Genomic DNA, 57671 nt, shown 5'->3' with positions numbered 1-57671 from the left:
AATGCTGTCTACCTACTTAAAAGCATTGATCTTAATGACTTGGCCAACATCCCTCTGAAGTTAAATAAACAAATGCTTTTTGGCCTGGCCGATTCATTAACAAAGGGAGACATCGTGATAAATGAAATTCTCTTTAATCCCTTGCCCGATGGAGCTGATTTTGTTGAACTCTACAACCAATCTGATAAGATTTTACGCATAAAAGATATCCACTTGACACAGATGAAAGGTAACGAAATTGAAAAACTTATTCCTGCCAACACAAATCAACACTGGCTATTCCCCCATAGTTACCTCGCCATAACAAGTAATAAAACGGCACAGCTTGAACATTATAATTGCTTGCATCCCGATAATATTCTAGACATTGCGAACCTACCCTCTTATCCTGATAACGAAGGATATGTTGTTATAAGCGACAAACGAGGAACTGTACTCGATGAATTGGAGTATTCGGAGAAAATGCATTCACAACTTCTAAAAAGTAAAGAAGGCGTTTCACTGGAGCGTTTGCAATGGCATGTTCCATCGAATGAAGCAAACAACTGGTATTCTGCCACTTCAACAGCAGGCTATGCCACCCCTGGTTATGACAATTCTCAGCAAGTAAAAGCCACTAAAAATCGTGATAACAGACTGGTGTTAATCAACGAGTTATTTACACCTGACGGCGATGGCATTGATGATCGTCTACAAATCAACATTAACGAAGCAGAACAAGGAGGAACAGCTTCCATCCGCATATACAATAGCCATGGGCAAGTGGTACGTTACCTACTTAATAACGAAAATATATCGGCCAGTGATACATTTTTCTGGGATGGATTAAGCGATTCGAATGAGCTACTAACTCCTGGTATTTACATCATTTATATGCAATGCTTTTATCCATCGGGAAAAGTTATTGAAGAAAAGGTAAATTGTGTCATCGGCATAAAAAACCACTCATAAAACACCTATTACTCGCCATCGTTAGAAACTTATTCACGGATAATACTTAATTTGGCCCTCCAGACAAAATGTAATAAAATAGAAATGAACAGACAGGAACGACTAAAATATTGCAAAGTATGTACTCTTCAACGCTTTGATGCCGAGAAAGGAATTATTTGCAGCCTTACCAATCAAGAAGCCGCTTTTGAGGTATCGTGCACCATGTACAAGGAAGATGCTGAACTCAAATTTAAAGCTGAAATGGAGGACATACGCCATCAGATACATACTGAGGAAACATCTAAAGGCAAACGCTTTGCCAACTATATTATTGATGTGATTGCAATGTATATTATGGCCATCTTTTTTATGGTAGCCTACACTCTTTTCGTTGGTATTTCGGATCCTGCAGCCCTTGAGGAATTAGCCAATAACAACTTATTATCATACTTTATTGGAGCTCTTCTAACCCTGTTCTATTATACCTTAATGGAGGCTACCACAGGTCGTACCATTGGCAAACTCATTACCAAAACAAAGGTGGTTGATGCCAATGGCGATAAGCCCGATTTCGGAAGCGCTTTTATTCGTTCTCTTTGTCGTTGTGTACCGTTTGAAGCCTTTTCATTTTTATTTGCAGATAAAGGCTGGCACGACAACTGGAGCAATACGCGTGTGGTAGATGTGAAGTAAATATGTACTTTCATTATATATCAAGAGCAGCTCAGTAGGGCTGCTCTTTTTTATTGTTATCTCTGAAATGCACACAATCTGATAATTCATGGTAAGCGACAATACTTAAGATTTTAAGTATAACGCCTGTACTTTCTACCACTTCTCCCAGTGTAACTTGGATTCATCCCATTTGTTTTTAGGTTTATCTTCACCAGTAGGATAACCTAATACTATTACATTTAATGGAATGATACTTTCTGGCGCTTCAATCACATTACGCACCTCAACAACCCGCTTTTCAATTGGATAAACACCAGTCCAAACAGCACCTAAACCCATACTTTCGGCTGCTAACAATATATTCTGCGTAGCAGCTGAACAGTCCTGAATCCAATAATCACGAGCTACACCGTCTAATGCTTTATCCATATCACCGCAAACAACAATCGCTGCTGTCGCTTGCTCAAGCATTTTAGTATATGGTGACAAAGTCGATAGACTGTCAAGTACATTTCGCTCCTCAATCACAACAAAAGCCCACGGTCGCTTATCCGCTGCTGTTGGAGCTGCCATGCCTGCCTTTACCAATGTCGTTAAGACCTCAGCACTAACTTTTTGATTGGTATAATGACGTACACTTTTACGATTATGAATAGATGCCAGAGTTGGATTGTTATATACAAGCGGATTATATTTAGCTTGCTCACCAGCTTTAAACAACTTTCCTATATCCCAGGGCTGACCAATACGTTGCCCAAAACCGTAATAATAGTCATCAGCAAAAATAACAGGATTCATGCGCATAACATCGACCTTATTATCGGCACTTAAATATTGCTCATCCACCTTTGTGTCAAGTACCTTACCGATAAATTGCATGTGAGAACCTAAGTCAATCACATCGGTCACCTCGCATTCAATGGCCACAGGAAACTCACCGACATAAGGGGCATTAACAAAATCACCTTTTACCGCTGTTAAGCCTAGTTTAGCGAACTTATCCTCGTCATAACCCGATATGTTACCGGCATAATCCATGTGTGCCACAAACTGAGCAGATGGCACATTAACCGTAAATGCCTTTGTCGCCATAATATTTTCATACGATTTACGGGACGGACGAATAGAAACACCTATACTCATTGGATGAGAATTAACTATTCCAGCCCAGGCAGCTGTCATGATATTGGGATCTCCTTGGGCACTATATGAACCAATTACTAAGGCTGGCTTCGGATAAATATGCCCCTTTGCCCCCACCGAACGCATAACAGTTTTGACTTTTTCTGTTTCAACAATATTGGTAGCAACTTCTGGCGTTTCAAGAGGAGCACTGCGCTCATCTGCAGTACTCAACTGATAAACAAGAACTACGATAACGACAGCTAATAAAACATTTAAGAGAAGTGATTTATTTTGCATGATGATATTAATTACGTTTTGATTTAAAGGATGGAATAGAATCGAGCAAACAGCCAGTAGGGCATAATTGGCACCAAGGCCTATTGAAGAACAAGGATAACATTACAATAACTGCTCCTGCTATTAACATTAGCCATGAGGCTACTTTAAAGGAAAAAGCCATAAATGGCTCTAATTGTGCCAGGGGCAATAAAAATCCCAGAATCAAACTTGTCCATATAAAGCTTAGATAAATTGTTCGAAGCGTAAGAACCGATATTTTCAAATTAATGGAACGCTTTTTAAATGGCGACACTTTTGACGCGAGCATTTGAAGAGCACCCATGGGGCACAGATAATTACAATAGTACTTTTTATGCCCTGCTATGGCTAATGTAATGGAAATTACAAGGATTGAGATTAATTCCCAATTACTCTGCCATGGTAAACCTTTTGTCAACCAGTTATGAAACAATTCTAATGACAACATTTTTGTTAACCATACACCCATTATCACCACAACAGCCAATAAATAATAAATATAATACTGTCGAAATCGCTTACCCAACTGCATACTTAGTGAAAGCAACAGCAACACTAACAATAGCACCAGCTGAGTAATACGCTCAAAAGAGGGAGCTCCATGCTTATGATTTGTTTCCAGATAATTACCAACAGAAGAATGGAACGTTCGGATGATAGCCGTGCTACTTTTGGTGGCTCCCGAAATAACGTCCACGTCATGCATTAGCAGCAAGGTGTCCATAACTAATCCATCCCATGTATTTAGCAATTTTGTGTCATTAATATGATCGATAAACTCTGCAGTTTCATTGTGTCTTAACAGGTAAGTTCCTATTACTACCTTTTGCGTATCCAGACCAATTAGCAAGGGCACTTTACCGCCATATCCAGGGAAGCGCGCATCTAATTCTTCTGAAATTAGGGCATAACCTAATAAGTTTTTGCCGTTATCATACACCTCCAAGCTCCTATCAGAACTCATACTATAGGTCGATGCTTTAGAATAAACAACTTTAACATCTTCAAGATTATAAACAAGCTCATCAACTGGCTGGAGCCAATCAAAATCGGCACCTCCTCGTATGGCGGCGGCAATCAGCAAAAGAACAATCAGCAAAAGGGTATAAAAACTCTTTCCAAATTTTGTGTGGGTCATTATGTATTTATTTATAGACGAACAAAAGTAGTGCGACACTACTTTGCAAACAAGTCGCTTATTGTTAATAATATGTGAATATTAAACCCAAAGTACAGTAGCCCCATTTACCTTGATAGGAAATAATTGTACTTTTAAGCTCCTTAAAGTCATTTAATGAGACACAAACGCAACTTAACAGTCTTTTTTATCATAGCTATCACAGTTACCTCAACAGCTTACATATTAGATAATGATGTACTCTACGAAGAATGGACTAATACAGTAATTGAATTCTCAATCATCACCTTTATTCTTTTTGCTTTACTAAGTGCTGTTTATGGCATTATCTTTTCTATCAAATCCTATTTGAATCACAAGTAACATTATGCATATACACATTATTCAACACGAATCTTTTGAAGCACCAGGCGCCTTTATCACATGGATACAACAGAGGCAACATACCTATACCACATCTCACTTATATTTGGGTGATGCTTTGCCTGAAAATAGTGAGGCATTTGACATGCTTTTGATAATGGGTGGCCCACAATCTCCTTATTCCAGTATGGATGAGTTTCCTCATTTTGACACAGTAGCTGAGCAAGCTGTGATAAAACAAGCCATTGATGATGATAAAATTGTATTAGGAGTATGTTTGGGAGCACAAATGATAAGCAACGCCCTGGGGGCTAATACCACAGCTAGTCCCAATAAAGAAATTGGTCTACTTCCTGTTACCTTAAGCAAGGAAGGGCAAAAAGACACCTTGTTTTCAGATTTTCCTACTGTATTTGGTTGCGGGCATTGGCATGGCGATATGCCAGGTTTAACGGATGATGCTGTAATAATAGCACAAAGCGATGGCTGTCCGCGCCAAATAGTGCGATACGGACCCAAGGTATATGGCTTACAATGTCATTTCGAGTTCACAGCAAAGGACATCAACAACATGCTTACAAATTGTCATGAAGAGCTTGAACGTGAGAAAGACAAACCTTATGTGCAATCTCCTGAACAACTAATAGCCAATGACTACAGCTCTGCTAATCACTTATTGTTTATATTTTTAGATCGCTTAACAAGCCCCGCACCTATCCAAGTAAGGAACTTTTAAGATTTAGTCCAGTAAGGTTTAGATTATCGGAATACATTATTTAGTGTGATATGGCACTGCTTTACCGTGATATGATCTCACTTTAGCGTGAGAAGTGCATAGCCTTGATGTGACATCGACATACTTGACTGTGATATGGCCTCACCTGAATGTGATATTGTCAAGCTTGGACGTGATATGAACTCAGTTGAGTGGAAAGCGCAATAGAGAAAAGAAGAAACACTTATCCCTACTACGCCTTTTAGCTTTTTAATTGATTTTACTGCTCCAATTGTTCCAGCTCTTTCCATACCACGGCACTTGCACCTAGCACGGCTATTTTAGCACCATCCAATTCCGATGGCAGTAACTTCACTTTATCACTGTATAAGAAACACATGTTTTCTTCCATATGCTTGTGAGTGGGTTTAAAAATATAATCACCCGCTTGTGCTAAACCTCCAAATAAGAAAACAGCCTCAGGACTTGAGAAAGCCACAAAATCAGCGATAGCACGTCCCAGCATCTCGCCTGTTCTTTCAAATGCTTCCAAGGCTAACTCATCTCCTTTTACGGCAGCATCGTATATCATTTTAGATGTAAATTGCCCAGATGGCACCTTACGCAAGTCACTTGGTATTTTGGTATTGGCATTTAATTCAGATACCGTACGGCAAATCCCAGTTGCAGAAGCATAAGTTTCTAAGCAGCCGTTTCTACCACATCCACATTCGCGTCCATTGCGCTCAGTAATAACATGGCCTAACTCTCCTGCAAAACCATCATGACCAAGCACCAACTCTTTATTAATAACAATGCCACTGCCTACTCCTGTTCCAAGCGTCATCATTATAAAATTACTCATACCCTTGGCACCTCCGTACATCATTTCGCCCATGGCGGCTGAGTTAGCATCGTTTGTTAATGCAATGGTAGGATAATCGTAATACTGGCGGAGCAGCTTCACAAACGGCACCACATCTCCCCATCCCAGGTTGGATGCACCAACAATTTCTCCTGTATAGTAATTACTACTTGGGGCTCCTACCCCAATACCCATTACCTCGACTTCTTCGTCTAGTTCGTATACGGTTTCATTAATTTTGGCACTCAGCACATCCAGGTAATTCTTAATCTCAGTATTGGTTAGTGTGGGCGTTGAAGCTTCGGCTAATAACTTACCGCTTCGATCAACAATACCAATTACAGTGTTGGTACCGCCAATATCGATACCAATCGCTACTTCCTTTTTCATTTTCAATAAATTAGATTTTAAATAAACGTTGTTTTTTGGTTTTAACATTCAGCAAAAGCGCATTAATGCTGAACGATGGCTAAAGATAACATTTAAAAGAATCCAAAGGGAAAATAACGACACCGATGTTAGATTGTAAGAAAACGAAAGTTTTTTTACTAGAACATACCTCCGCCAAACAATCCCTTTTGGCGACCTTGGCGTTTACCAAAATAATAGGTCAGATCAAAGAAAGGAAGAATACCAACACTGTTAGTATCGGTATAATTGGCTATTGATAGCATATAACCCAAGGAAAAGGAAAACTGTGGTAAGATGAGTGTTTGAAGTTCCATATTGTGCTCCAAGGCACCATTCCCCGAAAAGTCTCCTCTAAAGTATTTAAATCCTCCACCCAACATCAAGAGCGGTGTCATCTGCCAATCGGCCCTTAACTTGGCATAAGCCGTATAACCCGAACCTATCAAGGCAGGACTTCTATTGGCCAAAAAATGACCTTTCATCTCTGTTAAATCTGATTCGCCAAAAGGCACCCCAAAATCAACACCAATACCTCCGGTAAAAATAATATACGGCTGATCTCTTCCACACCTCGAATTACTCATTATCAAGCGCGAGATCAGCAATTCATTTTTAATCGATAAAATAAAAGGTATATGCTCAGCACTTTCGACGATGGAACTATAGTTACGATTGTTAGCCCAATTAAGTCCTGGAGTGGCAGAGTACAAACCATGTTTACTCGACACATACCAATTGTCGTTTCGCCATCTCTTTTTTAGATAAATATTGGGCATCCAATAATTAAGCAAAATAACGGATGAAAGCTCCAAGCCTGGCTTAAGACCATACCTCGACGGATTTACCAAACTAATATTGCTTGCTTTATCGTAAACCGTATTGGCCGTTTCATTATGCCACAACAGATCATCTCTATTGTCGTTGCGGCGAGCTCCCATGGGTTGCTTCGGATTAAAAGCATTGCTGTCATCTTTATCAAAAGCCTCCTGTTGGCGCTTACGAATCTCTCGCTTCGAAGTCCTCTTTTTACTCTTGAACTTCTTATTGCTTTGAGCCTCCAAATTGCCAAATGCAAAAACTAATAATAACAGAAGTGTAAAAACTGATTTATCCATTGCTAGTTGAATCATCTACCAAATACGAAGAAAATGGTTTTATTCATTGGGACTTCAGAAAATACACGAGGCATTGGTTTTTATTGACTAACAACATCAAAACAAACAAATAACAATTACATCGAAGAAACTTAGGAAACTTTTAACACATTTTAAGTTTCCCGAGAGTATAAAGTTTATACTTTTGCATGATGGAATCTAAACGCTTGGAAATAACGGAAAGTGCCCTAAAGCTTTTTTGTCAATACGGCATAAAAAGCGTTAGTATGGATGACATTGCCCGTGAACTGGGTATGTCAAAGAAAACGCTTTACCAATCAATTAACGATAAAAATGAATTGGTTGAGGAAGCCTTACAGCTGGCAGCCAATCAGGACTGTAAAGTGATGTCAATTTTTAAAAGAGAGGATATCAACGCCATAGAGCAGTTTTTCGAATACAAAAAAATGATGGAACCCCATATTGGGCAGTACCAACCCACCATTATGTTTGATCTGAAAAAATACTACCCCGGTGTATTACAAGATTTTCAAAACAATCAAAAAGATGTGATTATGGATGCCTACTCTGCCAATATACAACAAGGCAAAAAAGAGGGCTTCTACCACGAAGATGTTAAGGAGGACGTGATCGCACGCCTGATGTTTGCCCATCATGTTTACACATTTGACGATTCAAACGGCTTATTTATGGCCAACGAATTAAGAGATATGGAACTGTTTAACGAAGTATTTAAATACCATTTCAGGGGCATTTGCAATGCCAAAGGAATGGAAGAAGTAGAACGCTTATTCTGCGAAAACAATGAGGAACAAAAATAAACACACAACTATGAGAAACACTTTATTAACCCTGTTGGCAATCGTTTTGATTGGCTTGCTACCCGCCAGGGCGCAAACAACAAGCGACTCACTGGCTTTCTCACTGCTGGAAGCTATGGAGTATGCCACCGAAAATTCATTTCAGAGCAAAGGTGCCACCTACGACATTGAGGCAGCTGAAAAAAAGGTTTGGGAGTACATTGCCATTGGTTTGCCGCAGGTAAATGCCGAATCACAATTAACGAATAACCTTTCTATTCAGGAAAACGTGATTACCATGACACCTGAAGACGGTTCGGACCCGATTCGTTTAAAAACACAATTTGGACAACAGTATAGTTGGAATGCCACTGGTAACGTTAGCCAATTAGTTTTTGACGGTTCTTACTTACTTGGTGTTAAAGCCAGTCGTATTTATGTAGATATTAGTGAGAAAAACAAAACTAAAACACAAATAGATGTTCGTCAGTCGGTTGCAGAATCGTATTATGTAGCCTTGGTAGCTCTCAAAAACCTGGAAACTTTTAAAAAGAACCTGGAAGTTAACGAACAAACGCTTAAAGAAACTGAAGCCTATTTTAATAATGGTTTTAGAGAGATGACTGATGTTGACCAGTTAAAATTAATGGTGAACAACTCGCGTAATCTGGTATTGGATGCCGAGCGTCAGCTTTTAATAGCCGAAGCTGTATTAAAATATTCGATGGGTATTGAACTAGAGCAGCCTATTAAATTGATTGATAACATTGATTTTTTACTAACGCCTGTTGAAGACTTTATACCTCAATCAAACAGTTTTGATGTAACCAATCACATCGATTATTCAATATTGGAAACTCAGGAGGAAGCGCAAAAAACAATTGTTAAAAACGAAAAGGTGCAATACCTGCCAAAGATTAATGCTTTTTATAACATTAGCTACATACAGTTTGGCGACGAATTTAGCAACATGGATAAAACCAACTCACAAATGCTGGGCTTGTCGTTAACCATGCCTATTTTTCAATCGGGTAAACAAAGTGCTAAGGTCGATCAGGAAAAAATCAACTACCTGAAACTACAAAACGACATGCGCATGATGGAAGAAGGATTAAAGCAACAATTGATGGTTGCAGAATCCAACTTTAAAAATGCACAAGCTACCTACATGAATGATAAAGAAGGAGAAGAAATTGCTTTCCGCATTTATGATCGTACCCGCGTGAAATTTGTAAAAGGTTTAGCGTCCAGCACCGAGCTTTCGCAAAACGAAGGTCAATACATTCAGTCGCAAATCAGTTATATCCAATCGACATTAAACCTATTGGATACACATATTAAATACAAAAAAGCCATTAACCAATTATAATTATCGTTCACAGAACATCGTGTAACAACCCAAATAAAATTAAACACATGAAAAAATTATTAATACTTCCTCTTATTGCTTTAATGGTAGCCTGTGCAGGTGAACCAGCCGATGAAACCAAAGCAAAACAAGAACAGCTTAAAACCTACAAAAAGGAGCTTAGCGATCTTAAAAAAGAAATAATCAAGCTGGAAAAGGAACTTTCTCTTAACCGCAAAGAAGGTGTGGTTAATGTGGTAACTGCTAAAGCCAAACAAGAGCTTTACGAGCATTTTGTTGATGTAACAGGTAAAGTTAAAGCCGATAAAAACATTCTCATCAGCCCCGAAACAGCAGGTAAAATCATATCTATCAATGTAAAAGAGGGCGACCGCGTGCGTCGTGGTACTGTTTTAGCTCGCTTAAATACTGAGATGACTCAGAGATCGTTACGTCAGGTAGAGATTAACCTGCAATTGGCCACGACTACTTATGAGCGTCAGGCTGACTTGTGGGAACAAAACATTGGCTCTGAAATGGAATACTTACAAGCTAAGTCGAACATGGAAGCTTTGCAACAGCAAAAAGAAGCCTTGCAGGCACAGCTAGATTTAGCAACAGTTCGTGCGCCTATCGATGGGGTTGTTGATGAAATTATTCAGCGCGAAGGCGAGATGGCTGGCCCACAATTGCCTTTTGCACGTCTGGTAAACATCGACCATGTGTATATAACAGCCGATGTATCGGAGATATACCTACAGCAGATAAACGCTGGTGACAGAGTAGATGTTGAATTTCCAGTGATTGATAAAAACATTAATGCCCGTATTTATCGCTCATCAGCAGTCATTGACCCTGACAGTCGTACTTTCCGCGTTCGCATTGACCTGACAAACAAAAGCAATGACATCAAACCAAATATGTTGGCCATCTTAAAGCTGAGAACATTTGCAGCCGAGGATGCGATTATTGTGCCTTCTATCCTGGTTAAAAAAGATTTTAGTGGTGAATTTCTTTTTGTAGCAGAAGATATTGACGGTAAGGTTCGTGCAAAAAAACGCTACATCCAAACTGGCATCAAAGATAATAACAACACCATGATCACAGAAGGCTTGCAAGCTGGCGACAAAATCATCACCGAAGGTTATGCACAGGTAGTTGACGGCTCTGCAATTTCACTCTAACCCTTGCCCAAAATCTGATTACAAATGCAAGAAGAAAATATAAAACACAAAGAAAAGGTCTCCACCAGAAAGTTTAAACCAACTTTCATGGCACTGGCCAATAAAAATACCATTTACATCCTCACACTCTTTTTGATTGTGGCCGGATGGATGGGTTACTCGTCTATGCAGCGCGAGCAGTTCCCCGAAATTGTTATTCCATACATTTCGGTGAGTACGCCTCACCCGGGTAACAGTCCTCTTGATATCGAAAATCTGATCACGCGTCCACTAGAGAAGGAACTAAAGGATTTGAACGGTGTTAAAAAAATGTCGTCCAACTCTTTCCAGGATATGAGCTTGATAATCGTGGAATTTGAGGCCGATGTATCGGTTGATCAGGCCAAGCTGGATGTAAAAGACAAAGTAGACAAAGCTATTAGCGAGTTACCTGATGACTTAATGGATGACCCGATTGTTGATGACATCGACTTTTCGGAATTTCCGGTATTGAACATCAACCTTTCGGGCGATTACAGTATTTATGAACTAAAGCAGTTTGCCGAGAGTTTACAGGATGAATTCGAAACATTACGTGAAGTACGAGAAGCCGACATCCGTGGTGTTGATGAGCGTGAAATTAAAATACACGTTAACCCACATCGCCTGGCGGCCTACGACCTAACATTTGAAGATATTGAGTTCGCCGTTCAAACAGAGAACTTTACGGTAGGCGCTGGTGAGATAAAGGTAGACGGCACACGTCGTTCAATTCGTATCCAGGCCGATTACACCAACATGGATCAGATACGTAACACCATTGTTAAAGAAATTGATGGTCGTGTTATCTACATCAAAGACGTGGCGGAAGTAATTGATGGTTTTGAAGAGCAAAGTACCATATCGCGCTTAGATCACAAATCGGTTGTGACTCTTTCTGTTGTAAAAAAGAGTGGTCAGAACCTATTGGATGCGACCGATAAAATATTGGGCATCATCAAGGAAAAGCAAGAGAGCGAAACACTACCTGTTGATTTAACGGTAACAGTCACCGATGACCAATCAGTATCGGTACGTGATCAGATCAGCAATCTGGAAAACAGTATCCTATTGGGTATGATTTTCGTGATGATTATTCTGTATTTATTTCTGGGCTTACGTAACGCCATCTTTTCTGGATTAGCTATTCCGGTTTCTATGATCATCTCCATGATGGTACTAAAGCAGATCGGATATACCATCAACACCATGGTGTTATTTAGCTTGGTGCTTGCGCTAGGTATGTTGGTCGACAACGCCATTGTGGTGATTGAGAATGTCTACCGGATGATGGAGCATGGCGTCAAACCCGAGAAGGCGGTTAAGAACGGAACCAGTGAAATTGCGATACCGATTATCTCATCAACAGCCACTACTTTAGCTGCCTTTTTCCCATTGATTTTTTGGCCGGGCATTGTTGGTAAGTTCATGAGCTACCTACCAATAACATTAATAATCGTGTTAGCATCATCTTTATTTGTTGCTCTGGTATTAAACCCGGTGTATGCATCTAAATTTATGAAGCTGGAAGATGTGCGTGAGAAAAAAAGCTTCCGCAAGTATTTTATTGTAACAGGTATATTGGCAGCGTTAGGTGTTGTGTTTTATTTAGGAGGAAGCATCCTTGGGGGCAACTTATTCGTCTTGCCTCTCATCATTACAACGCTCAATAAATTTGCTCTGAAGCCTTCAGCCATTTGGTTTCAGCATACCTTCTTACCTAAGCTGGAAAACATGTATGAGGCCACGTTGCGCAAAACACTAGGTCGACGCACCAGTAAATGGCTTTTGGCAGGCTCCATTGGTTTATTCTTTGGCTCAATCATGTTTTTTTACATAATGAAACCAAACGTATTCTTTTTTCCAGAGGGAGAGCCACGTACCATATACGTTACCATGGAATTACCATTGGGTACCGATATTGAAGTTACTGACCAGGTAACAGTTAACGCAGAGGAGATTCTATATAAAACATTAGACCCATACATGGACATTGTTAAGTCTGTTGGTGTGAGTGTTGGCAATGGTAAAGGTGGCTTATTTGAGTCGGGTCGTTCGCCCAATAAATCATTAACAACCATCACATTCCATGACTATCAATTCCGCGAAGGCCACAGCACACGCGATATCATGTCAGAGTTATCTGAAGCCTTTAATGGATTTATTGGTGCCAAAATATTTATTGAAAAAGAGGACAATGGACCTCCGGTTGGTAAGCCTATTAATATTGAAGTAGGTGGCGATGACTATGAGCGCTTAATCACTTTAACCGAAGATATTAAACAAACCATTAATGCGGATTACATTGCTGGTATTGAAAACCTGGAGATGGATTTAAATACCAACAAACCAGAGATGCAGCTTTTTATCGATAGAGATAAAGTTCGCCGTATGGGATTATCAACTCAACAGGTGGCCATGGCACTACGTACATCATTATACGGTAAGGAAATCAGCAAGTACAAAGACGGTGAAGATGAGTATGACATCATGTTACGTTTGCAAGACAAGTATCGCTACGATGTATCCACCTTGATGAATGAAAAAATGAAGGTGGATAAAAACGGGACTATTCACTTGATACCAATCTCGGCTGTGGCCAAATATGAGTATGCTTCTACTTACGAGAAGATTATCAGAATTGACAATACCCGTGTGATCACTTTAAGTTCAAATGTGATATCGGGCTACAATGCCAATGAGATTAATGCACGTATTAAAGATTTACTTGACGACTATCCGATGCCAGCCAACTACCATTGGAAGATGACCGGTGAGCAAGAGAGTCAGCAGGAGACATCAGATTTCTTAGTGGGTGCACTTTTATTTGCACTGGCTTTAATTGCGATGATTTTGATTACGCAATTTAACTCGGGTGCCAAACCACTCATCATTATCGGAACGGTAGGACTAAGTACAATTGGAGTATTTATGGGCTTAGCCACATTCAAAATGGATTTTGTTATTCTGATGACGGGTGTTGGTATTGTTTCACTGGCTGGTATTGTGGTTAACAATGGTATTGTACTAATTGACTACATCGACCTTGTTCGTCAGCAGTTTAAAGACCAACAAGGACTTGGCGACCACGGTCGTTTATCACGTGCCGATGAAGTAAACAGCATTGTACGAGGTGGAAAAACACGTTTACGACCTGTGCTTTTAACAGCCATCACAACTATTTTAGGTTTGATACCAATGGCCGTTGGCTTAAACTTCGACTTCTTTAGCCTATTTACAGAGTTAGATCCTAAGATATACTTTGGTGGCGATAACGCGGACTTTTGGTCACCTATGGCATGGACTGTTATATTCGGTTTAAGTACTTCAACAGTATTAACCTTAATAATGGCTCCTGTAATGTACAACCTGGCTGTTAGGATACGTAACCGCTTTGTGAAAGAGAAAATAGCCGCCTAAGGCTTATTAAAATAATAGATTTAACGCTCCTCAGAAATGAGGGGCGTTTTTTGTTATACTTTACTAAATACTCCGCCGGGTAGACCTAAAGTCAGACCGAAGTACAGAAACTGCCTGATATCCCTTTAAGAAATTGTTTATTCCACTCAAACCATTGAATATTCCCTTTTTTTCATCTCATATTTAAGGCATTCACAATTTTAATTGCCTCAAGCTTAAAAAAGGGAGAAAAAGCCGTCAACTTAACCTCTCACTTAATTTCTTAAGACCTCGCTACAAGAAAATTACTATGAGATTATTGCTTCATTCGGATTAATTCTATCAAGTTTGATACTGCAAAGTTTTTAAGCTTAGCATCATTTTTTTTATTTGTAATTACCCGACTAGTAATGGAATACGCAATTTCCTACTCTTACAACACTTGTACCAAGTCTGCCCATACTGAGTCCCCAACTCAGTATTAACGCTGATAAAACAACATTAATGTATTTAAGCCGATTACCGTTCTGCAAGTGCGATGAACAAACAATTTCAAAGAATGCATTTTATTTTTGGTCCTGAATAGCAATTACAACTACTACGTAAATTACCTATTATTACATCAAAATTTGCACATAAATATACTTTGCTAGAACAATCTTACCCTTTGCCTGTTCTACCGCCTAATATTTTTAGGGGATTATAACAGCATAGAAGTGATGAACAAACAAACTATTGAAATTAATACAAAGCTTGAGTGGAAATCAGAATTTGATACGGACATTTATCGAATTGACTTAGAGCATCGAATATTTTTAGAACTGATTGACTCTTTTCGAATAGGAATACTTAACAACTATGACGATGAGAGGTTATTAAGGATGATAAATGAAATAGAAAAATACCAAGAGTTTCATTTTACGAGCGAAGAGAATTTTTTGATAGATATAGAATATCCTAATAGGCACAAACATCAGCTTATTCATCTCGATTTAATGGAGAAGTTGAATATTGAGCGCCACAACACGCGTAATTTTAATGAATATTTGAATTTTATATATAATTGGTTTGTGTCACATACTTTAACTGAAGATAAGAAGATATCTGATTATATCAAAGACAACAAAATTGGGACTAATACCTTCAAAAATATCAATATAAATGATGGAAAGTAGTGTGAGGAATGTTTTAATTGTAGATGATATAATCGATAATGTTAAGATAATTGAAAGTTTATTATTAAAAAATGAAAGGGTTAACACATACATAGCAACCTCAGGAGAACAGGCACTTGGTATTAGTAGAAATATATGTTTTGATCTAATGCTTATCGATGTGCGAATGCCAGATATGGATGGTATTGAAACACTTCAAAAACTAAAAAGTCAAACGCCTAATAAAGATGTTCCGGTCTTGTTCTTAGTTGCCAAAATGGATAAGGATGGTATATCAAGAGTTTTTGAAAACGGTGGAGCAGATATTATCTATAAACCATTTCATTACGAGAGTTCACTTGCCCGAATTAAAGTACATCTAGATTCTTTTAATCAAAAAATTAAACTAAAAAAAATGCTGGAGGTGAGAGATCGTTTCTTCACTGTTTTGGCACATGACCTAAGGGCTCCTTTTACTTCCATTTTAGGACTTTCGGAAATATTACATCACAGATTTGATCAACTAGAACATGAAGATAGAAAGACGCAACTGAAAGTGTTATATGAGAGTTCGAACAAAGCATTTGAACTACTTAGTGAGTTGTTAGAATGGGGTGCTAATTTAAAATCAGTAATGACTTTTAATCCAGAACAACAAAATTTGTTAGCAATTGTAGAGGAATGTCAGTCTATTTTAAAGTATTTATTGAATGAAAAAAATATCTCGTTTGAAACTTCTGTAGATAAGGCTTGTGTGGTAATGGCAGATCAGAACATGCTAAAAACCATTCTAAGAAATTTCATTTCAAATGCTATCAAATTCTCGCCCCAGGGAAGCACTATTCGTGTTGAAGCAACTGAAAAAAAAAATGAAGTTGAAATACTTATATCTGATAAAGGTATAGGCATGGATGAGGACACCATGGCAACAATTTTTAAGATGGATAATGTGGTATCCAATGAAGGCACCAATGGAGAAATTGGATATGGCTTTGGCTTATTAATCTGTAAAGATTATATCGAGCAGCATCAAGGTCGAGTATGGTGCAATAGTACCATCAACCAAGGCAGTGATTTTTACTTTACATTACCTCAAAAGTAATATTTAATTGTTTGCATTCCACTGCATTTTGGCCAATATAAAACAAGCGGTGTCTGCAAAACCCATCAACAACTAATCATCAAAAATGTGTATGAAAGAGTTAGATAACTTTGATATTCTTCCATGGAATAAGAATTTTGAAACAGATATCGAAATCATTGATAAGCAGCATATGAAGTTGGTATCGATAGTTAATCGTTTAGCTATACATGTAGTACAGCATTCTTCCATATCGATACTAGACTCAATTTTTGACGAATTAATACAATACACTGACTATCATTTTAAAACAGAAGAAGAATATTGGAATACCAATATGAAGGGATGCCTTTGGAGTGATGAACATTCAAAAACACACAAGAGTTTTGTCAATGAAATTATAAACCTCAAAAATGAAAAAGGTGACCTTTCTGAACCTCAGGTAACTCAAGAGCTTTTGTCATTTTTAACCAATTGGTTAGCTTATCATATATTAGACTCCGACAAGCGTATGGCTATTGCCGTTGGGCATATGAACTCAGGGTATTCATTTGAAGAATCAAAGATATTTGCCAACAATGAAATGTCAGGCTCGATGAAAACCCTTATCGAAACAATATTGAAAATGTATGATAATCTTTCTGCTCGAACCATTGATTTACTACGTGAAAAATCATTGCGTAAAAAAGCTGAACAGGAATTATTATCAAGTGAAAAGCGTTGGCAATTTTTATTAGAAGGAACTGATGAGGCGATATGGGAGTGGGATATTAAAAATAAAATTGGCAATTCAATATACAATAGCCCTTTTTATAGTTTCCTAGTTAAGAATGAACAAGCAAATAAGGAGGAGATCATAAAAATTCATCCAGACGATATTGAACATGTAAAGAGTGAACTAGTTAAGCACTTAGATGGAAAAACAAATTTCTTCTCTACCGAATATAGAGTATTGCGAAAAAATAAATCTTGGTCAAGAATTTGTTCAAAGGGTAAAGTGGTTGAGCGAAATAAAAAAAGTGTTGCAACAAGGATGCTTGGCACCCATGCTGATATTACGGAACGTGAACTTGGTTCATTAGTTTATTACCAAAGTCATCAATCAATTGTAATTGCTGATTCTAATTGTGAGATCACAAATGTGAATCCTGCTTTTTTTGAAACAACAGGTTTTACCAACCAAGATATGGTTGGTCAAGAGTTACTCTCGTGGATTGATAAAACAAAAAATGAACAATTAATAAACCAGCTGCAAGATATACTAAAATATGATGGTCAATGGAGTGGAGAATTAATAGGTAGCAAAAAAACGGGAGAAAAGTTTACTGCATGGGCTAAAATATTTCCTATTGGGGTAATAGATAAAACGGTTGAGAGCTTTGTCATTATTTTCACTGATATATCTGACAGGAAGGAAGTAGAGACTCAATTGATTAATGCAAAAAATAAAGCAGAAGAAAGTGACATTTTGAAAACAGAATTCATTAATAATATGTCTCATGAGATAAGGACTCCGATGAACGGAATTATCGGCTTTACAAATTTATTAAAGTCTGAAAATACATCTGAGAAGGATAGGTCTAGTTATATTGATATTGTTCAAAGCTGTGGCACTCAGCTTCTGGGAATTATAGATAATATTCTAGAGATTTCAAAGCTGGAAACAAAACAGGTTAAACTTGTTGTAACAGAAGTGAATTTGGATGAGCTGATTTTAAATCTCTTTTCCAGTCATAATGCAAGAGCCGTAAAAAACGGCATACACTTATATATTCAAAAGGAAACTACGGTTCAAGAGTGTAATATTCTCGTAGATGAAGATAAGCTATATAAGATACTTAATCACTTGCTTGATAATGCTTTCAAGTTTACAAGTCATGGCTCCATTGAGTTGGGTTTCAGTGTACAAATAAATAGCACTTCACCTAAAGTATTAATTTATATTAAAGATACCGGCATTGGAATACAAGAAGAATATCAGCACTTAATATTTGAACGTTTTTCTCAAGAGAAAAAAAATCTTGCTGATAAAGTTGGTGGATTAGGCCTTGGCTTATCAATAGCCAGAGAAAATGCAAGATTAATGGACGGAGATATTGAAATAATATCAGAGTCAGGAAAAGGCGCAACAGTTATTGTCACCTTACCATTTAATACCCCAAGCTCAGCAATACAAATGTCTGAAACAGAAATAAACAATCAAGGATGTATTGTACTAATTGCTGAAGATGAAGAAATAAATTCATTGCTATTAGAAACCTACTTGAATAAGATGGATTTTGTACGTAAGGTCATTACAGTTAGAAATGGTGAGGAAGCAATTGATGCGTGCAAAACCAGGCAAATTGATATTATTTTAATGGACTTAAAAATGCCCAACATTGATGGCTTTGAAGCAACTAAAAGAATAAAAGAACTGTATCCAGGAGTACCTATAATTGCACAAACAGCATATACTGAGGAAGGTGATAAATTGAGGGCTTTAAATGCTGGGTGTGATGACTTTATTACTAAGCCAATTATTCAAAAGAAACTTGAAGAACTTATTTTGAGAAATCTCAAAACGAGTAACAAATTATCAGATAGGTAAATTCAAAACATTAGAGTTCACCTAAATTAAAAATGCATCATTTCTTAAAATATGTATCAAGTCTGCATGTGTGTTATCCCATTTCGCGATGTTTAAATATTGTAGCAGTATAACACAGATAGTTTTCTATTAGAAAGCTATCTGTGTTAATATTTTGAAGCTAATTGCTATAATCCTGCTCTTCGTCGCATCTCTCTTCTCTAAAAAGAATTTTTATATATCTTAAAGCGAAATTTAAGGACTATGGAAAAGAAAGACGCATTAATCAACTGGTTCAAAACAAATACAAAGGGCTACCTGCTTTTCTCAGGAGGCTTTGATAGCAGCGCCGTTCTAGGTGCCGCCATGCAAGCAAAGGCCAATATCATACCCATATGGGTAAATAACGGTTTTAACCGCGCTAAGGCCGATGATATGGCCCAGCAAGCCAAAAGCCTGGGAGCTCCCGAACTAAAAATTATTAATGTAACACCAGGCCAGGTAGTAGTTGATAATCCTGAAAAACGTTGCTACCATTGCAAAAGCCACATCCTATCACTGGCACCGCAAGATGGTCTACCCTTATTTGATGGCACCACAGCCAGCGACCTGGGCAATTACCGACCAGGCAAACAGGCCCTGGATGAGTACAAAGTACAATCACCACTGGCCGAATTGGGCATTACCTCGTGGGAAACCAAAGACATAGCCATCGCATTGGGTGCCGATCCTGATTTTGCCGATCACGAAAGCTGCCTGGCTACACGCATCAATTACAACAAGCTATTAACACCAGAGCGCATTAAAGCCATTTATAAAATAGAGAATTACCTCATAAAGCAAACCAACGATTACCATGTACGTTGCCGTATTGATGATGAAGATCACATGCGCATTGAGCTTTCTAAACCAGAAAGCTATGCGCTTTTGGCCGATGCCTCCGTGCGGGAGAAGCTCTTTGAGATGGGTGGCGATGTTTGCTTATTTGTTACAATTGATGTCAAGCGCTCACGCCCTAATGAATACGATAAAAGAATAAAATATTAATGGACAATGGTTAAGTATCAATTATTAATGGTTAGTTATTGAATTACAACGCACCATTTATCATTAACCATTACTCATTCATCATTAACCATTTATCATTACTCATTTACCATGACTTTCGACGAACTATTTGAACAGATACAAAAAGGCGAAATATCAAAAGAAGATGCTCAACGTCATTTCTCATTGGATTGGATGGAAACCGCCAGTCGCTACATATTAGATGTGAACAGAGGCATGCGTACGAACATACCTGAAATCATTTATGGCGAATACAAAACCCTGGAGCAAACCATTGAGTTAACAAGTAAACTACTCGAAAAGCATCCACGGGTGGTGGTATCACGTAGTCCGTTCTACAAAGAACTGAATGAGCATTTCAAAGATCAATTTCCCGTGCTGTGGTCGGTTAATGCCACCGTTATTGGCGAGATGCCAACACCTAAAGGCAAAATACTTGTTATCAGTGCCGGAGCAGCCGATCATCCAGTAACATACGAGTGTGAGGTAATTCTTAAGGCTGTTGGTGTCGAACCTATGGTGTTTGAGGACCGTGGCATTGCCCACCCAACCCGTGTTTTGGAAGCTATCAAGCTCGGCATCGAACAAGATGTGTCGGCGGTTATTGTGGTGGCAGGCATGGAAGGAGCCTTGGCACCTTTCGTAGCATCGCTAGTGCCACTGCCAGTAATTGGTGTACCCACATCGGTGGGTTATGGCTTTAGAGCCAAAGAAGCAGCACTAACCAGTATGCTGGCCAGCTGTGCCCCTAACCTAACGGTTGTGAATATTGACGGTGGTTTGCGTGCTGCTGTAGTGGCAGCATTAATTGCTAAGAATAGGTAAATTCAATTAAGATGAAACATTCGTTGCTAATTATCTTCGCCATGGTTGCTTTGTTATCGAATGCCCAACACTATGATTATGGAGATGAAGCCCTGAACATCAATAAATATGAGATAAATACCTACGCTAAAAATAATAAAGAATTACCAGCCCAAGTTGATTATTATACAGGAAAACTCGGTATAGACGGTTTACAATTAAGAGCCATTAAAAATGACCCTAAGGAAATCCCTCAAACACCTGATGAGAATATTATCAAAAAAAAGGTAGGCTCTAACAGTTTTATATTAACGGCTCAATCGGGTAGCATAACCACTGGTTTCACAATTGAGATACACGGGCTGACATTATTATTGGGGAAAAGAAAAATAAAGCTGGGAGATGACCTAAAGTCAATCACCTCTAGTCTAAATCGCGGGTTTCACACAACTTCAAAAAATACAGTGTATATTTTTTATGATGAAGCTCGCTTATCATTCTGCTTTAATGAATCAGATATACTCACAGGTATCTACTTCAGTTCGAACCAATATTAAGAAGGGCCTTAAATTGAACAAGCCCATACGCTCCAGATCATTGGAATATCCATGGCTTTAGAGCTAAAGAAGCAGCTTTAACCTAACGGTAGTGAACATTGATAGTGGTTTGTGTGCTGCTGTAGTGGCGGCTTTAATTGCGAAGAATAGGTAAGCTAGGACGATAATTATTCCATTTAATTTCATAACCATATCTTAAGCAATGCGGCTTAATAATGGTATGCGCTAATGGCGCATTTTAATAATGATTCCTTATTATTTGATTGACCAGAAGTTCAGAAATGTCAACCGAAGGCAAAATTGTCCTAACCGAAGCCCAGGATGTGTTAACCTACATCCCGATAGTATCAACCGAAGTCCCGATAAGCTTAAATAGAGTAACGAAAATATCAACCTACGGCCCGATAAGGTAAAATAGAACCCAGAAAGAATCAACCGAAGCAGTCTAAGAGCCATATAAGTTTACCAAAGAGTCATGCAAAAGAGAGAAAGGGTATTATAAGTAAGTTAAACTCACACGTGGCAATTAAATTTAAAACCGATCTTTGAAATGCTTTGTTATACCATTTATGTTTCGAAATGCACGTATGCAGCAATAAAAAAATTTAACTCCTTCATAGCTTACACAAAACAGTCAAGCATCAAAGTTATTAAACACTAAGACTTGACCGTTCTGCTTTTCACCATTCTTTAGATGACGAAAATTTAATAACCTGAGTTCGACGTAAAATTTATTGCTCAGATCGCTTATAAATATTGAGTTTTAAGGACTATTTGTGAAGGCATAGCTGGCTATGTCGAACGAATATGACGCAGAAAATCGATGTTTATAAGTGGATACATTAATCTTTTCATTAAATAATCGATCTACTGCTCTAAATTTAATCGCCATAGTTTACTATGCCTCAAAAATTTAGATTGTATATCAATCACTTAATGAAATCTGAGCTCTTAAATTTTAATCGAACTCAGGTTAATAGCGATCACTACTCACCACTTACAGGTATCATAGTTGCTTTCAAGTTCGGATCATCCATCTCTTTGTCTAAAGGAAACATTGGTCTGACCACTCTTTTATACCCTAGTCGCTCAAGCTGTTGATCAACGCCCCCTGGCGTTAAAGCCATCATCCAGTCGGCTCGCATATTGTATAACTCAGGCACCAGATAGCCAATTTTCACAACTACAATATCTGTTTCACGCGGATTCAATCCTAGTTCAGAAAAGTCTTTTTCGTAATGATAGGGCTTTCGTTTCTTAGTCACAATCACCGAAATGCTTCCTACTTTTACAACTACCTCTGATTCGGCATGTTTATCGCCGTGTTTAATGGCTTCTACTTTTCCCTTTAAACGTATTGGAGGCGAATAACGCTGATCGACCATAGCTCCAACATTCGCTTCAACATGGCCGCCAATACCTACTTCTACTGCTTTATCAACCAACTCAGGACCGGGGATAGAAGCGTATATGAGCGATGGCCCATCAGCAGCCTTAAATTCATTACGAGCTAGCAACTCCGTTAAAGTCCAAGTAACATCGCCAGCCCCTCCTGCAGTAGGGTTATCTCCCATATCGCTAATAATAAACGGATGTTTGCTACTATTAATTGCTAGCTCTAAACATTCATCAAGGCTGGCTACAGGAGCTACAAATTCGAATTGATTTCGTACATCCCAAAAGTTCTGTGCCAATTCCTCAGCGGTTAATTTCACCTTATCTTTATCATCTCCAGTTACCATCACAACGGCCCTATTACGTGGCTCATCGGCCCAGGCATAACCTACCCAAATAGAGGCATCCAACACACCTTCTTGTGCTGAAGCCGGCACCAATTGAGCGTACAAACTTTTACCAGGTTCAATGCGGGTACTTGTTTTTTCACCAGGTAATAAAATAGGAACAGGCACCCATGCCTTATATTTTGGCTTGCCTTTGCCATTCTTTAATCTTTCGAGTAAGGTTTCAACAGCACGCTGCTTTGATTCCATAGCATCTTCATGCGGTGCCATGCAATAACAGGTAATTAAATCAAGATTCTGAGCTAATCGCTCAGATACATTGCCATGTAGATCCATACACGTTGAAATAATTGTTTTCTCTCCAACAAGTTTACGTATGTGCTCCACATAATCCGCTTCAGGATCATCCAAACCAACCACACTCATTGCGCCATGTAACTCAAGATACATGGCATCGTATGGCAAATTTTCCTCCAGCCTTTCAAGTGTTTGTGCGAGTAAGGACTCATAAGCTTCGCGCGAAACAATACCGCCTGGTATAGCTTTAGCCTTCAATGTTGGAAACCAAATTGCCTGTTGACGAGCTTTTGAACCATCTCGTAAGAATGGATAATATTTTAAAACATCGGCTCCATAAAGGGTATGAAAGGCATCTTCATGTGTTATTGCAGGAGAAAAGGTACTTGATTCTATTGCTAAGCCTGCAACAGCTATGCGCGGTAAAGATGTTTCTGGTTGACAACTCACCAAGGCAAGTAGAATCGAAAATACGGCTATCATTAATTTCATCTGCATCTCGTTTATCTAAGTATATTAATCATTTTTGTTATCTGCTCAACCTCAACACTTATCCTTTGGTACTCATCTACATTACCATCTTTGCCCATGCTAATAGCCGGGTTAAAGTATTGCATAGCACTACTCACAAAGGTTTTGGCCGAGGCATGAAATTCTGAAGCACCAGTTTGTTGCCGTATGGTGGCAATGTTTGATGCATTAATTCCGCTACCAGGCATCACTACAATTTGCTTATTGGCCGCTGTCACTAAATCAGCTAGCAAATCTATTCCCTCATAAGCCGTATTCATACCACCCGAAGTAAGCACGCGATTAACACCACACTGCTTAAGTTTTTCAAGAGCCTGCAAATGGTTACGGCACATATCAAATGCCCGATGAAAGGTAAAATCAAGCGAAGGTGCCAAAGCCATTAGTTCTTTTGTTCGCTCAACATCTATTTCCCCATCTGGTTTAAGCATACCGAAAACCACACCATTAACACCAAGCTTTTGGGCATTAATTACATCCTGTTTCATCACTTCAAATTCATGCTGTGAATATAAAAAGTCCCCTCCACGCGGACGAATAATCACATTAACAGGTATCTGTAGTTGGTCAACAGCATGTTTAATGGTTGCATGGGATGGTGTTGTTCCGCCCTCCAAGTAATTATCACACAATTCAATGCGATGGGCACCAGCTTCTTGAGCCAACTTAGCCGATTCGAAGGAGTAACAACAAATTTCAAGTAAATTTTTCATTATTAATTGGCTTATTTACTGCATTAGAGCTTAAATGCATCATGACACTATTTACTGCTTTTAAAGATGCACATAAGCCTACTAACCTACAAGACTCAACTACATAAAAGCCCATTGGCCAATTGATATGAATCAAAACACGCCTTTTATCAAATCATTGCATCGCTGCACTCATCCCCAATATTAAGTTAATAATCAACTCATTATAGCAATCCATCTAAAACTACAGCAATTACCAACAGAAGGTTATATCTTTAAGGCTCATCCAAAGTCACGTTATGAAAGGAGTCTTAGTAATTTTCATCGCCTTACTATGCCATCAGCTCACAGCCCAAGAGCCAGCGAATTTGGTCAATCCATTTATTGGCACTTCTAATTATGGTGCTACCCATCCGGGAGCAGTAAGGCCTCATGGCATGGTTTCCGTTGTTCCGTTTAATGTTACACCTCATCCAGGCAACGAATACTCCAATACCAATAATTGGTGCAGCAACCCATACGTATATAATAATAAATGGATGACAGGGTTCTCGCACGTTAACTTAAGCGGTGTAGGATGCCCCGATTTGGGAAGCATAGTGGTAATGCCCACTTGCGGAGAGCTTATCGTTGATGTCAATAAATACGGATCAAAACTATCGGAACAAAAAGCTGAACCGGGCTACTATTCTACTCACTTAGAACGTTACAAGATTGATGCTGAAGTAACAGCCACAAACCGCTCGGGACTAAGTCGTTTTACCTTTCCTGCTGGCAAAGCCAATATATTAATCGACCTGGGGCATGGACTGACTAATGAAAGTGGGGCACACATTAAACGTGTGGCCAACAACGAAATTGAGGGCTATAAACTAATGGGAACCTTTTGCTACCGCCCCGATGCTGTAATACCCGTTTATTTTGTTTTACGGATTAAGCGCGATAATATGAAAAGCGCTTACTGGAAGTTTCACCAACAATTACCCGGAGCCCGACACAACTGGAGTTCAAGCAGTAATAGCTATAAACTATATACAAAATACAACAAGGAGCTTTCGGGCGAAAAAATAGGCGCCTGTTTTTCATTTGATGCCGAGGAGGGTGAGCAAGTTGAGGTGCAAGTGGGCGTTAGTTATGTTAGCATTGAAAACGCACGGGAGAACCTGGAGAAGGAACAAACCAACTTATCATTTGAGCAGATAAAAAAGCAAGCTTTTGAAGCCTGGAATAAGGAGCTTATGGTTGTTGAAGTGGAAGGCGGCACCGAGAATGATCGTATACAGTTTTACACAGCCCTTTATCATTTGTTGCTACATCCCAATATTTTACAGGATGTTAATGGCGATTACCCGGCAATGGAGTCCGATGCAATTCTGAACAGTCAAAAAGAAAATCGCTACACTGTTTTTTCACTATGGGATACCTACCGTACGGTCCATCCACTCATGTCGCTGCTTTACCCACAAAAGCAACTGACCATGGTTCGTAACATGGTGGATATGTACAAAGAGAGTGGCTGGCTACCAAAATGGGAAATTTATGGTCGTGAGGCCGATGTGATGGAAGGAGACCCAGCTTTAATAGTTATTAATGATACTTATCGACGAGGTCTTACCGATTTTGATGTGAATGCGGCTTATCTGGCCATGTTAAAACACGCCAACACAAGCGCTGATAATTTTATTCGTCATGATAATGAGTTCTATCTGGAGAATCATTACATCCCTTTTACCAAAGAATTTGACAACTCGGTTTCGCAGGCTTTAGAACTTTATATTTCGGACTATAATCTGGCGCTAATGGCCAATGAAATGGGAGATAAAACCACCCATCGGAAATCCCTGCAACGATCCATGGGCTACAAAAAGTACTTTGACAAAGATTATAAGTTACTAAGACCTGTGACCGAGGAGGGTAAGTACATGGAGGGATTCGACCCCTTACAAGGTGAAAACTTCCAAGCAGCTAATGGCTTTCACGAGGGCAGCTCGTGGCAGTACTCATTTGCTGTCCCTCACGACACCAAAGGCCTTATTCGTTTAATGGGTGGTAAAAACAAATTTGTACAACAGCTTAACAAATGCTTTAAAGATAGCTTGTTTGATATGAGTAATGAGCCGGATATGGGGTATCCGTATCTATTTAATTATGCCAGTGGTGAGGAATGGCGAACGCAAAAGCAGGTGCACGACTGCATTAAGCGCTATTTCAAAAACGAGCCTGGCGGATTACCTGGTAACGACGACACTGGCACATTATCGGCCTGGCTTATTTACAGCATGATGGGACTCTATCCAAGCTGTCCAGGTGATATGAACTACACCCTATCAAGTCCGCTTTTTGATAAAATAACCATTCATCTAGACACCTCCATTTATGAAAACAAACAAATAGTTATTGAGTCGCAACGTAAATCGCCCGATGATATATTCATTAAAGAAATACAAATAAACGGACATCCTTACGATCGCTTTTTCATTAACCACCACGACTTAATAAAGACAGGACACATTAAATATAAACTCGGCTCCAACCCCAAACACCAACCCTAAACATGGCACATATCCGAAGCCTTTTAATCCTCTGCGTAGTTGTCATTGGCAGCTTTCTGTATTACTGCACCAAACAAGAACGTGTAGTAAAAACGATGAGCTTTAACATTCGCTACGACAATCCCAATGATGGGATTAATGCCTGGGCCAATCGCAAAGCCCTGGTTTATTCATTTCTCAAAGAAGCAACACCCGACATCATTGGCTTTCAGGAAGTAATGAAACACCAATTGGATGACATACAAATTAACCTAGAGCAATACCATTATGTTGGTGCCGGCCGTGATGACGGAAAAGAAAAGGGTGAGTTTACCCCTGTCTTTTACCTCAAGAATAAATACGAACTATTGGCGTCATCCTACTTTTGGTTATCGGAAACACCAGAGATCCCTGGCAGTGTTAGTTGGGGGGCTACCTATCCTCGTATTGTTAGCTGGGTGCAGCTTAAGGACATTCAACAGGGCTATATCTTTTATGTGTTTAACACCCACTTTAGCCATATGAGTTCCTATGCTCGTAACGAAAGCACCATATTACTACTCAAAAAAATGAATACCATAGCCAGCGGCGCACCACTTATTTTAACTGGAGACTTTAACGCACAGCCAAACGAACGCATGTACACCACCATGACCGAAAACTGGCAGGATTTTGATCAATTGTGGGATAGTCGTGAATTACCGCTCGACAACAAACCTGTAAGCATTCAAACCTACAATGGCTTTAATGATGAAACACCTGAGGTAGTAATTGACCACATTTTTGTGAATGGATTTTTTGATGCTAAACACTTTAACACCTATAAAGTTAAAGAAGATGGTATTTACATTTCTGACCATTACCCCATTATGGCAGATTTGAGCTTTCGATTAAACCAGAGGGAAGCGCAAGGAGCTGTTAAAAAGCTCAAACAAAACACGCCAGCACCACTTATTGAACCACAGCCCTTGTGCTTTTACGACTCAAGCAAAGTGCAAATTAGCTCACAGGGCAGTAATACAAATATCTATTATACATTAAATGGTGAAATACCCGACACTAGTTCAGCTCTTTATAACAAAGCCATAACGATTAAAAACAGTGGCCAGCTAAAAGCACGAGCCTTTCAGCACAATATGTATCCATCGGCAACGGTATCGCAACAATACATAAAAAAAATACCTACTAAAGCTCGTCTAATAGAAGTAATACCACAACCTGATGAACAGTATTTTTCGGGTAGTTATGCTGCTTTATTTGATGGGCAGCAGGGCAGTATTGACCAATTTAATGATAAATATTGGATTGGTTTTAATGGTACCGATAATGATTTCTTATTTGACTTCAAGCAACGCAGTAATATCAGAGAAGTATATTTATCCTGTTTATCGCATCCTGCCAAGTGGGTTGCCACTCCGTCGATGATTGAGATAAGTATTTCCAACGATGGTATAACTTACAAAAAGATACATACGGCAAGTTATCAAGCAAGTTTTGACGAATCGCAAAGCCAACACCACCTACTCCACATGCCTTTTAAAGCAAGAGCACGCTATTTAAAGATATCAGTTTATAATGCAGGCTTATTACCAGCAACACATAGTGCTAAAGGTAATCCATCCTGGTTATTGATTGATGAGTTAGTAGTGCAGTAAACAATGTTTAATATAATTCAGGATCGCATCATTACTTACAAATCGTCAATATAGATGCAATCCTGTAGAATTCGAATAAAAGGAAACTATTCTAATCAGCCTGAACAGAGACTAAATAACCATTATGCTTACGAATATTCAGTACACGATCGTTATCAAGCAAAAGGTACTGACCTTTTATCCCTTTTAGTGTTCCACTTATTTTTGCCTCTTTGTCAAACGTTAAGGATTGAGGCTTCAAAGGATAAGTTTCAACAGGGTAGTTAAGCGTCCATTCTTTGGCATCGGCCATAACATATTGTTTTAATTCATCGGGCAAGTGCTCAATAGCCTTAAGCTTTTCACTGGCAATATCGATATCGTTGGCCACCACATTTTTTAGCATCGCTCGCCAATTGGTTTTATCCGCAAAATATTGTTTTAGATGCACTTCCATCACACCTGCAATATGGCGATTGGGGACTTCGGCAATTATAATGGCCTTTGAGGCACCTTGATCAATCCAGCGCGTTGGGATTTGCGTATGGCGAGTAATACCCACCTTTACACCCGATGCAATGGCTAAATACACATAGTGTGGTATTAAACAATGGGCTTCGGCAAATTCAATATCACGTGCCTCTCCCAAATGCGCTCGACAGGTCTCAGGTTTCAGCACACACTCTTCGGCTTGAGGGGCTGTTTGAAAACAGTTATAGCAAAAGCCTTGAGCAAAGGACTTGGAGGTCTTCTTCCCACAGGCAATACAGTTTATTTGGTTCTGATACTCCAGTGTAATTGTTTTACCAACTAACTCGCTTATATTCACCAGTTCGTTGTTAAGGCGTAATTCATATACGACCTCATCGTTTTCAATACTGGTTTTCATTTTAGATATATTGCCTGATATATTCATTGTTTGTTGCTTTAAAATGTAAAAATATGTTGGTCAACCTGGTGCTTTAGTTATCAACCAAATTGGCATCAACAATCTTATATAATTTATCGGAACGCCTGATTTTTTCATCAACTATAAAACTAAAACGCTCCCCTTTTACGGTCTCTTCAACAGGCTTTAGGTCAACACGTATTTCCGGCACTGTCATTTGTATGACACCTGTAGTTGGTCCGGTAATAAGTATTTCATCACCCACTTTTAAGGATTTAGTTTCCATTAAAAATTCAGCCACTTTAAGTTTCGGAAAATAGTTCATACCCTTTCCAATGTACACTTTCTTTTTGGTAGCACGCGAACCATAGTTATGGCTCCATTCGCCTAACTTTTGTCCCATGTAATAACCATCCCAAAATCCTCGATTGAAGACCTCGGACAAACGACTGTCCCACTCTTTTATCTTAGCCTCATCATAAGAACCATCCATAACAGCTTCAATGGCCTCGTTATAACACTCGCAAACCGTTTTTACATATTCTGCTGAGCGTGCACGTCCCTCAATCTTAAAAACGCGTACACCTGCATCCATCATTTTATTCAAAAAATGGATGGTCTTCAGATCCTTGGGCGACATAATGTAATCGTTCTCCAACTCCATTTGCTTGCCCGTTTCTTTTTCGGTAACGGTATATCCACGTCGGCAAGGCTGTAAACAACCTCCCCTATTGGCCGAGGCATTTAACTGATGTAAACTGATATAACACTTGCCAGATGTTGCCATACATAAAGCACCGTGAGCAAACATCTCAATTTGTATGAGTTCTCCTTTGGGGCCACGTATATCTTCGTCCACAATGTTTTGATAAATGGCCTTTACCTGCTCCATATTTAATTCACGGGCCAGAACCACCACATCGGCATAATGACTGTAGAACTTCAAAGTTTCAACATTGGATATATTTACCTGTGTTGAGATGTGTACTTCAACACCCTTGCCATGTGCATAATTAATAGCTGCCTGGTCGGATGCAATCACTGCTGTTACCCCAACTTCCTTGGCCACGTCAATAATCTCGCGCATGGTATCCAACTCCTCATTAAAAATAACAACATTAACCGTCAGATAGGTTTTAATCCCATGTTCCTTCGATATCTTGACAAGTTCACGTAGGTCATCATTCGAAAAATTATTGGATGAACGCGAACGCATGTTCAACTGCTCAATACCAAAATAAACCGAATTAGCTCCTCCTTGTATGGCTGCTCTTAAAGATTCGTACGAACCTACGGGTGCCATTATCTCAAAATCCTCTCTCTTTAATTGTGGTTTATTCATCTTATCTATTTTTCGAATCATTATACAATACTTGCAAATATGCCTTGGCTTTTAAGCTGTCTGCTTGAGTACTTGCTCCACTTATTGATATAAACTTTTTCAAATTGTTGTTGTAGGCCTGATATGCCTCCTCCTCTAGCAAAGCCATCCCAAATGAAGAAAGCGTAAAGAAAGCAAAGGATTCGGTACTTTCATCCAATATGTTTTTACTAAAACGCATGTCATCCGCCGGAATATCTAACTGGCTAAGCAAAGTACGGGCCATATCGGTTTGCGAACCAATTTTACTTATTACAGTGTCTTTGGAAGCAACTGCTCCCCCAGTCCATAACATAGGTATGTGATAAAACTCCTGTTGCTCCATGCTTAGCCGATCAGGCCCACCAACACCATGGTCGGCCAATAAAACAAACAAGGTATTATCCCAAAAACCTTCCTTTTTAACCGTTTCAAAAAATTCGCCCAAACACTTATCGGTGTAAGCAATGGAATTGTGATAATCATCCTCATATAAACGCTCCATTGGCACATCAAAGGGCTCATGGCTGCTCAAAGTAAAAAAGAATTTAAAATAAGGTTCAGCCGAGTGCTTCATCTCGTCTACTAACCGACGAAAGGTATATTCATCGTGAACACCCCATTTCTCGCCCTGCAAGTCATCATCAAAATCATCGACTGACACCACTTTTTCGAAGCCTGCCTGGGTTACAAACGAGTTCATGTTTTTAAACTTTATATCGCCTCCATAGATATAGGTCAAGTCTTGATAACCATTCTCCTTTAATCGTTTAGGTAAAAACGGTAAACTACTCGTTTTCTCGGGGAAACGAATAATGGAGTAGGCAGGCAATACCTGATATCCGGCTAATGTGGCCACCAAACCTTTATCAGATCGGTTGGCAGCAGCTCTAATATTGCTAAACAAAATACTTTCGGGTATCAAACTATTAATCGTTGGTGTAACCGAGGCACCACCTAAAGCTTCAATGGCGTGAGCGGCAAAACTCTCTAGTAATATAACAACAACATTAGGTCGTTTTGTTGTTAAAAGATGCTTATAGTCACCTGAGTGCCTCGTCAAACTATCAAAAATCGAATCAGCCAAAGCATCATCCATATAACGATACTTAACCTTAGTGGCATCCATCTTTTTCATGGAATAAGCCAAATTCCACATAGGATTTATAGCGCTGTGATTGGCATATCGATGCGTTGAAAAGTAAGCCACTCCAGTATTTATTGGAGCCACACCAACACTTCCGCGAATAGGGGCTATCATACTAGCAGTAGTGATTAGGATCACCGAAGTTAAAACCACCGTATTTTTCCAATTAGCCTTTTCTTTTTTTGCCGATACCTTGCTTACTTTCAAGTACAACTTTATAAAAAAGTATGAGCTAGCTATCAAGGCCAAGGCAAATAGCAACATTTCATACCAATGCAAAGAGGCCATCACAATGGCAGGAGTTTTCATAAACTCAAGAGCTTCCAAGTCCATGTGCCTTCCCCAATAAGAATATAAAAAGGTATCACCCAACATAAAGCCAGTTAGCAAAACAATAAGGGTGAAATTGATATAATCAAAACAGCGTAAACAAACTTGCCTGCTAACAACGGTAGGTAAAAGCTGAACTACACCTACAATTCCCATTATGTAACCGGTAAACGAACTATCTAAGCGCAGCCCTATACCAAAAGATGCCAACAGGTGCCATACAGGTGCACCATCGGCATAACCATGGTTGAATACGATAAAGGCCAAACGGTGAATGGCAAAAAACAATAACCAAAATATAAAATTTCGCCAGAATTTATTTAGAAAAGTAAGAATCATAAAAAAGTATTGTTTTGCAAAGGCTTATATGTTTGCCGCAACAAAAATAATGAGATGATACTAAACCTGCTAAATTGAAGTTGTTAAATATTCTTTGTCAAGATATAATAAGCTACTTGCTAAGTATTTGAAGTAGGTGAGATTCCACATTCTCAATCATCGAGTCTATAGAAAAAGTACGTTTAACATGCTCTGCCCCAGCCAAGCCTTTCTTTTTAAAATCACCATCAGCGATCAACTTTTCGATGGCTTCCTCTAGTTGCTTCGAATCTCCAGACTGTACGATGTAGCCATGCTCATTATCTATCATCAACTCAGACACGCCATTAACATTGGTACTAACGGCAGGCAAACCATGTGCTAAAGCCTCCATTAGGGAGTTAGGCATTCCCTCAAACAACGACGGAAGTACAAATAAATCGGCTGCATTAAGCAAAGAAGATACGTTTTTTTGAAAACCGAGTAAATGAACATTCCTTTCAATACCCAAGCGATTAATTTGCTTTTTCAAACTCGACTCCAACTTGCCTTGTCCGGCAATAAAAAAGTATACATGAGGGTACTTTTCGATAATTGGCTTAGCCGCATCTAATAAATACTCAAATCCTTTTTGACTGGCTAAGCGACCTGTTGATACAATCTTAATCGGCTTAAGTTCATCTTCATGAATATATTGACTCAGGTCGTATATTTCTTTTGAAAAAACATCAGTATTTATACCGTTAAAAATAACCTTGACAAACTCATCATCCCACCACCCATAACTATCATACTCTTTTTTTAATGAGTAGGTGTTCGTTATAATACCATCGCAATAGGGTAAGAAACTCCATTTGTACTTCGATTTGTTACGCAAGAGTTGTACTCCTTGACGACTGAGAATCTTGGGCCCATTGTTCATTCGCGACATAAACCCAGCAACACGAACGTCTTTATTCTGACATCCAATAACTAACTCTATCGACTCCTTTTGACATATGGACTTCAATTGGAAATAACCTTTAACACTAATATCGGTATATATACAAAGGCGCACAACTTGTATACCTGCTTCTTTTGCTCTGGTTTCAACAATGGAGTTGGCACGGCAACCAATTAATACCTTATGCCCTTTTTTGCTTAGTTCCTGAGCCGCGAGGACCATCCACTTTTCGCCTCCACCCCATTTATTTTTTCCTATAGAATTAACTAGCAATATATGCATCCAGGTATGCTTTATTCTAAATTATTGTTTTTTTATTTTTTGTTCGTGAAGTGCCTTTGTTCACCTACTAAAACAAGTTTTCGAAGATAGCTTTTAATTTGCAATAGATAAAAGATAAATGTCTTGTCATTCACTTATTTGGCAATAAAAAACACAACAAACTGTTTTTCAATATTTAACACCATTAGTTTTATGGCGCATTTAACAAATCATATAACTTATCAACTAGCAATCAAAACAATAGAGTACTACAAAGGAGCTTAAGCATAGACCCGCAAATGACACTAGGTACAAACTCCACCTTTAAAAGATAGTCAGCCAAACACAATTACACACCCCAAGAATAAAAACTAAAATAACTGTACACCATCAATTTACCAGAAGAGTATTTGTACTACCGCACTTATGATATAATAAACGAATATGCACGGTGCCTAAATATTCTTACCTTTGCAGCACATTTTAGTTGAAGGTGTGATGGGAAATAAACACTAGCAACGACAAACAATTTTAATAATGGATGTAATTCTGCTAGCAGCCGGAGTAGGAAAAAGAGCAAAGCTTGACTTTCCAAAACAGTTTTATAAAATAAATGGTAAGCCATTTTTAGTTTACTCAATGGAGCGCTTATTAAGTTGTAGTGCTGTTACACGAATATTGGTCACGTGTCAATCGGAATACATGGATGAGTACAAGCGTTACGTTGACGAATATGATATTCAGAATATAGAATACGTAATTGGCGGTGCCACTCGTCATGAATCAGTATTTAATGCTTTACAGCAAGTTAACACTGCAAAAGTAATGATACACGAGGCGGCACGTCCACTCATTTCGAAAGAGTTTGTGCAGGAAATTGTAGACGCATCGACAAATGAAGATGCAGTAGTGCCAACTATTCCAATCAAGTTCACCGTTTCAAAAGGTGGTGACTACATGACTGGAGAACTGAATAGAAATGAACTTCACAACATACAGCTTCCTCAGGTATTCACTAGCTCTTTGCTTAAAGAATTTCACGAAAAAGCTAAAAAGGATCAGTTACAAGCCACTGAAGATGGCTCCTTATTTTTTCATTATGGCGGTAAGGTAAGGTTTGTTGAAGGACGTGAATCGAATATTAAAATAACGACCCCACTTGATGTAGAATTGGTTAATAAGCTACTAACGTTTTAAATAATTATGAAGGGGAAAGTAATTGTTATTACAGGCGCTAGTAGTGGTATTGGTTATCAAACGGCCATACAAGCACAAGAACAAGGCGCAACTGTTATTTTTGCAAGCAGAACGGCTGAACAGAATGCAGAGATTAAAAATGTTCTAACGGGTCAATCGCTCGCCAAAAATTTGGATGTGGGTGATGAAGCATCGGTCAAAGTATTTTTTGATTTCGTTAAAGAAAAGTTCAATACCATTGATGCGTTAGTAAATTGTGCAGGCTATGTTAATCCAGAAAGTTTATTAAATACCTCTTTAGAAAATTGGGACACAACCTTAAGAATAAATCTTACGGGTACATTTTTGTGCACTAAATATGCCACTTTACTGATGAAACGCGCAGGTGGTAAGATAATTAATATTGCTTCAACAGCAGGTCTAACTCCTCGCCCAGGATGGAGCGCCTATGCCGCAGCCAAAAGTGGTGTTATTAATTTCTCAAATGCCATTGCTGAAGAATTAAAAGACTATGGTATTAAAATCTTTATCATTTGCCCAGGCCGAACAGCTACACCATTACGAAAAATATTAGCTCCAAACGAAGACCCTGAATCAATAATGCAACCCAAAGCAGTTGCTGACGTAGTATTAACTTGCTTTACAAAACAAGCTGAAGTATTGGAAGGACAACCTATACTTGTTAGAGAACGATTTTAAAATCTAAACATAACAATTGAACACTGATCTCAAGAGCAATGATTAGATCACTTCTAACCTACTCTTTGTCAATGTCAAACAGCTAGGTGTTGTTTCGAATTATTTTTTTTTAAAATAGTGTGATGGATTACAAAAAAGAGGTAAGAGAGGCAGGCAAAACTCCAATAGAGCAAACGCAGCTTGTATTGCTTGAAATGATTCGAATAGTCGATGAAATTTGTAGAGAGCATGATATTAAGTACTGGTTAACAGGAGGCACTTTGCTTGGAGCAATAAGACATAAGGGATTCATTCCATGGGATGATGATGCAGACTTGGCTATGTCACGTAAAGATTATGAAAAATTCTTAAAAATTGCGCCCACTAAATTACCCTATGGATTATTCTTTCAATCAGCTAAAACAGATAGCAAACGAACAAAGTGGGTACGGATTAGAGATGACTACAGCACTATTAATCTTAAAAATGAACAAGGGAAAAACTATACCTATCATAAGGGTATTTTTCTCGATATATTCCCATATGATATCATCGATCGTGATTTTTATAACACTAAGGTCTTTTACACTAGGCGATTTAAGAAGTCAAAAAAGACTATTCTTAAAAGATCAAGATTAATATTACAGCCAATTTCAAAAGTTATTAGTTGGACAGTAGGTCCTGACAAGTGGAAAAATAAAATTCTCAGAAGATATTTAAAAAGATCACCAAAATATGTTGCTACCGGCATAGAGGTAGGCGATTTTCATTCAGTCATGAGATATCATAGTGTGTTCCCTTTATCTGAAATAAATTTTCTTGGTAATAAATTCATGGCTCCAAATAATCCTGATCATTATTTAATTGATATGTTTGGGAATTATATGCAATTACCAGCCAAAGAAGATAGAATTGTGCATGCATACGAATTGTTACCTTTCACCAAATGTAATCACCCAAATGCTAAAGACTATTAATATGGAAAGTAATTACTTTGCAATATTCTTAACTCATCACCTGTATTATATTCCTCAATTCGAACCTATTGCAAACGAGTTGAGGAAAAGAAATAAGAAGATTAAATTTTTGTTGATGGGACTAGACTCTCCTGACAAGAATAAGATCGCCTTTGATTATTGCAAAGAAAATGGATACGATCCACAATTCTATAACAAAGAAGATGAGGCCTTAAGTTGTGAATACTTAATTAATGGATCGCATGGCTTTCCTCAAGATATTAATATCAACTATAATACTAGTGCGTCGGTTATTCACGGTATAGGTACAAAAGCAGGCTATTACACTGAGGAACTAAACAAGCACGACATACGATTTATCGAAGGTAGCCAGCGTGTTGAAATGTTAAAAGAAATGTTCCCTAAAACGAAATGCAAACTATTAAATGTTGGTTTTGCAAAGTTGGATGAAGCATTTAAAATAAGTGATAATGACAAAGTAAATATGGTTAAATCATTGGAACTCGATCCGTTGAAGAAAACCATTTTATACGCACCTACTTTTTATCCAAGTTCTATTGATAATATGCCTAAAGATTTCCCTAAGGATTTCACGAATTACAACATTATTATCAAACCACATTTTTTCTCTTTTGAAAAAAAGAAATATAAACATCAGGTACGCAAATTCAATGCTTGGGAGCAATACAACAATGTGTATTTAGCGCGAGCAGATAAATTTAATCTCGTTCCTTTTATGACTATTTCTGACATTATGGTTTCAGACGAGTCATCTGCGATATTTGAATTTGCAGCACTCGATAAGCCCGTAATTTTTAATCAAGATGTAAAATACCGCTTGACATATCGAATATTTAAATCTAAAATAAGGAAACGCATGGATGGACAAATGAGTCCATTTAAAGAAGTTGCACAGGTTATTGACAACTATAGCCAGCTTCAGTCGATTATTGAAGATGAAATACACAACCCACAAAATAAGAAAGAAGAACGCAAAAAAATTAGCGAACAAATTGTCGGTATTTCTGATGGACATGTATCCGAAAGAATTGCTGATATAATGGAAAAATACAACCTTAATAAATAAATACCCCCTACTTTAACCCTACTCATCTCAATAATAATGAATCACAAAACTGTAATTTTATGCAAGCAATTATCCTTGCTGCCGGGATGGGTAAGCGTCTTAGTGAACTTACTCAGAATAACACAAAGTGCATGGTTGAAGTCCATGGACAACCTTTAATAAACTATATATTAAAAAGTTTAGAAGGCATCAGCCTAAATAAAATAGTTATAGTTGTTGGATATGAAGCCCAAGGCCTTATTGATTACCTGGGATATGACTTTCAAGGTACAACAATCGAATACGTGCATAATAACGACTATGACTCAACTAATAATATTTATTCATTATACCTAGCCCACAAACAGCTTGGTGAAGACGATACAATACTTTTAGAGAGTGACCTAATCTTTGACAAAAAGATAGTTAAACGATTAGTTGAAGATAAAAGACCCAACTTGGCTGTTGTTGATAAATACAAGCCATGGATGGATGGCACCGTGGTGAAGTTGGATAGCAATCACAACATTTTAAACTTTATACCTAAAAAGCATTTTAAGTTTGAGGATAGTGAACAATACTACAAAACTGTTAATATATATAAGTTCTCGAAAAAGTTCTCGAATGAGATATACCTGCCCTTTTTAGAAGCATACAGTAAAGCACTTGGAAAAAACGACTACTACGAACAAGTATTAAGAGTTATTTCATTTATTGACAAGTACGAAGTAAATGCTTTACCATTACAAGGTGAAAAATGGTATGAAATTGATGATAAACAAGACTTAGATAATGCAGAAACTGTTTTTGCACCTCTAGAGGAGAAATTAGGCGCATATCAAAAACGATTTGGCGGTTACTGGCGTTATCCTGAACTAATTGACTTTTGCTATTTAGTGAACCCTTATTTCCCTACCATTCGAATGGAAGATGAAATTAAAAATTATTTCCATCGATTAATGCGAGAGTACCCATCGGGAATGAACGTGCAGAAGATACTCGCATCCTCTTTCTTCGAGTGTAACGAACACAATATTCTTATTGGTAATGGAGCCGCTGAGTTTATTCCCGGATTAATGGATTCACTTGAAGGTACTATTGGCATAATTCACCCTACTTTCAATGAGTATCCTGAAAGAATAGCACAAGAGCGAATCATTGCTTTACATCCTTACAACGATGACTATTCATACGATGAAAACTTTATCATTGAAAACTCATCGAAATTTGACAATCTGGTATTAATCAACCCAGATAACCCAAGTGGTAACTTCATACGTCCAAAGCAACTGATTCAGATACTTGACCACTTTAAAGAAAATGGCAAAACATTGGTTTTAGATGAGTCATTTGTAGATTTCTCTGAAGAATGTGAACTCAACACTATGATTCATCAAAACATAATTGATAAATACCACAATCTGGTCATTGTAAAAAGTATCAGCAAAAGCTATGGTGTTCCGGGTTTTCGCTTAGGTATTTTAATCTCTGGCAACAACGAATTATTAAAAAAAGTCCACAAAACTTTGTCCATTTGGAATATCAATTCGTTTGGTGAGTTCTTTTTACAAATTATTGATAAGTATAAATCTGACTACCATTTAGGCTGCCAGTACATTGCAGATGAAAGAAATCGCTTTCAAGAAGAACTAAAGAAATTTACATTTCTTAATGTATATCCATCGCAAGCAAATTATTTCCTATGCAAAATAACAGCCAAATACACTGCCAAACAACTAGCAGATATTTTAATCGACAAATACAATATTTTAATTAAAGATTTAACTGGCAAGAAGGGCTTTAAAGAAGGAGAATATATTCGCTTAGCCATCAGAGATACAAATGACAATAATAAGTTAATACAAGCATTACATGCAATCGATTAATACAATATGTATTTGCGGAGGTGGCAACCTTGGGCACACATTCTCCGCGATACTTGGCTCCAATAACGACCTTACAGTTAAATTATTAACACGCAAACCCAATAAATGGAATAACACCATTGAAGGCATAAACGAGGAGCAAAACAAAATTATTGGGAAAATTGATTCTATATCACATTTATCTTCTGAAGTTATTCCAGGAGCAGACCTTATCTTAGTTTCTCTTCCTTGTTTTGCCAGAGAAGAATTATTAAGAGATATTTCACCCTATATCTCTCAAAATACAATTATCGGATGCTTACCTGGTTATGGCAACTTTGAGTTGCAAGCCTCAAACATACTTCCTATAAAAGAAAAAAACATTTCTATTTTTGGATCTTTACGAATTCCATATATCTGCAGGACTGAGATCTATGGTAAAAGTGTTCGCTTTTTTAAAAAATCTGAGATTCAGATTGCAACGAAACAAACTGAAGTATTTGATACAATAAAACTATTCTTTGAAAAATACACAGATATAAATGTTGTTAAACTGAATAACTTGCTTGAATTAGTGCTGTGTAATTCAAACCCAATATTACATCCTGCGCGCCTCTTTGATTTATTTGCTACTCCTGAGTCAACTCATTTTACCAAAGAAGTACCATTTTACGAAACTTGGTCTGTAAATGCTTCTCAGATATTAATTCAAATGGACAACGAGTTGTTTCAATTAATTGAAGCGATCCCGTTAAACCTAAATGGTGTTACTCCTATATTAAAACACTACGAATCGACTAATGCTAAGTCACTAACTGAAAAAATAAAATCAATACAAGCATTTAAAGGCATTATGAGCCCAATGGTGCATAATGGTACATATTGGGATGCAAACTATAAGTCTAGATACTTCACGGAGGATATTCCTTATGGCTTAAGCCTAATAAAGAGCCTTGCTATTATCTTTAACATTTCAACACCAATCATTGACAAAGTAATTTATTGGACACAAAGCCAACTTAATCTTCAACTATTAACAAACAATGGTGAATTAGGCGATGATGCCTACAACTTTCCAATATTTCAAAAATATAAACTAACAACACCAGCTGAAATAGTACACCATTATCAAGTAAAAAATTAATTTTGTAATTCATTTTCTTATTTTAATTAACTACACAAGCCACCGTATCCTATTAATAAGGAAGCAATTGGATTGTCTTTTTTACTTATGAAGCTGATAAATCAAAAATGGTTTTCTAACTGGATGTCTTTCCGATACAAGAACTTTAAACAGTTCTATTACTTGAAGAGCACCCTCAAGCTGCTTATTCCTAACCGTTATTTTCAATGGAGATTATCCAGCTTGTTAAAGCATGCTGAAAAACGAAATGACAAAAGTTATCTGTTCGAGCGAATAAATCATTATATCAAAATTGAAAAGCCATTCGCATCAATTCCTGACAGCTTACGAATAGGGGACATCAAGTTTCCTGATAAGTTAAAAACCTACCACTTTGATACCCGTGAATTCACGCGGTATTTCCCCGATGACTATCGGATAAATCGAATTTTTGGTGATGTATCTTATTTGCCCAAAAATCCTAGCATTGTAAAAAGCAGGCCAATCACACCTGACAACAGCAATGCCATTCTATTAAACCTCAATAAAATAAGACACTTTACCTTTCCTAAAGACATTACGCCTTATCATCAAAAAAAAAATAAGCTTATTTGGAGAGGTGCGCTATACGAACATCACACATTGCGCTTGAAATGTTTGCAAACACTGTATGATTATGAACAATGCGACATTGGCCATACCAGCAATCGACAACCCTACCTAAAATGGCGTAAACCAAGGCTTAATATGTACAACATGTTACAGCATAAGTTTGTGATGGTAATTGAGGGTAATGATGTAGCCACCAGCTTAAAATGGGTAATGGCGTCTAACTCTGTGGTTATAATGACTAAACCAAGGTTTGAAACCTGGTTTATGGAAAGCAAACTAATACCTGATTATCATTACATATTGGTTAATGATGATTACTCAGATGTTATTGAGAAAATAAATCATTATTTAGCACATCCAGATCAAGCACTACAGATTATTAATAATGCGCATGCTTACATTCAACAATTCAAAAATAAAAAGCGCGAGAAGTTGATTTCGCTAATGGTGCTAAATAAATACTTTCAGCTACAGCAATAATTACAATTTGTTGATGCCATTTTTTGTGGCAGTTATCTTATTTTTAATGGTCTTATTCCAAATGGCCTTATTCATTTTAAGGTGCTCTTTATTTTTATATGAACGACCATGATCAAGGTGCATACAAATGGCAGAATAACGTATTTGCTTTGACTTAAGTCCTAGGTTATCAAGTCGAGAACCAAATTCTCTGTCTTCTGAACCATAACGCATATCCTCGTTAAAGCCATTGAGTTCGAAAAAGTACTTTCTATAAGTTGAGGCATTACCCCCATTCCAAGTTGCATTAGCAGGTGTTATAGTATTCATTAAATGTGTAAACCACTTTCCTTTTGCTAATTTCGAAAGCTTAAAAGTGGCAGGAACACCAGCTCTACGCAACCATGAAATATTAAAAGCTCTTCCTTTTTGTATATCTTCCGAATTAATTAACTTACTAACTGATAATGGTAAGCGAAAGGCCCCACCAGAAAGGTAATACCCCTCTTCTGCATAACGCAAATGGGTTTCAATAAAATCTTTTCGAGGAACACAATCACCATCTGTAAATACAATATATTCCCCAGTAGAAGCCTTTAAGGCCTCATTCAATATTTTTGTCTTACGAAAACCATCATCTTCGTGCCAAACGTGCTTAATATTCAGTTTTAAGTTGCTTTTGCACTTATCAATAATAGCTTTTGTTTCTGGTCCCGACCCATCGTCAGCAATTACTACCTCAAAACTATTAACAGTTTGATAAGATAAGCCGATAAGCACTTTCTCTAACCATTTCGGATGATTATAGGTACTTATTATTACAGAAACACTTAGATCAATCATATACTCTCTAATTCAAATAGTCAATAATGGCAAATTAAGGCAGAGTTTTGAAAAGACAATGTTAAAAAAAAATCAGGACAGATAAGAATGAAATGTAGTAAATACAATAAATCCTTGTCTTTAAAAGGATCTCAACATTACAAAAGATTGAGTACAATAGTCCTTTATCATATTCGTTAATGGTGTAAGATAAACTTCAACCATCTATGTCTATATAATTTGATTATTTTTGATGGCCAATTATCTCAATTATATGAATCGTCAACATCCGTATTTACAAAAGATCAATTTATTATTTACTTCCATCAACCAAGTAAATCCATATTATTTAGTTTTACTTGTGTTATGCGGACATTTTCTTTCGTTCGCCCCACACACTAACGAAGAGGCCTATTTCCCTTTGGCAAAACATTTTATCGACCCAAGTTGGATGACGGGGTCATTTGTATTTGGTGAATGGCCTGGCACAAGGCTCCTTTATCAATACATAGCAGGTTTCTTTTTAAAATATATGTCTTTTGAAAGTCTATCATTCTGGTCAAGGCTAGTTATTTTTATTGCATCTGCATTTCCTCTTACCAAATTATTTAAGCACTTCAATTTTTCGAACATAACCTTACTTATTATTCTTGAGCTATTTTTAATTCATCAATCGTGGATAGGTGGAGAGTATATATTTGGTGGATTTGAGACAAAATCCTTGGCATACATTTTCATCTTATTTTCACTTGTAAGCTTATTTAAAAAGCACTATTGGTATTTCATAATACTATCTGTTGCAGGTAGTTATTTTCATGTTTTAGTAGGTATTTGGTACACATTGTTTGCATTAACATATATCCTTATTTATGAACGTTCTGTTGTGTTACCAGTTAAACTAGGAATAAGCTATTCCATATTACTTTCTCCATTTATCTATTTTCTTTCATTACATATTCTTGGTGGAAGTAATATTATAGAAGGAGTCAATATTGACTGGGTATATTCTTATTACCGTAATCCTCATCATTGCGTACCTTTTAGTCGTTCGGTATGGCCTAGGGTTGTACTCCCGTCTTTGATACAAATCATTATTTCGAGTATATTATTATTTACTCTTCTTCGTAAAAAGCGCAGTCAACAATCTGATCAGTTTTTTTGGATGATGGTTGTTATCTTTTTTATGTTGTGGGCGGCAATTATTATCTCATTATTAGACACAACTGGCTCTATAACTAAGTACTACCTTTTTAGAATTAATTCAATAGGGGCACTAATATTTTACATTTATGTGTTTTGGTGGATTAAACGGTTCTACCCAGTACTGGCTCGCAAAGCAGGCTATTTTTTATTTTTTCTATTTCTCATCCCCGTATTTATCGGCAAAACAACAAGTAACATTAAAAACAATTATCTCCAAAAGGCAGATAGTGAATACATTGAAATGATTGATTTTATCAAAACCAATACTAATGGTGATGATATTTTAATAGAACACGCTAAATTACCTACCTCATTTATGCGGACTGTTGAAAGAGAGAGCTTTGTTGTACGAAAACTAGTACCTGGAGGGGGTGAAAAAATATATGAATGGTACATACGCATGGAAATGCTCAAATCTTTTCGAAATAACTTTAACGAAATTGATTCAATATGTACAAAATACAAAATAGATTATATCATCACTAAAAAGGCATTTAATCAGGCCGGTTTAACCTGCGTATTTCAAAATGATAAGTATAATGTTTATCAAATTGACAATAATAAGCAATGAAAAGTATCGCAATAATATTACCATGTTATAACGAAAGTGCTCTTATAAGAAAAATGAAACAACTAGTTGAGCAGCACATTTCCGACCTGCAGTATAATTTTGAGATTGTTTTTGTTAATGATGGTTCATTGGATGCAACAAGCGATATTATAAAAACTTTTAATTCCTCGCATAAGAATATAAATATTACACTACTTGACCTTTATTATAACATGGGTCATCAGTCTGCCATATATCAAGGACTTCTTTATACTAATGATAAAAAATTTGATAATATTCTTATTATGGATTCAGATGGTGAGGATGATCCTGCTGCCATTGTTGAGATTCTCAAACACAACGAATTCGAACTAGTACAAGTCGTTAGAGCCAAGCGAAATGAAAAACTTTTCTTTAGATTATCCTACACACTATACAAACAGATATTTAAATTGTTAATTGGCAAAAAGTTGAACTTTGGTAACTTTTCATTAATTAAACCTAAGTTGGTAAAAGCTTTGGTTGAGAAGAACTTCATACACTTAGCAGCAACACTAAACAACCAGCGTTGTCATAAACATCAGATATCATGGGATAGAGCTAAACGGCTTGATGGGGAATCTAAAATGAATTTCACAAGCTTATTCTATCATGCGATTAATTCATTAGTTGAAAATGCTCAGGATTTACTCTTTTTCTTCATTAAACTTTCAGCAACAATACTAATTGCAATATTACTGATGGTTGGAATAATCATCTATAAAAAATTCTGGAGCTTAGCTGCTATACCCGGCTGGAGTTCATCATTAATATTGTCATTATGCAACTCACTTCTTATTTGCATAGGGATTTTTATTACCGGAGCATTACAGCTTAATATCCTATACAAACAAAAATCTGCAAAACGAGATAAGCAATTTGATGAGACCTCTATTATTAAAAACTGGACGGTATATAAATCTGATTCCTAAATAATCATTACAGTGCAATGCAGCCTTACCCCTAGTAAGCTAGATTCCAAACTCTAACTCATAAGCAATTGATTTTATATCAACTCACTTTAGGGCTAGACTAAAGCAACAAAAAAGCCACCCGTAAACGAGTGGCTTTTCTGTATCTTGGTAAAAAGGAGATTAACCTTTCTTCTCTTTCTTTTCTGAACAACAAGCTTTCTTCTCGGTGCATGACTTTTTCTCAGCACAGCATTCTGCTTTACACTCTTTGTCACACTTCTTCTTCTTTTTGTCTTCAGCTTTCTTTTCTGTCTTAACAGGCTCCTGATCAATAACGGCGGCCATTGTAGGAGAAGCAATTGCTAAAGTAAAAACAAATAGTGCTGAAAGGATTAATGTCTTTTTCATAATCATGTAGTTTAATATTAATTTATTGTTTGTGATGTAACAAAACTAAGGTTCAAGGATTTAAAGTTAAGTTATTAGCTTGTTAAAGCTTGTTAATAGGATGTTAAAAGAAGACTTGGAGGTCTTTTAATTTGGTATTTTTGAGACATGATTAAGAATATGTACATTTAAGCACATGGGGAAAACTAAACAATACTACGGCTTATCAATTGCCACTTTTATTGGACTGGCGCTATTGCTGTTCATTCAAATTAGCTACATGGTAAGGGCCGCTCGTTTGGAAGAGAAAAACTTCAACCACCGCGTGGTAATGGCCTTAAAAGATTCAAGAGATGAAATTGGCAAGCGTTTATGTCCCGAAATGGATCGTTTTTTATGCGGTAACAATTGTATTAACGCTCAAAAGAAAAGTGCCGAAGTTGATAGTATCATTCATTCGCAGCTTGAAATATATAACTTACCGCTAACATATACTTTTGCCATTACCGATACGATTATTGGCAAAAATTCGCTATTAGCATGGGGACCTAAATGTTACCAACAAACTTTAAATGGCCTACTAGAGCGAGAGGGTATTCGCTTGCGACTTCAGTTTCCCAATCGTAACCGATTTATTTTGGCCGAGATGAGTGGACTATTTATTGTATCCATCATCGTCATCCTGTTTCTATTAGCTTCCTACTCCATTCTTTTAAGGTTAATAAAACGTGAGCAAACGCTAATGACACACATGCGCGAATTTGTGAATAACATGCTACATGAGTTTCAAACACCTTTAGCCAATATCCGCTTAGCTGCCAATCTTATATTAAAAAAGAACAGCGAAGAAAGCAAAACAGGCAACTATGCACAAGTGGTATTGAATGAATACGAACGCATGCAAAATCACGTGGAAGATATATTAAAGCTATCGTGCGATGCTTCAACGGACAGTGAATTTAACGAACTGGACATGAAAGAAGTAATAGATCAACTGGTACAATCGTTTAAATACCGTGTAGATGAAAAGGGTGGGACGATAAAGGCCAAGTACGGTGCAAGCAACCATGTTCTATTCAGCTACAATGGGCGCTTATCTCTGGTTATGTCTAACCTGCTCGACAATGCCATTAAATATAGCCTCGGCGAACCTCATATTATTATCGAAACCTTATTGGTGAAAAACATGCTTCAAATTAAGGTGAAAGACAATGGTATTGGTATTGCTAAAAAAGAATTGCCATACATTTTTGATAAATATTACCGCGTTGGAACAGGAGATTTGCATGAAGTAAAAGGTTTTGGGCTGGGATTAACATTTGTAAAGAAAGTAATTGAAGAACACAAAGGCTCCATAACTGTTGATAGTGAGAAAGGAAAAGGAACATGTTTCACGCTTTTAATCCCGCTTAAGTAATGGCCAGAATTTTATTAGTCGAAGATGACATCAGCATGGGCTTTCTATTGGTAGACTTTCTTGAGTCAAAAGGCTTTGATGTAAAACTATACAAAGATGGTAAAAGAGGTCTGGAGGCATTTCACAAGGGACGTTACGATTTTTGCATTTTAGATGTGATGTTGCCTGGTATGGATGGTTTTACCATTGCCGAAAATATTAGAGCAGAAGATAAAAAGGTGCCCATTATCTTTTTAACTGCCCGAGCTATGAAGCAAGATAAAATCAAAGGTTTCCAGTTAGGGGTTGATGATTATATTACCAAACCATTTGATGAAGATGAATTGCTATGCCGTATCCAGGCTATTTTAAATCGGATGGAAATACAAAATGAAGACCCCAAGCAAAAAATAACCAAATTTGAAATTGGCACTTATCATTTTGATGCAGCCAACCAGCAACTAGAGGGTAAAGAGTTTACTAAGCGTCTAACTCAAAAAGAATGTGATGTTTTAAAAATCCTTTGCATCTCAAAAAATGAGATTGTAAAACGAGAGAATATTCTGATTGCAGTTTGGGGTGAAAACGATTATTTCCATGGGCGTAGTTTAGATGTATTCATTGCAAAACTGCGCAAATACTTAAAAGAAGACCCAACTGTTTCGATCGAAAACGTACCAAAGGTAGGATTTGTATTGAATGGATAATCCATTTGTAGCACCCGATATAAAAATCATCGGGCATGCTTACAAACAACGTAGTAAACTAGTTCATTTTAAATTAGTATCACATGCCTGCCCACAACCAAATAAAAACATATCCCCTTACCCATTCCAATGGCGATTCAATCGATTTTGCCATCAAGTCAACAGGTGATATATTCGATGCAATGGTTGATAATCCTGATATGCAAGACCATCCGCACCGACATGCCTATTACACTTTAATTTTAATTGAAGAAGCATTGAGTGGTGTGCACATTATCGATTTTAAAGAGTATAATTTTGAGGGGGCAGCAGTGCATTTTGTACATCCTGGGCAGGTGCACCAGTTCATTAGTAAAACACGCCCCAAAGGATCGGTTTTGAATTTTAGCCGAACCTTTTTGATGCAAAATGGCATATCTGAAGATTTAATTGAAAGGGTATACTTGTTTAATTCATATGGAGATTCGCCTCCTTTGCCAATAGATTCTATGCAACTTTCGGTGCTGAAAGATATTATTGAACAGATGCAAGAGTACCAAAATGGCACCAATTATTACCGTTACGATGCTTTGGGTGCTTTACTTAAATTGTTTCTGATAAACATATGTGGAGCGTGTAGCTTATCTCCGCATAACATGCAACACGAAACAGGCAGTAATCGCCTCATCAGAAATTTCAGACAACAACTAGAGAAGGATTACCAAGTAAACCATAAGGTGCAATACTATGCGCAAGCGTTATCTGTCTCCAGTGATTACCTGAATCGTTTTATTAAAAGTAAAACGGGTAAATCAGCCAAAGAACTTATTCAGGATAAATTATTACTTGAGTCAAAACGTCTTTTGTTATTTTCCGATTTATCGAGCAAGGAATTGGCTTTTGAATTAGGCTTTGAAGAACCATCCAACTTCAACGCATTTTTTAAAAAATTAAGCGGACGATCTCCCATTGCTTTTCGACAATCTCTTCGTTCCTGAGGGCACTTTATCACAATAAAAGAGAACAAGGTCTGATTTTAACAATCCTTTGTCTGATTTTCGTAATTACTATGGCCTAATAGCATCGTATGTTTGTAACTCATAAAATAATAGAGTTATGCAAACACAGGTTTTTAAAGCAGATAAAAGGGGAACGGCAGATTATGGTTGGTTAAAAGCAAACTACTCATTTAGCTTTGCCAACTACTACAACCCAGAAAACCTACACTTTGGTGTATTACGTGTTTTAAACGATGATGTAATTGAACCATCGAAAGGTTTTGACACCCATCCTCACGATAATATGGAGATCATTACCATACCCCTTTCGGGGCGCTTAGCGCACAAAGATAGTATGGGGCACACCTCGTATATCGAGAGTGGTGAAGTGCAGGTGATGAGTGCTGGCAAAGGCATATTTCATAGTGAATTTAACGGCAGTGATCAAGAGGATTTAAACCTATTTCAAATATGGCTTTATCCGAATGCAAAAGATGTTGAACCACGATATCAACAAATTTCTCTTGAATCTGTTGCTAAGAAAAATGAACTCTATCAAATACTAAGTCCGAATGAAAACGATGCGGGCGTATGGATACATCAGGATGCATGGTTCAGCATGGGACAAATTGATGCCCAATGGGCAGGCTCGTATAAAGTTAAGAAAGAAGGAAACGGTATTTATATCATGCTCATTGAAGGTGAAGTGCAGATTGATGGCCAAATACTAAAACAACGTGATGCCATCGGAATAAGGGATGCCTCATCCATTGAAATAAGTGCTAATGCATCCTCACGACTATTAATAATGGATGTTCCAATGAAATAATATAAACTATAAATACAATAATTATGAAATCGAAATTAACACTCGCTATTGTGGCGCTGGCCATATCACTAACAAGCATCAGCGCACAATCAACTCAAGTAAACACCGATGCCACAGTTGTCAAGTGGACAGGAACAAAAGTGGTTGGCTCATCGCACTACGGTAATATTCAGCTGCAAGAAGGGACCTTGGAATTAAAAAAAGGTAACATCAAATCAGGTGAATTTATCATGCAGATGAATAGCATGACCTGTGCCGATATCGACAATGAAGAATACAACAAAAAACTAATCGGTCATTTGTTCTCTGACGATTTTTTTAGCGTAGAACAATATCCTACAGCAACACTCAAAATTATTGAGGCCACAAACTTTAAAGACAATACATCAAAGGTTATGGCCGAATTAACCATTAAAGGACAAACCAAACCAGTTGAATTTGATGTAACTAAAAAAGATAACACATACATCTCAAGCATTAAAGTTGATCGTACGATTTACGGCATTCGTTATGGCTCAGGTTCGTTCTTTGATAATTTGGGAGATAAGGCCATTGACAATATTTTCACTCTGGATGTGACCTTGGTATTGAAGTAGGTGCTTATACCGATTAAACATTGTAATGTGCAAAATGATATTTATTAACCCTGTTAAATTATTAAACAGGGTTATTTTTTGGGTTACATATATTTTATAGTAGAAAATGATTTTTGATTAAGCTATACTGCGTTGGCCTACGGCAAAAAGAGAGTGAAATTGCAAATGTTGCTTATGGAGATCGGGAAGCTGAGAACTTGTTCGAAGATCACCCGGCCGAAGTTAGTAACATTAATAATTTCAATGTCTTTTTGCAGTTAGCCTAGATTTTTTTGTTTCGTTTTTGGATCATGCCAAAAATGAAAGACTTGTTCCGTGTCAAAACGGAAGCCTGTCCAGCTTGAGGACCTCGGTATGAGAATAGACATTTATCTACCCACTGTAATTCAAATAGCACCATACTACTATTTAGTAATTGTAAGAATACTATATCTCTGATAAGAAAGCTTCATTTTTGAGGCTTGTGAAGTTCGAAAAATGTGAGTTTACTGGTGAAAATGACCATTTTGAGAACAAGCATAACGAAAAAAAATGGAGTTTTCTTGCAGAGACTATTTAGCCTTAAAAGATCCGATCACTAAAAATAATAAAAACCCAATACACAAGTACGAAACTGTGCCATAGGTAGATGTTAATGTTTTGGCTACACTAAAAAGGAATGGCCCCAAAGCACTTGCCATCACAATCATTGACATGGCTTTGCCAGATATTGCACCCAAATGTTTGCGACCAAAAAAACGAGGCCAGGTAATTGCGTTAATAACGGCAAACAAACCACCTGTAAGCCCTAAACCAGCAATAATTAGATACAAGCCCGTTGGTGTATGAATATACAAGAGACCAAAACTAGCTAGTAAAGCACCCCCAAGCATTAAAAAGAGCAATATTTTCAAACGAACCCAGTCACTAATTAAATTAGCCACCACAGAAGTAATAACAGAAACAAAGGTAATGGGTAAAAAAATGCTAATTGCTTCTGTTCTTGACAAGCCTGCCTCAGCAAATAAGGATACCACATGAAAGGTTAGGCCCGTGACAAAAAAAGCATGAAAGGCTAAAATCAATCCATACATCCAGAAACTCCGAGTCTTCTTCGCTTCTTGTAAAGTTGTTGCTTTCTCTTTTATCGGCACCTTAATTTTATCCAATTTTGACCGAACGCCATCTGGCTGTAAACCATATTTCTCTGGGTTATCTTTAAAAAACACAAGTATTAAAAGGAGTACAAATACCAAAACCAAAGCCATTACCTGCCAGGCTCCCTGCCAACTAAACTGACGAATTAAATAATCAATCATTAAAGGCGAAGCCGAAAAACCCAAAGAAACACTTACGCTACTAAAGGCATTAATCCGTCCGCGACGCTTATCGAACCATTTCATTATCATGTTGCGCGAGGTCATGGTTAATACCCCTTGCCCACTAAAGCGAAGAAGGAAAAATAAGAATACCATAATAACAAATGGCACAGCCCAATGACTAACTCCAATAAATGTACTCAATGAAGAACTTATACCAGGAGTAAAGGAACAAAGCACTAAGGTAATTGCCAATAATAAAGTTGACAGAGCGGCGGTAGCAACCACCCCATGCCTATCGTATAACTTACCAGCTTTTGTTAAAACAAATGAACTAAGCAAAGTACCCAGCATATAAGCCAAGCTAAACTGGTCGCGCGATAAAAACAAAGCATCCTTTACCGGGTCGGTAAAGGTAGATACACCTGCAGTTTGTCCAGGTATACTAGCCCAAATACCTATAGTACCAACAAAAGCCACCACATAACCATAAAACAATGGAAATCGCTGCGGTTTTATAACTCCTAAAAATTTAACCATTGACATCAAAGTTACTACAACTTGCCATCTCTTTTGGTCTTTTGCCTCTTATTTGATTATTTTACTAAAAACAAAAAACATGCGCCGAAAAGAACGAGAAATCAAGGACCCCGATATCATTCACGAAATACTATCTCAATCAAGCATCTGTCGTCTTGCCATACACGACGAACCTTACCCCTACCTTGTGCCAATGAACTTTGGCTATCGAAATAATGCCTTATATTTTCATTGCGCCACAGGAGGCCGTAAACTCGATTTATTAAAGCAAAACAATAAAGTAGGTTTTGAAATAGAATATGACAGCCAACTTATTAAAGGTGATGTTGCCTGCCAATGGACAACAAAGTACCGATCCATTATTGGCACAGGCGAAATGAACATCATAACTAACGATGATGAGAAAAGAGAAGGCTTTGATATTATTATGCAGCAACACGGCAAACACGACAACACATACATTCAAGCAGCACTTGATAAGGCACTGGTATTGAAGTTAGAAATTAACTCATTGTCGGCCAAACAAGCTGGAGATTGGTGATATACAGAAAATGTTCGATGCGTGCTATTATAGCACAACATCGAACACTTTACTATCCACCCATACTATGTTTCTTTTCAGAATAATACCGTTTGGTCAATAAAATGAGCTTTATTTTCAATTGCACTTCAATAAAGCTCTTTATTGATCCTACGGCATTTACCATTGTACATCCAGATTTCGCTTAAGGCTCAATCTGAATTACAATTGGTATAATTAAGCATCTGCCATTGGCACTCTTGCAAGTTTCAATACTGTTGGATGCACTAATCGCTGATAGTCTTTGTAAGTCATTTGAATTAACTCGGCATGGTTACAGGCATTAAACGCAATGGTTGTATCCTCGGTTAATTTTTCAGCTACAAACACCTCCATGTTGTATAAGTTACCAAAAGGAGGCTGGGCTCCTACTTCACAGTCTTCAAAAGCATCTTTAAATTCCGATTCCGTTGCTAAGCGCACTTCTTTTGAAGCTGTTGCTTTCTGTAGCTCTTTCATATCGACTTGAAACGAAGCTGGCAAAACAACCATGCATAATTTACCATCAACTTTAACCATCACTGTTTTCGCAACTTCATTACCCGATATGTGCGAATAAGCGGCGGTTTTTTGAGCCGTATAAGCACGTGAGTGAACAATGCGCTTATAATTAATATGTTCCAGATTTAAATAATTCTCCAATCGTGTAAGTGGCATAAGGCGCTCCTCCAATTATTTAGTTATTGTATTTTTTAAAACAAAGCTTGTGTAAGTTAATGCCAAATGGAAAATCTGTAAATAGCTATCTGGCAAAAAAACGAGAATCCTTGTTTTTTAAACACATTTTTCTTTTCGACTTATTTGTGCCAATTTTGCTGAAAATTGAATAATACCGTTTATTAATCAATAGTACGCCTTTAGTCCATTCCATTTCTAAAGCCACGTTGATTATATTACGGCATTATACCAGCGGGAATCTTAATTTAAAGAGGTATAAGAATGGGAAAAGAGCAAGTTTTATCAACTGAAGACTTACATTTTTTAGGCATTAAGGTGGTTTATAAGGACATGGTAGACCAGGGTTACAAAATATTGAACGTTAGAAAGGAGCCTGACACCAATCCTCAGATATTGGCTACCAAAGATGATAAACGGTATTTTGTTGTTGTTCGAACAGCTACTTATCCCGACATGGGATTGCTATTACCGCACATTGCTTCTGAAGTTATGAAACATGGAAACAAACACAATGCTGTATGCTATTTTGCAAGCGTAGGTATTGCTAATGCTAACGGACAGAGCAAAGAAGAAATGAGTAAGCCAATTAAGGATGGCGAATACTACATCAATTATAATGGTCTCGAACTATTCCCAACTTTCAATATCTAATCTACATGCATAAGATAAAAGAGTTTTATCGGAAGAATCGTTTGCTTATAATTGCAGGCTTAGCTTTCATTTTGTTGATGCAAATTTGCAGTAAGGGTGGTAGAGTAAAGCAAAAGAATGCTGAACATGATTCGCAGGTAACTACAGAGGCACCGTCAAACAACGACAGTGAACTAAAACCACTCAACGAAATCTATTACGAGGAACAACAAAATAATCCAGAACGTAACCCTGAGATGACCTCTTTATTTATCCTTATGGGTTTAGTACTATTGGTATATGTTGCTACAAAACGAGGCTGGTTACAAAAGTTAACACCATCTATTGTTTGGGTACGAATAAGTGTTAAGCGTAACAAAGCAACAAAACAACGGATGGCCACCATCAGCATAGCGAATCATACGAAAGAATCCATTACGTTTTTTGCTCCTGTACTCGCCTTTTCAGCAAGCTTTGGTAAAGCACGCCGTTTTCGATTAAAGGGTGGATCGGATCAACAACTTTTTCCATTAACGCTTATGCCAGGTACAGCTCATACAGTTACCCTTAATATTGATAACTTTCATAAAAAGGCGGGTTTATCCAATTCATTCAAATGGGTTAAGGTAGAGGTAAATGCCGGCTTAAAAAATTATCAGTCATTTTGGAAATACCTATTTTAACAAACTTATTGGCATACGGCTTGTTATAACAACACCGATTGAAACAGCCATTTGAAATATTTATTGATATTTTACAAACAAGCACATGATAAAAAAAGGATATTGGTCAGAACAATGGTACAAATACCGCCGTAAGAAAACCATCTTAGGCATTGTGTTTGATTTGCTTTTTACCGTATTGGTTATTGCTATGTTGTTTCCAACATCACGTAAAATTGTATCGTCAACCATTATACGATACAGTATGTTTCAGCCTCGCGAAAGCAAAGACATTAGCTATTTAAACGATAAGGATTATCAATGGCAAATAGAAGATTTAGATGGCAATATTATCGAATTATCGGAGTTAAAGGGTCAAACAATATTTATCAACTTTTGGGCCACCTGGTGTCCTCCTTGCATAGCTGAAATGCCATCCATTCAACGTTTATACGATGAATACCAAAATAAGATGGCGTTTGTACTAATTAGTCAGGAATCAAAAGGAATATTGCGCGATTTTATGGCAAAAAAGGAATACACTTTCCCAGTTTATATTCTTCGGAGCCGACAACCTGATGTATTCGCATCGCGTAGCATACCAGCCTCCTTTATTATTTCTCCTCAAGGGCAAATAATGATGAAAAAACAAGGCGCAGCCCGCTGGGATGGCAGTAAAGTTAAAAATATGATTGACCGTTTATACGAGTAATCAGTCAAAACATTTAAGTATGATATTTTAAGCAAGCATTCCGCTTGCTTTTTTTTGCTCTTAATAATTATAAAAATTGAAGAGGAATACATCACTTTATCTCTGTTAATCATTTCTTATCTTTGCAACATTCAATTTAAACAACAGATAACATGAAATACAATCGAGTACTATTAAAACTTAGCGGAGAATCGTTAATGGGCGAGCAAGGTTATGGCATCGACCCTGATCGCTTGAATGACTATGCAGAGCAAATAAAAGAGGCCGTTGCCATGGGTGTTCAAGTGGGCATTGTAATAGGTGGTGGTAACATATTCAGGGGTCTAAGCGGAGCTTCAAAAGGTTTTGATCGTTACAAAGGTGACCAAATGGGTATGTTGGCAACCGTTATTAATGGTTTGGCCTTACAATCGGCACTACAAGCTATGGAGGTTAAGGCACGTGTATTAACAGCTATTCGTATGAATCCTGTTGGAGAGTATTACGATAAGCCTAAAGCTGTAGAAGCACTTGAAAATGGAGAAGTGGTAATACTATCGGCTGGAACAGGTAACCCCTACTTCACAACAGATACAGGCTCATCTTTACGAGGCATAGAAATAGAAGCCGATGTTATGCTCAAAGGAACCAGAGTTGATGGTATTTATACGGCTGATCCTGAAAAGGATCCAACGGCAACTAAGTTTGATGAAATTACCTTTGACGAAATATATAACCGTGGTCTTAAAATTATGGATTTAACGGCAACGACCATGTGCAAGGAAAACAATTTAGACATTGTGGTTTTTGACATGGATACCAAAGGTAACTTGATAAAAGTACTCAAAGGAGAAAACATTGGTACTTTAGTTAAAAACTAACACTCATCATAAGGCATTATTAAGGGGCAATCGAAGAGCAAAGCTTATCGACTTGTCCCTTTCTTCATTGTACCGCTAATAAGCCAGCAATGGCTCTTATACGACTCAAGCTCGCTCGGAGCGAGGTTGAACCAATGATGAATCGGTGATGATACGAACACAAGCCAAAGGGATATCAAACTACATATCTAAAACAAACTACACGAGAGGACTCGTGCCCCAAAGTGTATCACTTCTGAATTAAACAACTCCAGCTTTAAAATAGGTATCTACTGTTGTCAAGTCACTGCCTTCATTCGGTAAATGGCGATATACAGTTGCTATATCGTTTTTGTAAGGCACTAAAGCGATGACATAAATTGCTCAACGAAGCCAGTCAGTCATCAAATCCTTGCTGTAGGCAGCTAAACTGGCTTATAGCTTATATCAATCGCATGCTAAAACGGCTAAATCCACTCTGGCATTGTAATAATCCTCTGTTACGTTCGATAACATGCCTTCTACAGTGGTTCAAAAGCCATCTGCAAAGGATAAATCGCCTATTACATTGGATAAAATCCATCTTGCAAAAGACAGAACCCCTTTGACATTTACTACGAGCCATGTTGTTTTATCTAAAACGCCATCTACATTTAATATCACCCCTTCTGCATTAGCTACCAGCCAATCTGTTGTATCATCCAAAAGAATTAATCACGATTATTGTTGTTTGTAAAATCATGGATTTGAAAGTACACTGTTTATTCTTTGTCCACAAGATTATCTATTGATCCATGAAACTAAAGGATGACTATCATCAATTCAATTTTTAGAGTTTAAAAAGCATCGTAAGCATGGGTATTGAAAGTATGTAGTAACGAAAAAAGAGGGTGTCCAAAATTACGGCATCCTCTTTTTTTATGTTTTAAAATTGAATCGCGTTTGTTAATATGCTATACCGCTGAGAGGCTGTAGTTGAGCTGGTATTTTGTTTTAAAGCTAGATATGGAGGCTATTATT

49 protein-coding genes (1 of these 49 running past the window's edge) are annotated in these 57671 nt (G+C 37.6%); 35 read left to right on the top strand and 14 right to left on the bottom strand.

The window, feature by feature from the left end; all coding sequences use genetic code 11:
- A protein-coding gene (locus FNN09_RS14605; protein WP_143303109.1) for a lamin tail domain-containing protein crosses the window boundary here: on the top strand, nt 1–951 show its final stretch. It extends 1896 nt beyond the left edge of the window; the window shows 951 of its 2847 coding nt (coding positions 1897–2847); the start codon falls outside the window, past its left edge; it ends in the stop codon at nt 949–951.
- Nucleotides 952–1035: 84 nt separating this feature from the next.
- Nucleotides 1036–1626: an RDD family protein gene (locus FNN09_RS14600; protein ID WP_221932508.1), complete on the top strand. Its 591-nt coding sequence runs from the start codon at nt 1036–1038 to the stop codon at nt 1624–1626.
- A gap of 135 nt (nt 1627–1761) precedes the next feature.
- Here the strand turns inward: FNN09_RS14600 and FNN09_RS21355 are convergent, their stop codons facing one another.
- Both FNN09_RS21355 and FNN09_RS14590 read right to left on the bottom strand, forming a co-directional pair.
- Nucleotides 1762–3030, bottom strand: a complete 1269-nt coding sequence (locus FNN09_RS21355; protein WP_221932507.1) for a flavin reductase — start codon at nt 3028–3030, stop codon at nt 1762–1764.
- Nucleotides 3031–3037: 7 nt separating this feature from the next.
- On the bottom strand, nt 3038–4189 hold the full coding sequence (locus FNN09_RS14590; RefSeq protein ID WP_143303108.1) for a 4Fe-4S binding protein: 1152 nt from the start codon (nt 4187–4189) through the stop codon (nt 3038–3040).
- A gap of 156 nt (nt 4190–4345) precedes the next feature.
- Between FNN09_RS14590 and FNN09_RS14585 the strand changes: the two genes are divergently transcribed.
- Nucleotides 4346–4552: a hypothetical protein gene (locus FNN09_RS14585; protein ID WP_143303107.1), complete on the top strand. Its 207-nt coding sequence runs from the start codon at nt 4346–4348 to the stop codon at nt 4550–4552.
- A 4-nt stretch (nt 4553–4556) separates the two neighbouring features.
- Nucleotides 4557–5288: a hypothetical protein gene (locus FNN09_RS14580; protein WP_143303106.1), complete on the top strand. Its 732-nt coding sequence runs from the start codon at nt 4557–4559 to the stop codon at nt 5286–5288.
- 259 nt (nt 5289–5547) lie between these two features.
- Here the strand turns inward: FNN09_RS14580 and FNN09_RS14575 are convergent, their stop codons facing one another.
- Both FNN09_RS14575 and FNN09_RS14570 read right to left on the bottom strand, forming a co-directional pair.
- A complete protein-coding gene (locus FNN09_RS14575; RefSeq protein WP_143303105.1) occupies nt 5548–6522 on the bottom strand; it encodes an ROK family protein in 975 nt (324 codons plus the stop codon).
- Between the two features lie 158 nt (nt 6523–6680).
- Nucleotides 6681–7658 (bottom strand): hypothetical protein, encoded by a 978-nt coding sequence (locus FNN09_RS14570; protein WP_143303104.1) that lies wholly within the window; start codon nt 7656–7658, stop codon nt 6681–6683.
- Between the two features lie 188 nt (nt 7659–7846).
- Here FNN09_RS14570 and FNN09_RS14565 point away from each other — a divergent pair, with 188 nt between their 5' ends.
- The 10 genes from FNN09_RS14565 to FNN09_RS14520 all read left to right on the top strand — a co-directional run bounded on the left by FNN09_RS14565 (nt 7847) and on the right by FNN09_RS14520 (nt 21640).
- A complete protein-coding gene (locus tag FNN09_RS14565; RefSeq protein WP_143303103.1) occupies nt 7847–8479 on the top strand; it encodes a TetR/AcrR family transcriptional regulator in 633 nt (210 codons plus the stop codon).
- A gap of 10 nt (nt 8480–8489) precedes the next feature.
- Entirely contained in the window at nt 8490–9827 is a 1338-nt protein-coding gene (locus tag FNN09_RS14560; protein ID WP_185969022.1) for a TolC family protein, read from the top strand.
- A gap of 47 nt (nt 9828–9874) precedes the next feature.
- The gene (locus FNN09_RS14555; protein WP_143303101.1) at nt 9875–10990 is read left to right on the top strand and encodes an efflux RND transporter periplasmic adaptor subunit; all 1116 of its coding nucleotides are present in this window, start codon (nt 9875–9877) and stop codon (nt 10988–10990) included.
- A gap of 24 nt (nt 10991–11014) precedes the next feature.
- Nucleotides 11015–14428, top strand: a complete 3414-nt coding sequence (locus FNN09_RS14550) for an efflux RND transporter permease subunit (protein ID WP_143303100.1) — start codon at nt 11015–11017, stop codon at nt 14426–14428.
- A gap of 698 nt (nt 14429–15126) precedes the next feature.
- Nucleotides 15127–15582, top strand: coding sequence for a bacteriohemerythrin (locus FNN09_RS14545; RefSeq protein WP_185969021.1), 456 nt, complete (start codon nt 15127–15129; stop codon nt 15580–15582).
- Entirely contained in the window at nt 15569–16663 is a 1095-nt protein-coding gene (locus tag FNN09_RS14540) for a hybrid sensor histidine kinase/response regulator (RefSeq protein ID WP_143303098.1), read from the top strand. Before FNN09_RS14545 ends, FNN09_RS14540 begins: the two co-directional genes overlap by 14 nt.
- 91 nt (nt 16664–16754) lie before the next feature.
- A complete protein-coding gene (locus FNN09_RS14535; RefSeq protein WP_185969020.1) occupies nt 16755–19232 on the top strand; it encodes a bacteriohemerythrin in 2478 nt (825 codons plus the stop codon).
- A gap of 243 nt (nt 19233–19475) precedes the next feature.
- Nucleotides 19476–20258: an exoenzyme S synthesis protein B gene (locus FNN09_RS14530; RefSeq protein WP_143303096.1), complete on the top strand. Its 783-nt coding sequence runs from the start codon at nt 19476–19478 to the stop codon at nt 20256–20258.
- A gap of 111 nt (nt 20259–20369) precedes the next feature.
- Nucleotides 20370–21104 carry a nickel pincer cofactor biosynthesis protein LarB gene (gene larB, locus FNN09_RS14525; protein ID WP_143303095.1) on the top strand — a complete coding sequence of 245 codons (735 nt, stop codon included), beginning with the start codon at nt 20370–20372 and terminating at the stop codon, nt 21102–21104.
- Between the two features lie 11 nt (nt 21105–21115).
- Nucleotides 21116–21640 (top strand): hypothetical protein, encoded by a 525-nt coding sequence (locus tag FNN09_RS14520; protein WP_143303094.1) that lies wholly within the window; start codon nt 21116–21118, stop codon nt 21638–21640.
- Between the two features lie 986 nt (nt 21641–22626).
- Here FNN09_RS14520 and FNN09_RS14515 read toward each other — a convergent pair.
- Nucleotides 22627–24171 (bottom strand): M81 family metallopeptidase, encoded by a 1545-nt coding sequence (locus FNN09_RS14515; protein WP_143303093.1) that lies wholly within the window; start codon nt 24169–24171, stop codon nt 22627–22629.
- Between the two features lie 11 nt (nt 24172–24182).
- The gene (locus FNN09_RS14510) at nt 24183–24923 is read right to left on the bottom strand and encodes a copper homeostasis protein CutC (RefSeq protein WP_143303092.1); all 741 of its coding nucleotides are present in this window, start codon (nt 24921–24923) and stop codon (nt 24183–24185) included.
- Between the two features lie 278 nt (nt 24924–25201).
- Between FNN09_RS14510 and FNN09_RS14505 the strand changes: the two genes are divergently transcribed.
- Together FNN09_RS14505 and FNN09_RS14500 are read left to right on the top strand one after the other, a co-directional pair.
- Nucleotides 25202–27454 (top strand): GH92 family glycosyl hydrolase, encoded by a 2253-nt coding sequence (locus FNN09_RS14505; RefSeq protein ID WP_143303091.1) that lies wholly within the window; start codon nt 25202–25204, stop codon nt 27452–27454.
- A gap of 95 nt (nt 27455–27549) precedes the next feature.
- Nucleotides 27550–29088, top strand: coding sequence for an endonuclease/exonuclease/phosphatase family protein (locus tag FNN09_RS14500; RefSeq protein ID WP_185969019.1), 1539 nt, complete (start codon nt 27550–27552; stop codon nt 29086–29088).
- A gap of 91 nt (nt 29089–29179) precedes the next feature.
- Here the strand turns inward: FNN09_RS14500 and FNN09_RS14495 are convergent, their stop codons facing one another.
- From FNN09_RS14495 to FNN09_RS14480, 4 genes are all read right to left on the bottom strand, one after another.
- Nucleotides 29180–29983 (bottom strand): DUF2797 domain-containing protein, encoded by an 804-nt coding sequence (locus tag FNN09_RS14495; protein ID WP_143303089.1) that lies wholly within the window; start codon nt 29981–29983, stop codon nt 29180–29182.
- A gap of 46 nt (nt 29984–30029) precedes the next feature.
- Entirely contained in the window at nt 30030–31298 is a 1269-nt protein-coding gene (locus FNN09_RS14490) for a peptidase U32 family protein (protein ID WP_143303088.1), read from the bottom strand.
- A gap of 1 nt (nt 31299) precedes the next feature.
- Nucleotides 31300–33132: an LTA synthase family protein gene (locus tag FNN09_RS14485; protein ID WP_143303087.1), complete on the bottom strand. Its 1833-nt coding sequence runs from the start codon at nt 33130–33132 to the stop codon at nt 31300–31302.
- A gap of 112 nt (nt 33133–33244) precedes the next feature.
- On the bottom strand, nt 33245–34336 hold the full coding sequence (locus FNN09_RS14480) for a glycosyltransferase family 4 protein (RefSeq protein ID WP_143303086.1): 1092 nt from the start codon (nt 34334–34336) through the stop codon (nt 33245–33247).
- A gap of 516 nt (nt 34337–34852) precedes the next feature.
- Here FNN09_RS14480 and ispD point away from each other — a divergent pair.
- From ispD to FNN09_RS14445, 7 genes are all read left to right on the top strand, one after another.
- Nucleotides 34853–35512: a 2-C-methyl-D-erythritol 4-phosphate cytidylyltransferase gene (gene ispD, locus FNN09_RS14475; protein ID WP_143303085.1), complete on the top strand. Its 660-nt coding sequence runs from the start codon at nt 34853–34855 to the stop codon at nt 35510–35512.
- A 6-nt stretch (nt 35513–35518) separates the two neighbouring features.
- Nucleotides 35519–36211: an SDR family oxidoreductase gene (locus FNN09_RS14470; RefSeq protein ID WP_143303084.1), complete on the top strand. Its 693-nt coding sequence runs from the start codon at nt 35519–35521 to the stop codon at nt 36209–36211.
- 122 nt (nt 36212–36333) lie between these two features.
- Nucleotides 36334–37167, top strand: a complete 834-nt coding sequence (locus FNN09_RS14465; protein ID WP_143303083.1) for a phosphorylcholine transferase LicD — start codon at nt 36334–36336, stop codon at nt 37165–37167.
- 115 nt (nt 37168–37282) lie between these two features.
- Nucleotides 37283–38254, top strand: coding sequence for a CDP-glycerol glycerophosphotransferase family protein (locus FNN09_RS14460; RefSeq protein ID WP_185969018.1), 972 nt, complete (start codon nt 37283–37285; stop codon nt 38252–38254).
- Nucleotides 38255–38313: 59 nt separating this feature from the next.
- Nucleotides 38314–40119 (top strand): aminotransferase class I/II-fold pyridoxal phosphate-dependent enzyme, encoded by a 1806-nt coding sequence (locus FNN09_RS14455; RefSeq protein WP_143303081.1) that lies wholly within the window; start codon nt 38314–38316, stop codon nt 40117–40119.
- Nucleotides 40106–41242, top strand: a complete 1137-nt coding sequence (locus FNN09_RS14450; protein WP_143303080.1) for an NAD/NADP octopine/nopaline dehydrogenase family protein — start codon at nt 40106–40108, stop codon at nt 41240–41242. The genes FNN09_RS14455 and FNN09_RS14450 overlap by 14 nt, the downstream gene beginning before the upstream one ends.
- A gap of 87 nt (nt 41243–41329) precedes the next feature.
- Complete coding sequence (locus FNN09_RS14445) at nt 41330–42313, top strand: glycosyl transferase family 90 (protein WP_143303079.1); 984 nt, start codon at nt 41330–41332, stop codon at nt 42311–42313.
- Here FNN09_RS14445 and FNN09_RS14440 read toward each other — a convergent pair whose 3' ends face one another.
- Nucleotides 42314–43135, bottom strand: a complete 822-nt coding sequence (locus FNN09_RS14440) for a glycosyltransferase family 2 protein (protein ID WP_143303078.1) — start codon at nt 43133–43135, stop codon at nt 42314–42316. It abuts the gene before it with no gap.
- Between the two features lie 253 nt (nt 43136–43388).
- Between FNN09_RS14440 and FNN09_RS14435 the strand changes: the two genes are divergently transcribed.
- Both FNN09_RS14435 and FNN09_RS14430 read left to right on the top strand, forming a co-directional pair.
- Nucleotides 43389–44888 carry a hypothetical protein gene (locus FNN09_RS14435; protein ID WP_143303077.1) on the top strand — a complete coding sequence of 500 codons (1500 nt, stop codon included), beginning with the start codon at nt 43389–43391 and terminating at the stop codon, nt 44886–44888.
- On the top strand, nt 44885–45838 hold the full coding sequence (locus FNN09_RS14430; RefSeq protein ID WP_143303076.1) for a glycosyltransferase: 954 nt from the start codon (nt 44885–44887) through the stop codon (nt 45836–45838). Before FNN09_RS14435 ends, FNN09_RS14430 begins: the two co-directional genes overlap by 4 nt.
- A 162-nt stretch (nt 45839–46000) precedes the next feature.
- Here the strand turns inward: FNN09_RS14430 and FNN09_RS14425 are convergent, their stop codons facing one another.
- On the bottom strand, nt 46001–46228 hold the full coding sequence (locus tag FNN09_RS14425; protein ID WP_143303075.1) for a hypothetical protein: 228 nt from the start codon (nt 46226–46228) through the stop codon (nt 46001–46003).
- Nucleotides 46229–46403: 175 nt separating this feature from the next.
- Between FNN09_RS14425 and FNN09_RS14420 the strand changes: the two genes are divergently transcribed.
- The 5 genes from FNN09_RS14420 (at nt 46404) to FNN09_RS14400 (ending at nt 50712) form a co-directional block, all read left to right on the top strand.
- Nucleotides 46404–47624: a sensor histidine kinase KdpD gene (locus tag FNN09_RS14420; protein WP_143303074.1), complete on the top strand. Its 1221-nt coding sequence runs from the start codon at nt 46404–46406 to the stop codon at nt 47622–47624.
- Nucleotides 47624–48310, top strand: a complete 687-nt coding sequence (locus FNN09_RS14415) for a response regulator transcription factor (protein ID WP_143303073.1) — start codon at nt 47624–47626, stop codon at nt 48308–48310. Before FNN09_RS14420 ends, FNN09_RS14415 begins: the two co-directional genes overlap by 1 nt.
- A gap of 83 nt (nt 48311–48393) precedes the next feature.
- Entirely contained in the window at nt 48394–49287 is an 894-nt protein-coding gene (locus FNN09_RS14410) for an AraC family transcriptional regulator (protein WP_143303072.1), read from the top strand.
- A 118-nt stretch (nt 49288–49405) separates the two neighbouring features.
- Nucleotides 49406–50116: a pirin family protein gene (locus FNN09_RS14405; RefSeq protein ID WP_143303071.1), complete on the top strand. Its 711-nt coding sequence runs from the start codon at nt 49406–49408 to the stop codon at nt 50114–50116.
- Nucleotides 50117–50139: 23 nt separating this feature from the next.
- The gene (locus FNN09_RS14400; protein WP_143303070.1) at nt 50140–50712 is read left to right on the top strand and encodes a YceI family protein; all 573 of its coding nucleotides are present in this window, start codon (nt 50140–50142) and stop codon (nt 50710–50712) included.
- A 551-nt stretch (nt 50713–51263) separates the two neighbouring features.
- Here the strand turns inward: FNN09_RS14400 and FNN09_RS14395 are convergent.
- On the bottom strand, nt 51264–52550 hold the full coding sequence (locus FNN09_RS14395; RefSeq protein ID WP_221932506.1) for an MFS transporter: 1287 nt from the start codon (nt 52548–52550) through the stop codon (nt 51264–51266).
- Nucleotides 52551–52629: 79 nt separating this feature from the next.
- Between FNN09_RS14395 and FNN09_RS14390 the strand changes: the two genes are divergently transcribed.
- Entirely contained in the window at nt 52630–53091 is a 462-nt protein-coding gene (locus FNN09_RS14390; protein ID WP_143303068.1) for a pyridoxamine 5'-phosphate oxidase family protein, read from the top strand.
- Between the two features lie 216 nt (nt 53092–53307).
- Here the strand turns inward: FNN09_RS14390 and FNN09_RS14385 are convergent, their stop codons facing one another.
- Entirely contained in the window at nt 53308–53787 is a 480-nt protein-coding gene (locus FNN09_RS14385) for an aminoacyl-tRNA deacylase (protein WP_143303067.1), read from the bottom strand.
- Nucleotides 53788–54069: 282 nt separating this feature from the next.
- On the opposite strand from FNN09_RS14385, the gene FNN09_RS14380 reads away from it, so the two are divergent.
- The 4 genes from FNN09_RS14380 (at nt 54070) to pyrH (ending at nt 56672) form a co-directional block, all read left to right on the top strand.
- Nucleotides 54070–54459, top strand: a complete 390-nt coding sequence (locus FNN09_RS14380) for a hypothetical protein (protein ID WP_143303066.1) — start codon at nt 54070–54072, stop codon at nt 54457–54459.
- 5 nt (nt 54460–54464) lie between these two features.
- Nucleotides 54465–55121, top strand: coding sequence for a 7TM-DISM domain-containing protein (locus tag FNN09_RS14375; protein WP_143303065.1), 657 nt, complete (start codon nt 54465–54467; stop codon nt 55119–55121).
- Nucleotides 55122–55206: 85 nt separating this feature from the next.
- The gene (locus FNN09_RS14370) at nt 55207–55812 is read left to right on the top strand and encodes a TlpA family protein disulfide reductase (RefSeq protein ID WP_143303064.1); all 606 of its coding nucleotides are present in this window, start codon (nt 55207–55209) and stop codon (nt 55810–55812) included.
- A gap of 152 nt (nt 55813–55964) precedes the next feature.
- On the top strand, nt 55965–56672 hold the full coding sequence (gene pyrH, locus FNN09_RS14365) for a UMP kinase (protein WP_143303063.1): 708 nt from the start codon (nt 55965–55967) through the stop codon (nt 56670–56672).
- Nucleotides 56673–57671 lie beyond the last annotated feature (999 nt).

This window comes from Carboxylicivirga sp. M1479 (genome assembly GCF_007097485.1).
In the GTDB taxonomy this organism is placed as follows: domain Bacteria; phylum Bacteroidota; class Bacteroidia; order Bacteroidales; family Marinilabiliaceae; genus Carboxylicivirga.
The sequence above is the reverse complement of the archived record's forward strand: the minus strand, read 5'-3'. Positions and strand labels throughout refer to the sequence as shown.

What these genes read in the sequence shown, in the direction of transcription:
- pyrH (WP_143303063.1), top strand. Translation starts at nt 55,965, where the DNA reads ATGAAATACAATCGAGTACTATTAAAACTTAGCGGAGAATCGTTAATG.
- FNN09_RS14410 (WP_143303072.1), top strand. Translation starts at nt 48,394, where the DNA reads ATGCCTGCCCACAACCAAATAAAAACATATCCCCTTACCCATTCCAAT.
- FNN09_RS14515 (WP_143303093.1), bottom strand. Translation starts at nt 24,171, where the DNA reads ATGAAATTAATGATAGCCGTATTTTCGATTCTACTTGCCTTGGTGAGT.
- FNN09_RS14390 (WP_143303068.1), top strand. Translation starts at nt 52,630, where the DNA reads ATGCGCCGAAAAGAACGAGAAATCAAGGACCCCGATATCATTCACGAA.
- FNN09_RS14370 (WP_143303064.1), top strand. Translation starts at nt 55,207, where the DNA reads ATGATAAAAAAAGGATATTGGTCAGAACAATGGTACAAATACCGCCGT.
- FNN09_RS14425 (WP_143303075.1), bottom strand. Translation starts at nt 46,228, where the DNA reads ATGAAAAAGACATTAATCCTTTCAGCACTATTTGTTTTTACTTTAGCA.
- FNN09_RS14585 (WP_143303107.1), top strand. Translation starts at nt 4,346, where the DNA reads ATGAGACACAAACGCAACTTAACAGTCTTTTTTATCATAGCTATCACA.
- FNN09_RS14460 (WP_185969018.1), top strand. Translation starts at nt 37,283, where the DNA reads ATGGGACTAGACTCTCCTGACAAGAATAAGATCGCCTTTGATTATTGC.
- FNN09_RS14495 (WP_143303089.1), bottom strand. Translation starts at nt 29,983, where the DNA reads ATGAATATATCAGGCAATATATCTAAAATGAAAACCAGTATTGAAAAC.
- FNN09_RS14500 (WP_185969019.1), top strand. Translation starts at nt 27,550, where the DNA reads ATGAGCTTTAACATTCGCTACGACAATCCCAATGATGGGATTAATGCC.
- FNN09_RS14440 (WP_143303078.1), bottom strand. Translation starts at nt 43,135, where the DNA reads ATGATTGATCTAAGTGTTTCTGTAATAATAAGTACCTATAATCATCCG.
- FNN09_RS14560 (WP_185969022.1), top strand. Translation starts at nt 8,490, where the DNA reads ATGAGAAACACTTTATTAACCCTGTTGGCAATCGTTTTGATTGGCTTG.
- FNN09_RS14430 (WP_143303076.1), top strand. Translation starts at nt 44,885, where the DNA reads ATGAAAAGTATCGCAATAATATTACCATGTTATAACGAAAGTGCTCTT.
- FNN09_RS14530 (WP_143303096.1), top strand. Translation starts at nt 19,476, where the DNA reads ATGGAAAAGAAAGACGCATTAATCAACTGGTTCAAAACAAATACAAAG.
- FNN09_RS14540 (WP_143303098.1), top strand. Translation starts at nt 15,569, where the DNA reads ATGATGGAAAGTAGTGTGAGGAATGTTTTAATTGTAGATGATATAATC.
- FNN09_RS14450 (WP_143303080.1), top strand. Translation starts at nt 40,106, where the DNA reads ATGCAATCGATTAATACAATATGTATTTGCGGAGGTGGCAACCTTGGG.
- FNN09_RS14405 (WP_143303071.1), top strand. Translation starts at nt 49,406, where the DNA reads ATGCAAACACAGGTTTTTAAAGCAGATAAAAGGGGAACGGCAGATTAT.
- FNN09_RS14375 (WP_143303065.1), top strand. Translation starts at nt 54,465, where the DNA reads ATGCATAAGATAAAAGAGTTTTATCGGAAGAATCGTTTGCTTATAATT.
- FNN09_RS14570 (WP_143303104.1), bottom strand. Translation starts at nt 7,658, where the DNA reads ATGGATAAATCAGTTTTTACACTTCTGTTATTATTAGTTTTTGCATTT.
- FNN09_RS14435 (WP_143303077.1), top strand. Translation starts at nt 43,389, where the DNA reads ATGAATCGTCAACATCCGTATTTACAAAAGATCAATTTATTATTTACT.
- FNN09_RS14600 (WP_221932508.1), top strand. Translation starts at nt 1,036, where the DNA reads ATGAACAGACAGGAACGACTAAAATATTGCAAAGTATGTACTCTTCAA.
- FNN09_RS14520 (WP_143303094.1), top strand. Translation starts at nt 21,116, where the DNA reads ATGAAACATTCGTTGCTAATTATCTTCGCCATGGTTGCTTTGTTATCG.
- FNN09_RS14535 (WP_185969020.1), top strand. Translation starts at nt 16,755, where the DNA reads ATGAAAGAGTTAGATAACTTTGATATTCTTCCATGGAATAAGAATTTT.
- FNN09_RS14420 (WP_143303074.1), top strand. Translation starts at nt 46,404, where the DNA reads ATGGGGAAAACTAAACAATACTACGGCTTATCAATTGCCACTTTTATT.
- FNN09_RS14590 (WP_143303108.1), bottom strand. Translation starts at nt 4,189, where the DNA reads ATGACCCACACAAAATTTGGAAAGAGTTTTTATACCCTTTTGCTGATT.
- FNN09_RS14565 (WP_143303103.1), top strand. Translation starts at nt 7,847, where the DNA reads ATGATGGAATCTAAACGCTTGGAAATAACGGAAAGTGCCCTAAAGCTT.
- FNN09_RS14555 (WP_143303101.1), top strand. Translation starts at nt 9,875, where the DNA reads ATGAAAAAATTATTAATACTTCCTCTTATTGCTTTAATGGTAGCCTGT.
- FNN09_RS14400 (WP_143303070.1), top strand. Translation starts at nt 50,140, where the DNA reads ATGAAATCGAAATTAACACTCGCTATTGTGGCGCTGGCCATATCACTA.
- FNN09_RS14575 (WP_143303105.1), bottom strand. Translation starts at nt 6,522, where the DNA reads ATGAAAAAGGAAGTAGCGATTGGTATCGATATTGGCGGTACCAACACT.
- FNN09_RS14380 (WP_143303066.1), top strand. Translation starts at nt 54,070, where the DNA reads ATGGGAAAAGAGCAAGTTTTATCAACTGAAGACTTACATTTTTTAGGC.
- FNN09_RS14545 (WP_185969021.1), top strand. Translation starts at nt 15,127, where the DNA reads ATGAACAAACAAACTATTGAAATTAATACAAAGCTTGAGTGGAAATCA.
- FNN09_RS14505 (WP_143303091.1), top strand. Translation starts at nt 25,202, where the DNA reads ATGAAAGGAGTCTTAGTAATTTTCATCGCCTTACTATGCCATCAGCTC.
- larB (WP_143303095.1), top strand. Translation starts at nt 20,370, where the DNA reads ATGACTTTCGACGAACTATTTGAACAGATACAAAAAGGCGAAATATCA.
- ispD (WP_143303085.1), top strand. Translation starts at nt 34,853, where the DNA reads ATGGATGTAATTCTGCTAGCAGCCGGAGTAGGAAAAAGAGCAAAGCTT.
- FNN09_RS21355 (WP_221932507.1), bottom strand. Translation starts at nt 3,030, where the DNA reads ATGCAAAATAAATCACTTCTCTTAAATGTTTTATTAGCTGTCGTTATC.
- FNN09_RS14385 (WP_143303067.1), bottom strand. Translation starts at nt 53,787, where the DNA reads ATGCCACTTACACGATTGGAGAATTATTTAAATCTGGAACATATTAAT.
- FNN09_RS14480 (WP_143303086.1), bottom strand. Translation starts at nt 34,336, where the DNA reads ATGCATATATTGCTAGTTAATTCTATAGGAAAAAATAAATGGGGTGGA.
- FNN09_RS14580 (WP_143303106.1), top strand. Translation starts at nt 4,557, where the DNA reads ATGCATATACACATTATTCAACACGAATCTTTTGAAGCACCAGGCGCC.
- FNN09_RS14485 (WP_143303087.1), bottom strand. Translation starts at nt 33,132, where the DNA reads ATGATTCTTACTTTTCTAAATAAATTCTGGCGAAATTTTATATTTTGG.
- FNN09_RS14455 (WP_143303081.1), top strand. Translation starts at nt 38,314, where the DNA reads ATGCAAGCAATTATCCTTGCTGCCGGGATGGGTAAGCGTCTTAGTGAA.
- FNN09_RS14465 (WP_143303083.1), top strand. Translation starts at nt 36,334, where the DNA reads ATGGATTACAAAAAAGAGGTAAGAGAGGCAGGCAAAACTCCAATAGAG.
- FNN09_RS14415 (WP_143303073.1), top strand. Translation starts at nt 47,624, where the DNA reads ATGGCCAGAATTTTATTAGTCGAAGATGACATCAGCATGGGCTTTCTA.
- FNN09_RS14395 (WP_221932506.1), bottom strand. Translation starts at nt 52,550, where the DNA reads ATGGTTAAATTTTTAGGAGTTATAAAACCGCAGCGATTTCCATTGTTT.
- FNN09_RS14510 (WP_143303092.1), bottom strand. Translation starts at nt 24,923, where the DNA reads ATGAAAAATTTACTTGAAATTTGTTGTTACTCCTTCGAATCGGCTAAG.
- FNN09_RS14550 (WP_143303100.1), top strand. Translation starts at nt 11,015, where the DNA reads ATGCAAGAAGAAAATATAAAACACAAAGAAAAGGTCTCCACCAGAAAG.
- FNN09_RS14490 (WP_143303088.1), bottom strand. Translation starts at nt 31,298, where the DNA reads ATGAATAAACCACAATTAAAGAGAGAGGATTTTGAGATAATGGCACCC.
- FNN09_RS14445 (WP_143303079.1), top strand. Translation starts at nt 41,330, where the DNA reads ATGAAGCTGATAAATCAAAAATGGTTTTCTAACTGGATGTCTTTCCGA.
- FNN09_RS14470 (WP_143303084.1), top strand. Translation starts at nt 35,519, where the DNA reads ATGAAGGGGAAAGTAATTGTTATTACAGGCGCTAGTAGTGGTATTGGT.